We start from the raw sequence: 57,671 nt of genomic DNA, 5'->3' as shown, positions 1-57,671 counted from the left end.
TATTTTTATTTTATAATCCCGTTACAGGATGGCCTCTTTCTTTTCTATCATTTTAGCTGCCAGCGTGTTTTCAATCCATCGATTAATTTCCTTAAGATACTTTTGTTCAAAGAACCTTTCATTTGGAAAAATATAAAGTACTTCTCTTAGATAATGTGCATTAATAAACGGCATCATAAGTAAACCTTTATACTGGATAATTAAATACGCAATAGAATGAGGACGGAATTCTTTCCTCTCAAACCCTTTTTCAAACATCTTTTGAAAATAGTACTTCTCCTTTAATGCGTAGGTAGACATAATTTCCCTGACTACCTGAGAATCTATCGACATTTCTCGGTATACGAAGCTTGTAAGTTCAATATTTTCACATTGATAGTGGAGCAGGTCAGCTGTAATCCGTTTTAAACATTCCTTTACGCCTGTGTCCATTAAGGAAAACTTTTCTTCGATAATACCGAGATATCGCTCAAAAAAGTAAGTAAAGCAATATTCTAATAATCCAAGCTTATTCTCAAAATGGTAAGCGATGGTTGCTGAGTTCACTTTTGCTGCGGTTGCAATATCACGTATTGATGTACCAGCATATCCATTTGAATTAAAAAGCGATATCGCTGCTTTCACTATTTCTTCTTTCGAATCCTTTTTCATCGTACACCTCCTGTATACACGAGTTTTATATCTTTCTATAACAATTCTTGCTTTGACGATGGATTCCTTCATGAATTTATCGACAAAGTATGCTACTTTTCATGTAAGTTTGATAAAATAAATAAGAAATTCATTAAGGGATGGGTGAAAAAACATGTTTAATGTCGAAATGTATAAAGGAAGCCGCCAAGAAAATTATGAATTGGTTAAGAAACAATTAGATGCCCTTCTCCATGGCGAGAAAAACCAAATCGCTAATCTTAGCAATACTTCTGCATTGTTAAATCAGTTTCTTGATCGTATAAATTGGGTTGGCTTCTATTTACTGGACGAGAATAACGAGCTAGTATTGGGGCCCTTTCAAGGACTTCCTGCATGTGTCCGCATTCCGCTGGGAAGAGGAGTGTGTGGAACATCTGCAAAGAAAATGGAAACCATTCGGGTTGAAGACGTTCATCAATTTCCTGGTCACATTGCCTGTGATGCTGCCTCCAATTCCGAAATCGTTATACCACTTATCAAGGATGGAAAATTACTTGGGGTCTTAGACATTGACTCACCAGAGAAAAATCGCTTTGATGAGCTGGACCAAGAGCAGTTAGAAGAAATTACAGCCATTCTTGTTAAACATTTGTAAAAAAAACTCGCCGCGGCGAGTTTTTTTATATTTTTTTAAGCGCTTGTTCTATATCCTCTTGTATATCCTGCCATGCTTCAAGACCTACAGACAGGCGGAGTAATGTATCATTAATCCCCATTTTTCTTCGCTCATCCTCAGGAACGACTGCATGTGTCATGGTTGCAGGGTGCTGTATCAACGTTTCAGCATCTCCTAAACTTACTGCTATTTTTACCAATTGTAACTGATTCATAAATAGTTGAGCGGTTTCTTTTGTTCCTATTACAGAAAACGAAATCACCCCGCCAGGTTTTTTCATTTGTTTATGCATGATCTTGTTATCATCTATATAATCACTATTGCCAGGAAAATAGAGCTTTTCTACTTTTGGATGATTCCGTAAAAATTCAACAAGTATATTGGCATTTTCACAATGCCGATCCATCCTAACGGGCAGCGTTTTTAACCCTCTTAATAAAAGCCAAGCGTCAAATGGTGAGATGGTGCCGCCGATATCTTTTTGTGTGGTTCTTGAAACCTGTTTGATAAAATCACTTTTCCCTACAACGATTCCCGCAATTACATCACCATGACCACAAATATATTTTGTTGCACTATGAATAACAATATCACAGCCGAGACTAATAGGCGTTTGTAAATATGGAGAGCAAAAGGTGTTGTCGACCACAACTGGTATACAGCGTTGTTTAGCAATACGTGCGACTAATTCTAAGTCAACTAGTTTCATGGTGGGATTAATTGGGGTTTCAATATAGATACATGCAGTATTTGTGCGAATCTCTTCTTCTAGAATTTCTTTTGAAGCCATCAATGAGAAATCATGGTTTATGTTATATTTTTCTTTTAATAATTGCAGCAATCCAAACGTACAACCATATACACCCTGTGAACACAGAATATGGTCACCTGCTTTCGTTAAAGCAGTTAACACAGCTGAAACTGCTGCCATCCCTGATGAGAAGGCCAAAGCTGCTTCTCCCTTTTCCAGCTTTGCCATTCGATCTTCGAGAATTTTGACGGTTGGATTCCCCAAACGAGAGTATATAAATCCCTCTTCTTGACCAGCGAATCTTCTTTCCCCTTGTTCTGCAGTTGAAAAGGTAAATGTGGAAGTTTGATACAAGGGAGGGACTAAACTTCCTTGGTGTTCATTGGAACAATATCCAGAGTGAACAGCTTCCGTTTCAAAACGAAATTTTTCATTACCCAAAACTGATTCCTCCTATATGAAAACGCTATCATTTTTTATCTATTTCTTTATACTATTCATTTCCTGAAATTAACTTGACACATTGATGAATAAAATTATATAATATCCTTTGTGTAAAATAACTGCAGCCTATGTGAACACGTGAATGGATTCATTTTGTTCCTCATGAGTCATCGAACTCATTTGATGGTGTATCTTGTAACCCTCTGCTGCTAGGGCGAAGGTGCATGAAAACAAAATGGCTATCATTGATGTTTCATAACGGTTTTTATTTTACCAAAAAATAAAAACACTAAGGAGGAGTCATTCATGGCTCGTTATACTGGCTCAAGCTGGAAAATTTCTCGTCGTCTTGGAATCTCTCTAAGCGGCACAGGTAAAGAATTAGAAAAGCGTCCTTACGCTCCTGGACAACATGGTCCTAACCAACGTAAGAAGCTTTCTGAATACGGATTGCAATTACAAGAAAAGCAAAAACTTCGTCATATGTATGGAGTAACTGAGCGTCAATTCCGTAACCTATTTGATAAAGCTGGCAAATTGGGTGGGGTTCACGGTGAAAACTTCATGATCCTACTTGAATCACGTCTTGACAACGTAGTTTACCGTTTAGGTTTAGCTCGTACTCGTCGTGCAGCTCGCCAATTAGTTAACCACGGTCACATCTTGGTTGATGGATCTCGCGTAGATATCCCATCATACCGTTTAGCTCCTGGTCAAACTATCAGCCTTCGTGAAAAATCACGTAATCTTGATGTTGTTAAAGAAGCTATCGAAGTTAATAACTTCGTACCTGACTACTTAACATTTGATGCAGACAAGCTTGAAGGTACATTCACTCGCTTACCAGAGCGTTCTGAATTACCAGCTGAAATTAACGAAACTCTTATCGTCGAGTTCTACTCTCGTTAATTATAAAAACCCTATAGGCAGCGTTTATATAACGCAGCTTCTAGGGTTTTTTATTTTTTCCCTTTATTTTATCTTTGGACAGATGAAACTACTCACTTTGAAGTGTGATGACAACAATTTCAGGTCGATTGAAGATTCGAAGCGGGAAACTGCTATTCCCCAGTCCTCTACTAACAACCATGGATGTATGATCTTGTTGATGAATCCCTTCTGAATACTTAGGATTAAACCCCTCACCTGGTGCAAATACACCACCAATAATAGGGAGCCGTATTTGACCTCCGTGGGCATGGCCGGAAAACACCAGATTAAATCCTGCCCTTGTATATGTGTTAAACCAAGTTGGTCTATGACTGAGGACAATGGAATAGAGATCGGGCTGCATTTTTTCTGATATTCGTTTGATACTAGAACGGATTGATAGTCCACTCTCCGGGTCATCCAGTCCTGCCATTTCGATACGCTCACCATTTCTTTCAATTATTCGAACTTTGTTAGTCAGAATGACAACACCCTTTTTCATTAGCAGCGTTTCAAGTTTCCTTTTAAGGTCAGAATCCCACTCATGATTGCCAGGTACAAAATAAACGGGTGCTAGTTCAACCAATTGATCTATTAGCAAAGCTGCTGGTTTTAGGTCCTTACTTCTCCTATCGATAATATCCCCAGTAAAGACGATGACATCTGGCTTTTCTTCCTTTATGCGTCCCACTAACTTTTCTTGTCTTTTTCCAAAATTCTTATTATGGAGATCTGATAAATGCAAAATTTTATAGTGGTTAAAACCTTTCGGAATTTTGTCAGAATTAATCACATGCTTGGTAATGACGAGATCGTTGTTTTGCCAATAAAAAAAAGAAACCATAATAATAATAATAATAATAATAATAATAATGGATACGGAAAGGAAGAATATTCTTTTCATTATGTATGCTCCTGTAATAGTTTGTTAAAAAAGGAGACCGAAGGAAATCTACTAATTTCGTAGAAAAAAATAGTAAGGGCCATTTCCTATTTATATAAAATATACTATTAATTATATATCATTTAGCCCAGTCAAATTAGACTGGGCTGCAACTTTTCCTAAATTAGGTAAAAAAACGAGGAGCATTTTATTTCCTTTTTATCCACTTGATAGCTCTCGAATATAGGAACCCAATGGTAGCGTATAGGATCACCACCACCGCTGCAGTCAATAGGCGTTCTGTTAGCACCCCGTCTGCATAAAGCACCGGACCTACACCAAAGAAAGTAACAAGTAATAGGAGAATGATAAAACAAGCATGGATGAGTAACTTCATAAGTACCTCCGAAAGTACGACTTATAATATGAGACGTGATAGCTTCTTTTATTGTTACATAAGTGAATTGTTATTCCATGAGCTATTTTAGTTGACCGAATAATTTCGTTTTAGCTTTTTAAGGCAAGTAGGTCCTCCCCACTCGACCGAACCTTCCCGTTTCAGCTTTTTTAGGGCAAGTGGCTCCTCCCCACTCGACCGAACAATTCCGTTTCAACTTTTTAGGGCAAGTGGCTCCTCCCCACTCGACCGAACATTTCCGTTTCAGCTTTTTAGGGCAAGTCGGTCCTCCCCACTCGACCGAACAATTCCGTTTTTGTTTTTTAGGGCAAGTGGGTCCTCTCCCTTACGATCTCCTCAATCCAAGTTTCCCCAGCATCTCCAATTATAAGAAAACCGACCCAAATAAGGGCCGGCTAGCTAATAATTAGTATTTAATTAATGTATATTTCTTTTTACCTCTTCTAATAATCGTAAACTGACCTTCAATCCGATCAGAACCCTGTAATACATAGGATGTATCTGTCACTCGTTCACCATTGACTGTGACCGCACCATTTGTAATGTCTTCTCTGGCCTGGCGCTTTGATGGGGAAATCTTGGCAGCTACTAATAAATCAACCAAGTTTCCATCTGTATCAGCAGCATTAAAAGAAGGAACATCTTTAAATCCTTGCTCTATTTCTGAAGCAGATAAGCTCCGAACGTCCCCACTGAATAATGCTTCTGTAATTTTTATTGCCTGCTGTAGAGATTCTTCACCATGAATCAGACGTGTCATTTCCTCAGCCAATCCCTTTTGGGCCTTCCGTAAATGAGGTTCTTTCTGTACAGATTTCTCTAATCCTTCAATCTCTTCATGAGAAAGGAAGGTAAAGTATTTAAGGTATTTTACAACATCCGCATCAGCTGTATTAATCCAGAACTGGTAGAATTCGTAAGGAGTCGTCTTTTCTGGATCCAGCCAAACCGCTCCGCCCTCAGTTTTCCCAAATTTTGTTCCGTCAGCTTTTGTAACAAGTGGAATGGTTAAACCAAAAGCCTTGGATCCCTCTGGCTGCATTTTTCGAATTAATTCTAGTCCAGATGTAATATTGCCCCACTGGTCACTGCCGCCAATTTGTAATTTACAATTATGAGTCTCATATAAATGATTGAAATCCATCGCCTGAAGAATGGTATAGGTAAATTCGGTAAATGAAATGCCTGATTCCAATCTTGAAGAAATAGTATCCTTTGCTAGCAAATAATTTACACCGATATGCTTGCCAATGTCCCTTAGGAAAGTAATAACATCCATCGATTTTGTCCAATCATAGTTATTGACCATAACTGCACCATTTTCACCCTCAAATTCGAAAATAGCAGCTAATTGATTTTGAATGCCCTCAGAATTTTTTTGAATTGCTTCAAGACTTTGCAGCTTCCGCTCTTCACTTTTTCCACTTGGGTCGCCAATCAAACCTGTTGATCCACCCACTAAAACAATTGGACGGTGTCCATGCTGTTGAAATCTTCTAAGGGTTAAAAACGGCACTAAGTGTCCAATATGCAAGCTGTTAGCTGATGGATCAGTTCCACAGTATAAGGATATCTTTTCTTTGCTGATCAAATCTCTTAGGCTCTCTTCATCTGTTTGCTGGTAGATGAGCCCACGCCACGCTAAATCTTGTAATAAATCCATTTTATTTTCCTCCGATTTCTTAAAATAAGACTGTTCCCTAAAAATGTTGTTAACATCTTAAAGCCGATTTTAACGCGGAACAATCTATTTTTGTGCTTGATTACGTTTGCTAGCTCTTTTTTTCTTAGAAAAGAGCCTAAATAACACAAAAAGCGCCCCTGCAAAAAATGCAGGGACGCATAACGCGCGGTACCACCCGGCTTGAGCAAAAATCACTCCAACTCGAAAAATTAACGGTTTAGTCCGTTCTCCACTACTTCTATGTTCACGGAGAATGCTCTGGGATGTAATTCACTCTTCTATTTGTATCAGCTTTCACCAGCCGCTGACTCTCTAAAAACAGGGATAGAAGACCTACAGTAGATTCCCTTCATAGCTTGATTATTAAATTGATAACTTATAGAATTTTTACCATAAATTATTGTCACTGTCAAACAGGAATTGGTAATATCAGAAAAATGTAGAAGTTTGTCATTTTTGTAATCATCAATATGCTATAATATATGTGATTTTAAAAGAGGTGATTCGATGAACAATAAATTTCAAGCGTGGATAGAGAAATTAAAGTCTATAACCCACTTGTTCACCCATAAAAAAACAGTAAAAAGTGCACGTATTACATACCAGGTCTTTTGGAACCTTTTACTGTTGACTATTACTGTCGTAATACTTGGAGGAGCATTTGCAGGTGGTGTGGGTGCAGGATATTTCGCTTCGCTTGTTAAGGACGAACCTGTCCGGTCATATGACAGCATGAAAAAGGACATTTATAATTATACAGAAACATCGGACTTATACTTTTCTGACAATGTCTATTTAGGAAAGCTGCGTACAGACCTTGAACGTGAAGAAGTAAAAATTGATCAAGTTTCAGACTTTTTAGTAAAAGCAGTCATTGCAACTGAAGATGAGTACTTTTATACGCACAAAGGAGTTGTCCCAAAAGCAGTTTTTCGGGCACTCTTCCAAGAAGTAACGAACGCTTCCATTCAATCAGGCGGAAGTACCTTAACACAGCAATTAATCAAAAATCAAATCTTAACGAATGAGGTCTCCTTCGAAAGAAAAGCAAATGAAATTTTGCTTGCCCTCCGACTTGAAAAGTTTTTTAGCAAAAAAGAAATTTTAGAAGCTTACCTAAACGTTTCAACATTTGGAAGAAATTCATCTGGTAAAAATATCGCCGGTGTCCAAGCCGCAGCAAAAGGAATATTCGGGAAAAATGCGAGCGAATTAACCCTTCCACAAGCTGCCTTTATAGCAGGTTTACCGCAAAGTCCCTTTGGCTACACACCTTTTACAAGAGAAGGTACAGTGAAAAACAATTTAGAACCTGGACTTACACGAATGAAAACAGTTCTAAAAAGAATGTATGATGGCGGTCATATAACCGAAACACAGTATGCCGAAGCCGCAGCCTATGATATTACAAAGGATTTTATTCCTGCGGGGGATAATCCGCTAGAAAAATATCCATACTTATCATTTGAAATTGAAAAGCGGGCTATCGAAGTCCTAACCAATGTATTGGCAAAAAATGACGGCTTTGAGGAAAACGATTTAAAAGAAGATGAGAATCTTTTTTATAAATACAAAACTTTGGCCAAACAAAATTTAAGGCAAAATGGATACGAAATTCATACAACGATCAACAAAGATATTTATGATGTTTTCCAAGTTGTAAAGAATAACTACCCAAATTACGGACCTGACAAGCCAGAACAGAAACAGGATCCAGAAACTGGGGAAATGATTAATGTCATGGAACCGGTTGAAGTCGGTGCTATGCTTATCGAGAATAAAACCGGGAAAATCATCAGTTTTGTCGGTGGACGAGATCACAATAAGCAGGAACTTAATCATGCAACTAGTGCTGTTCGGCAAAATGGCTCTACAATGAAGCCTCTTCTCGTTTATGCACCAGCAATTGAATTGGGGAAAGCCTCACCAGGGACACCTTTACCGGACGTAGCTTTAAGGCTCGAACCTTCCATTTCAAGACCTTGGCCTAACAACTATGACAAGAGGTACAGCGGTATCACCTCAGCAAGATTTGCACTAAAGAAATCTTATAACGTACCTGCTGTTAAATTATATAAAGATATATTAGACCAGCAGCCTGCAAAATATCTTGAAAAAATGGGCTTTACATCGCTAAAAAGTGATGATTATACCAATCTTTCAACCTCTATAGGTTCATTGAAAAATGGGGTTACAGTCGAAGAAAACACCAACGCCTTTGGAACCTTTGCAAATGAAGGTAAATTTATTGATGCATACATGATCGAAAAAATCGTCGATAAAAACGGGAAAACTATTTATCAACATGAAGTGAAGCCTGTCGATGTATTTAAACCACAAACTGCATTTTTAACACTCGATATGATGCGAGATGTAATCAAAAGTGGTACGGCTCAGGGTATTAATAGTAAATTAAAGTTCAGAGCAGATTGGGCAGGTAAAACAGGAACGGGTCATGATTTCCATGATGCTTGGTTTGTAGCCACCAATCCAAGTGTAACATTTGGAATTTGGACGGGTTATGACACGCCAAAATCATTAAATAATGGCGGAATGTCTTACTCACAAAGAACAAATAATCTATGGGCTGAATTGATGAATGCTGCTTATGATATTAAACCTGAGTTAATTAGTCCTGCTGAATCATTTCCTGTACCAACTGGAATCGTAAAGCGCTCGTTTTGCGCAGTTTCAGGCTTATTACCTTCAGCAGCTTGTTCACAGGCTGGTTTAGTTGTAAGTGATTATTTTAATGCAGAGAATGTACCGACAAAGCAGGATGACAGCCTAATTGCAGGAAATTATGTGCAAATTGGTGATAAAAAGTATCTAGCTTTAGATTCAACACCAGCAGAATTTTCTCAGCAAGGCGTTATCTTAAATCCTGACTTCATTAAACAAATGGTTGGAAATAGTTTTAATAATTACAGTCAGCTCATACCGAAAATGGACCGTTGGAGCAAAATCCTCATTCCGAATGATAAGATGGTCGATAACGGAAAACGGCCAGATGGGGTGACACTTTCATTATCCGGTAACAATCTCATTTGGTCACCACCGGCAGATAATGATATTGTTGGCTACCGTGTCTATCATAACGGATCAAAAGTCGGGAGTATCATCAGTGGCTCTAGTCTTTCCTTCTCAGCATCTATCGGTTCATACTATATAACAGCCGTAGATATAGCTGGGAATGAATCTGGACCATCTAATAAAGTGGATGTGGGTGTTACTGTTACACCTGATCCTGCACCTGCTCCTGACCCAACACCTGCACCTCAATAAATGACAATAAAGGAGCTTGGATTTTTATCCAAGCCCCTTTATTTTTTAGATTCACCTTTTTGATTATTTCTAATTGGATACAGTGATTTTTCGAGAGTCAGTAAGTTTTTTTCCGTTATTTCTGCTTTTCTAGGAATCGGCTTATACAAATCAGCTGGATCATCCCAATTCATTGGAAGGCTCACTGGAGCCTTTTCCTGCCAATATTCAATCCAATCCTGTGGTAAACTTCCATAACAGTTTGAGTTTTCAGTCATTTCCAACCAAATAAGTGCCCAAGCCCTCGGAACCACACGCCATATGTCATAACCCCCACCGCCAACAGCAATCCATTTACCTCCGCAATATTGATGGGCAATTTCATGTGCTAACTTTGGGATTTCACGATAGATTTTCATAGTTGCCGATAAATGCGTTAAAGGGTCATAATAATGAGAGTCTGCTCCATTTTGTGTCAGAATAACATCAGGCTTAAAAAACGCTGCTACTTCCTTTATTGATTGGGTATACACATGCAGCCAAGAATCATCCTCCGTGAATGCATCTACTGGAATATTAAAAGAATACCCGTACCCCTTTCCATGTCCTCTTTCGTTCACATTTCCAGTACCAGGAAACAGGTATCTTCCTGTTTCATGTATGGAGAGGGTGCAGACATCGGGGTCATCATAAAAGGACCATTGAACTCCGTCACCATGGTGGGCATCCGTATCAACATATAGTACTCTTGCATTATATTTTTTTTGCAGATACTTAATAGCTACTGAACTATCATTATAAATGCAAAATCCAGAAGCCTTTCCGCGAAAACCATGATGCAATCCCCCTCCTAAGTGAAGAGCATGGACTGCCTGTCCTGTCATTACTTGATCGACGGCAGTTAATGTACCCCCGACAAGCAGAGCGCTCGCTTCGTGCATTTTAGGAAATATCGGTGTATCTTCCGTTCCTAATCCATAATTCTCAGCTACTTGTTGTGGAAGTTTTCCATACCCCGCCATCTTTACAGCATCAATATAGCTTGGATCATGAACAAGGCAAAGTTCTTCCTCCGTTGCCATCCTTGGGGTAACAATCTGAATATTGTCTAAAGCATATAATCTATGTAACAAATCGACAGTGAGTTTCAGTCGAAACTGATTAAAAGGATGGTTATTGCCGAATTTATAATTTAACAATTCCTCTGAAAATACAAATGAACAGGCGTCGGTCATAGAGAAACACCTGGCAGATTCGGCCAAAGAACGTCATAGCCCGATAGTTTTAAATCCTGAATGAGGACAGTAGGGTTCATGGTTTGTAATCTTATAACAAGAATTTTAAATTGGTCATCTTTTTTGTCAGGATATACTAGTACACTCAAAATATTTGCTTTCCGATTCTTTATGATACTGGTAATTTCACTAAGCTTTCCTGCAAGATTGGGTACCCTTATTTCAATTTGTGACCCAGGTTGGTGGGCACCTGTCAACTCAACGAGCGTTCGGAGTAAATCCGTTTCAGTTACAATCCCAACAAGCTGTTGATTGTTTGTAATCGGAACACAGCTAATCTTATGCTCATAAAAGACTGCTGCTATTTCCTCCACAAAATCAAGAGGATGACCAGTGATAACATCTTTTTTCATGATCGAATCAACGGGTTTTTCAAGGTCTTCTAAATGTTCGTTTGCACGAAAAATAGATGGAGCCGCTTCACGTATATCATTTAAGGTTACAATGCCAACAAGCTGTTTATTAGCATCGATAACTGGTATATGACGGATTTTTTTTTTCTCCATTAATCTCATTGTGTCAGCGATTGAAACACTTGGGGTAACCGTAACAATCTCCGTTTTCATTATTTCTTCTACTAACATCCGAATGGCCTCCTCAATTGAGTTTGGTTTCAATACATAAATCGATTCATAAAACGAAGCCGATCAAACCTTTGGATTGTCTCTACATCTACCCTTTTTCCAATTCTCGCCATCAAACAGTTAGCAGGATGTGAACAAATCTCAGGATCATCTGTTGCATACCACTCAAGACCCCCGGCATTCATCATTTTCTCCATGATTTTGCGATATTCCCAAACATTTAACCCTGTTCCCTTTAAATCCCAATGCCAATAATATTCTGTCGTAATGATTAAGTAATCCTCCATTGCTTCATCCATCATAGACACGGTAAGGAGATTTTTTCCGACAGCACATCCTCTAAATTTAGGAATTACCTCAATAGCACCTAATTCAATTAAATTATCCATTTTGTCTTCCGACCATCGTTCAAGAGGATCAGGAAATAAGTAGGTCACATAACCCACAATTGTGTGGTGATGTCGTGCGATAATAATTCTTCCCTCTTCGAGCTGCGCAATCCCAACTAGTGCTTGATGCTGCTGATCAGGAGGGCGAAAAGCAGTTAAATGTTCATGAAATTCATATCCAGCAAGTTTATCTGAGGAAATAGGACCTTCAATTATTAAATTTCCATGGGGAGTTTTTAATTCTTTTGCATTGTATGTTTTTTTGTGTTCCATCCCTACACCACCTGAAAAATCATTCGCTTATCAGTTCTATTATACATAATTTCTATCGATAATTAGCCTCTTTACATAATTTTCTGTCAAATTAGAAATCTATGTGACAATTTATCAACAAACATAAAACTTTTTTAAAAATTGAGAATAGTTTATATTTGTACTATAATAATCTCATACTAGCATAAGGGGGAAATGGAATGAAAGTGGAAAAGCTACCAGTAATGCAAGGGGAGCATAACTTATCAAATTATGATGAAAAGTATAAGACCTTCAGTTGGGAGGAGACCGAAAAGGAATTTTCCTGGTATGAGACAGGACTTGTGAATATGGCTTATGAGGCTATTGACCGTCATGCTGAAACATTTCGAAAAAACAAGGTAGCTCTATATTATCGCGATAATACTAGGAATGAAAAATATACATTCAAAGAAATGAAAGAGCTTTCAAATAAAGCTGGTAATGTGTTAAAAACATATGGAGATGTTGAAAAAGGAGACCGCGTATTTATTTTCATGCCACGGTCACCAGAACTATATTTTACTGTATTAGGTGCTATCAAGCTGGGAGCAATCGTCGGACCATTATTTGAAGCTTTTATGGAAGGTGCGGTTCGTGATCGTTTGCAAGATAGTGAAGCAAAAGTTTTGGTAACAACTCCTGAATTATTAGATCGTGTACCTGTTGATGAACTGCCAGCTTTGAAACATATTTTCCTTGTGGGTGAAAATGTTGAAGAAAATGGTTTGTACATTAACTTCCTAGAAAAATTTGAGTCTGCTGGCAGCCAGCTGCGAGTTGAATGGGTAGAACGTACGGATGGTCTCATTCTTCACTATACTTCTGGATCTACAGGCAAACCAAAAGGAGTCTTGCATGTACATAATGCAATGATCCAACAATACCAAACAGCTAAATGGGTATTAGATTTAAAAGAAGAAGATGTATATTGGTGTACAGCTGACCCTGGATGGGTTACAGGGACTTCATACGGTATTTTTGGACCTTGGTTAACAGGTACTTCCAACGTGATTGTAGGCGGACGTTTCAGCCCGGATACTTGGTACAAAATGATAGAAGACTTTGGTGTTACTGTTTGGTATAGTGCTCCTACTGCGTTCCGTATGTTAATGGGTGCCGGTGATGAAATTGTGAAAAAATACAATTTAAGCAGCCTTCGCCATGTCTTGAGTGTTGGGGAACCTTTAAACCCTGAGGTGGTAAAATGGGGAGTTAAGGTCTTTAACAAAAGAATTCACGATAACTGGTGGATGACGGAAACTGGTGCGCAGCTAATTAGTAACTACCCTTGTATGGAGATTAAACCAGGATCAATGGGCAAACCGATTCCTGGTGTTGTGGCTGCTATCATCGACGACCAAGGCAATGAACTCCCTCCTTACCGTATGGGAAATCTTGCTATTAAAAAGGGCTGGCCTTCGATGATGCACACCATTTGGAATAATCCTGAAAAATATGAATCCTATTTTATGCCAAGCGGATGGTATTTTTCTGGTGATTCCGCCTATATGGATGAGGACGGATATTTCTGGTTCCAAGGACGTGTGGATGATGTAATCATGACATCTGGTGAGCGCGTTGGACCATTTGAAGTAGAAAGCAAGCTTGTCGAACACCCTGCTATAGCAGAGGCAGGGGTAATCGGAAAACCTGACCCTGTACGCGGTGAAATTATTAAAGCTTTTATCGCACTAAGAGACGGCTATGTAGCTTCAGATGAGCTGAAAGAAGAAATCAGACAATTTGTAAAGAAAGGGCTTGCTGCACATGCAGCCCCTAGAGAAATTGATTTCCGAGATAAGCTTCCTAAAACAAGAAGCGGTAAGATTATGAGACGAGTCTTAAAGGCATGGGAACTTAACCTGCCAACTGGTGACCTATCTACAATGGAAGATTAAAAAAGAGGAAGCGCATAAACGATATGCGCTTCCTTTCTTATTAGTTCGTTGATTGTCGGTACTCAATACGGTGTGGAAGAACAACGGTTTGTTCCTCTACCTCTTCTTTATTCATTAATTTGGTAAGTAGACGCATAGCCACTGCACCGATATCGTATAAAGGCTGAACGATTGTGGTCAACTGCGGGCGAACCATTAATGAAAGCCTAGTATTATCTGATGTAATGACTTCGAAGTCTTCAGGAATTTTATATCCCTTATCCTCGGCGCCATGGACAACACCAAGTGCCATTTCATCAGAGCCAACTAATATGGCCGTCGGTCTATTAGGAGCTTCCAATAATTTATCAAACGCTTCTAAGCCGGAATCATACGTGTAATCACCTTCAACAATAAGTGACTCATTGTAGTCAATCGCTGCATCTGCAAGTGCCCGCTGATATCCTTTTAGTTTTTTGTGGATATTTCTCGGCTCTTGTAATGGCCCAACTACAAATCCAATATGCTTATGACCTTTATCAATAAATTCCTTCACTGAGTCATATACAGCCTGCTCATAATCAATGTTAACCGAAGGAATCTGTTCAGTTTCTTCAATTGATCCAGCTAAGACAATTGGTACTGGTGATTTGCCAAATTCTTCAACATGCTCTGGGGTGATATTTCCACTCATAAAAACAATTCCATCAACTTGTTTTCCCAGCATGGTATTTAATAAGTGTAATTCTTTCTCTTTGTTTTGATCAGAATTACTTAAAATAATATTGTACTTATACATTGTTGCGATATCTTCGATACCACGTGCGAGTTCTGCGAAGAAGATATTCGAGATATCTGGAATTACAACGCCAACGGTTGTAGTTTTTTTGCTAGCCAATCCTCTTGCAACTGCATTAGGACGGTAACCAAGTCTGTCGATGACTTCTAATACCTTTTTTCGAGTAACAGGCTTTACATTTGGATTTCCATTGACAACACGTGAAACGGTTGCCATTGAAACATTCGCTTCACGGGCAACATCATAAATTGTAATATTCACGTTTTTACACTCTCCTTAAACACGATACGTATTTTCTCTTATTTTACAGCATTTTCAATAATTTAGTCTTTTTTTTGTCCAGCTTCAGCGCCTAGCCCCTCGAGTCACTTCGGTCCTGCAGATGAAGTCAAAAAGCACGACTTCATCCACAGGCCCTCCAGTGCTTGTCGGGGCTGAACAAGGCGCTTCCGCTTTTCTCTTTGTGAGATAATATACAAACTTTTATTTATGTATCTAATAATACGATAAGAACAAACAAGTCGCAATGATGTTTGTTCACATTTTCACTATAATTTCATTATTTAATAAAAAAAAGACCTTCCGCAAGGAATGCAGAGGGTCGTTTACACTTAATTAAACTCTAACTAAATTAGAAGCAAGCAGTTCACTATAAAAAGTATTAAACTGATCAAGATTCATTTGCTGCTGCGCATCTGAAAGTGCTACTGCAGGATCTGGGTGAACTTCAGCCATCACCCCATCAGCACCAATTGCAAGTGCTGCTTTTGCGCAAGGAAGAAGTAAATCTCTACGGCCAGTTGAGTGAGTTACGTCCACCATTACTGGTAAGTGTGTTTCTTGCTTAAGAATCGGCACAGCAGAAATATCAAGCGTATTTCTAGTTGCCCGTTCGTATGTTCGAATTCCTCGTTCACAAAGAATGATTTGTCCATTTCCTTGTGCCATAATATATTCAGCAGCATTTATAAATTCTTCAATAGTCGCTGCAATTCCACGTTTTAAAAGAACTGGCTTATTGACTGCTCCTGCAGCTTTTAACAATTCAAAGTTTTGCATGTTACGTGCACCAATTTGAATAACATCGATATAATCAATCGCCATCTCAATATCTGCTGGATTTACAATCTCACTGATAACAGCCATATCATACTCATCGGCCACTCGTTTCAAGATTTTTAATCCTTCAACGCCTAAACCTTGGAAGTCATATGGAGAAGTTCTTGGCTTATAAGCACCGCCACGCAAAAGCTTTAAACCTTTTTCTTTCATTGCTTTTGCTACAGTAGCCACTTGTTCATAGGACTCGACCGCACATGGACCAAAAACAAAATGCTGTTTTCCGTCTCCTACCGTTTCACCTTTTAAGTTGACGATTGTGTTTTCAGGTTTCTTCTTTCTAGAAACAAGAAGTGCTTTTTGATGATCATCCTTTTGCAAATCTAAGCCAGCCTTAAAGATTTCCTTAAACAAATGGTCAATTGTAGCATTATCGAATGGCCCATCATTATGTTCTTTAATGACATCAAGCATTTTTCTTTCACGAACCGGATCGTATTTGTACACACCTTGACTTTCTTTAGCCTTCCCAATCTCTTGGACAAGTTGAGCTCTCTCATTAATTAGTTTCAACAATTCTAAATTTAAATCATCGACACGTGTCCTTAACAGTTCCAAGTTATTTTTGCTCATTTATTGTCCCCCGTCCTTTCAATAGCCTGACAGAATGATTGCAGAATGACTAAATACTGTCAGCTAGCTCCCTTAAATATAAGTTTTTTAATTATTCAATAATTAGGCTTTATTATATCTGATAAGAGCTTTTTTGTCACGCCTTTTTTCTTTAATGATTAAACGCTTTTAAGCGCTAAAGCAAATCGGTTTTATAATAAATTATTGTATGCATGACAGTAAAAAAGGTACTATAAATTTTCATTTGTTGCACTAGTTAAAGATTTGTTTGTAATCTTCCAATGAGAAGCATTCCAGACAGGCTCACCTTTCTTAATCAATAGTGCCTGAGGAGATTCATGTTTAATTTCAAATTTCTCAGCAATTTCATTTGATAAAGGGCGTGCATCTTGCACAGCTAAATAATACGTCGGTATTCCTTGATCCCCGCCTGCGTATTTTTCATACTCCTGATAGGCTGCATGACTAATTGGGCAAGTTAGACTATGCTTTAAGATAAAAAATTTGTCCTCTTTCTTCAATAAATCTTCAAACTGTTCTAATGTATCAATTTTTTTCAACATATTGTTTCCTCCCAATAATAAACGGTGAAGTCATTCTATCACTTCACCGTTTTTGATACAAATAATTGAATTATTTTTCGATTGTTCTATCAATGTGTTACTTTATATTCTTCCTCTTCAAAGGCTTTTTTTGCTTCTTCTAATTTTTTTCTAACGGAAAGTTCATCAACTGAATCTTTACTAGTTGCTTTTGGCGAATCACCAATTGGAATATAATGATCTTCTTCTACTTCAACTGGTGCCTTTGTTTTATTCATCAGCTGGACCGTTTTTTCCTTTAACGTACCCGCTTGGGTGTTAAGTGTACTTCTTAGCTCTCTGCCTGATTTAGGGGCTAAGAAAATGGCTGCAGCTGCACCTACTAGTCCGCCGATAAATGCTCCTAATAAAAAACTGCTGGATGAGTCACTTTTGTTTTGTTGTTTTGTTTCTCGCATTTCATAATCCTTACTGCTCATTCTGGATTCCTCCCTCATATAATAGATTAGTGCGACCTAACTCTCTTAATCTCCTCCACATGAGTGGCTTTTTTTTCTTGCTTCTTAGCATTCCATTTATCCTTTAGTTCAATGAAAACATTACTCCATTGCACGATTTGTGAAATTTTTTCTTTATTTTCTTCAACTTGTATATCAAAAGATTCAGTTAACGTTTTTAAGGTGCCATTGAACTTATTTACCGTAGTCCCTACATTTTTTACAGCAGAGACTACACTATTTAAATTCTGAGATTTCTCCTGAATATCATCTGCTAATGCATTGGTTTTCTGTAAGAGTTCAGTTGTTTCTTTAGTGACTCCATCCAATTGTTTTTCTAATCCTGTGAGAGTGGTTGAAACGCTGGAAAGAGTCTCTTGAAGAGAGTTAAGCGTTCTTGCCAGGTAGATGACTAGTACTAAAAATGCAATCGCGATTAAAGCGACACTTAAGTATAAAATAATTTCCATATGTTTTTTACCTCCGCTTTTTATACCTTTATGTATTACCTATCTAAGGATGTGTTAAACCTAAATAGGTATCTTATACTACTTCAATATGATTGTCTCATTTTCCTGCAAAGGATTACAATACGTTTTCTTATTAAGTTGAATATTTCTCACTTTCTAAGGAATCGGTTACAATAGAGGATGGATTTACATTTTTTGTTTTGGAGGGATAAGCATGAAGGATCCGCGTATCGAAAAACTAGCAAAAAACCTAATAAACTACTCAGTAGAACTGAAAAAGGGTGAAAAGGTATTAATCGAAAACTTTGGTCTGCAGCGCGAGCTTGTTACAGCACTCGTTAAGGAAGCTTATTTAGCTGGTGGATATCCATTTGTACTATTAAAAGATCAACAAGTCGATCGGGCATTATTACTTGGAGCCCAAGAAGAGCAGTTCAATATGATGGCAGATTTTGAAGCAAATGTTATGGGCAAAATGGATGCATACATAGGACTGCGCTCTGGTGATAACATAAATGAGCAGGCAGATGTTCCAGACGATAAGATTAAAATTCATGGCAATACCATTGGAAAGAAGGTTCATCGAGATATCCGAGTGCCTAAAACAAAATGGGTTGTTCTCCGCTACCCAACATCTAATATGGCTCAGCTGGCTAAAATGAGCACCGAGGCATTTGAGGACTTCTATTTTGATGTATGTAATTTGGATTATGGAAAAATGGATCAAGCCATGGACGGTCTTGTGGAATTGATGAACCGGACAGATAAGGTTCGTCTAACAGGACCAGGAACAGACCTTACCTTCTCTATAAAAGATATCCCTGCTATAAAGTGTGCAGGTCACGCCAATATCCCTGATGGGGAAGTATATAGTGCACCCGTACGTGATTCAGTTAATGGAGTGATTTCTTATAATACTCCATCACCTTACCAAGGTTTTACTTTTGAAAATGTAAAGTTAACCTTTAAGGATGGTAAAATCGTAGAGGCTGTTGCCAACGATACTGAGCGAATCAACAAAATATTCGATACTGATGAAGGAGCACGTTATGTTGGAGAATTTGCTATCGGCGTTAACCCATTCATCTTAAATCCAATGCAGGATATTTTATTTGATGAGAAAATCGCAGGCAGCTTCCACTTTACACCAGGTCAATGCTATGATGAGGCCTTTAACGGAAACCATTCAAATATTCACTGGGATATGGTTAACATTCAGCGTCCAGAATATGGAGGGGGCGAAATCTATTTTGATGATGTGTTAATCCGTAAAGACGGTCTGTTCGTTATTCCAGAACTGGAAGGTCTTAACCCTGAAAATTTAAAATAAAAAGTAAAAAATAAAAAACAAAGGATGTCAGCTGGACTGACATCCTTTGTTTTTTACAAGGTTAACTGATTTTCATAGGATGCTTGGAATTTTTGGATATCCCCTGCACCCATGAAGATAATGACGCTATTTTTATGTTTCTCAAGCAGGGATGTATTTTCTTCCGATAAAATTTCTGCACCTTCAATTTTTGTTTGAAGATCTTTGATCGTCAGCTTCCCATGATTTTCTCTAGCAGAGCCGAAAATTTCACACAAGTACGTCTTATCTGCAAGTCTCAAACTTTTTGCAAAATCCTCTAGAAATGCCTGCGTTCTCGAAAACGTATGAGGCTGAAACACGGCTACAATTTCTCGATCTGGATATTTTTGATTGGCTGCATCGATGGTCGCTTTAATTTCTGTTGGGTGATGCGCATAATCATCAATCAATATTTGTGAACCGATACTTTTTTCAGAAAATCTTCTTTTCACACCTTGGAAGGTATCCAATTGTTCCTTAACAATCGAAACATCAATTTCTTCGTAATGGCAAACACCTATAACAGCAAGTGCATTTAAAACACTATGCTCACCGAAAGTAGGAATGGTAAATGTATCATAAAATGTATTGCGAATAAAGACATCAAATGTTGTACCACTCGTACTTTTCACCAGATTTTTGGCTTGGTAGTCGTTCTCCTCACCGAATCCATAAAACAATACAGGGACTTTTGCCTGGATTTTCTGAAGCTGTTCATCATCTCCATGTGCGAATATCCCCTTCTTAACCTGAACTGCCATTTCTTGGAATGCAGAAAAAACATCATCAATATTGGCAAAATAATCCGGATGATCAAAATCTATATTTGTCATAATCGCATAATCAGGAAAATAGGACAAAAAATGTCTACGGTATTCACATGCTTCAAAAACAAAATATTTCGAGCCTTCTTCGCCTTTGCCTGTACCATCACCAATTAAAAACGAAGTCGGCTTTGCTCCTTTAATAACATGGGCAAGCAGACCCGTTGTAGACGTTTTACCATGTGCACCAGTTACAGCCACGCTTGTAAAACTTTGCATAAAATCGCCTAAAAATCGGTGGTAACGGATAATCGGCAGCCCGAGCTTCATAGCCTCTTGAATTTCCTCATGAGTATCAGGAAATGCATTTCCAGCAATAATAGTCATCCCCGGTTTGATGTTTTCCTTTTGAAAGGGGAGAATCTTTATTCCTGATTTTTCAAGGGCCAGTTGAGTAAAAAAGCGCTTTTCGACATCGGAGCCTTGTACATCGAAATTCATATCATGGAGAATTTGTGCTAATGCACTCATTCCTGACCCCTTTATACCTACAAAATGGTAAATAGTCATATAAAGAACCTCCAACCAACGTCTATCTGTAAAACAGTATATGACATCTATCTTGAAATGCTAATTTTTAAAACGAAAGGCTGAGCGCCTTAACGCTTTAACTTGTTAATGTGTAAAAATATATGAGTGATTCACATTTAAGTATTATATCATTGTTCATCAATAAAAACTATTTGATACTTTTATTAACAATATATTTTTTGCTTTTCCTTAACAAAGGATACGTAAGATTAGTTTATTGTACCAGTATCTTGCAAAGACTCCAAGTCTGCCAACGTAATCAAAACTTCGCGGGGCTTACTGCCGTTTGCACTAGTAATAAATCCATTTGATTCGAGCATATCCATTAATCTTGCAGCACGGTTATAGCCGATTTTAAATCTCCTTTGTAAGCTTGAGGTTGACGCCAGCCCTTGTTCGATAATAAATTCACATGCTTCGTAAAACAGCTCATCTTCATCTTCTGTTACCTGTGTCTTTTTTAATAATTCCTCTTGTTCAAACAGGTAATCAGGCTCACGTTGTTCTCTTACATGCCCGACCACAAGATCAATTTCCTCATCCGAAACAAAAGTTCCTTGAAGACGGACCGGTTTTGATGAGCCATTCTCTAAAAAGAGCATATCTCCTCGGCCCAGTAATTTTTCGGCCCCGCTAATATCTATAATGGTGCGGGAATCGACCTGTGAAGACACAGAAAAGGAAATTCGCGTTGGAATATTAGCTTTAATTAATCCAGTAATAACATCTACTGACGGTCTTTGCGTAGCCACAATTAAATGAATTCCACATGCCCTTGCCTTTTGCGCAATTCTGCAAATTGCTTCTTCAACATCGGCGGGCGATACCATCATTAAATCAGCTAATTCGTCAATAACAATGACAATAAAAGGAAGTTTATCAGCGTATTGTTTATGCATGATGGCGAGCTCATTAAAACGATTTATGTCCCGAACTCCTGTATGTGCGAATAACTCATACCGTCTCTCCATTTCCTCTACAGCCCATTTTAAAGCCGCTGTGGCAGCTTTTACATCCGTTATGACCGGGCTGACTAAATGTGGAATTCGATTATAGGGAGCAAGCTCTACCATTTTAGGATCAATTAATAATAGTTTTAAATCCTCCGGACTTGCTTTGAATAATAAACTTACTAAGATTGTGTTAATACATACACTCTTACCAGAACCTGTTGCTCCAGCGATTAATCCATGAGGCATTTTTTTTAAATCTGTCACGATGGGTTTACCGGAAATATCGAGACCTAGTACCGCTGTTAACGGAGAAGCCGATTCACGAAACACTGGACTCTGAATAATTTCGTTGATTAACACAGGACGTGATTTTTGATTTGGCACCTCAATACCTATCGTATGTTTACCTGGAATAGGTGCCTCAATTCGGATATCTCTGGCCGCTAGGCTTAGTTTAATATCATCGCTTAAATTTGTAATTTTGTTTACCTTTACACCGGGCTCTGGCTGGACTTCAAAACGAGTCACAGCTGGTCCTTGAGTTACATTTACAACACTCGCACCAACATTAAAATTCTGCAGCGTTTGGTTTAATAATTCTTCTTGGTAGAGTAACCATTCTGTATCATCTTCAACAATTACAGGAGGTTTTAACAAGTTCATCTTTGGAAATTCATATAAATTTGAACCTGATTCAACATTTGACTCCACTTTTACGTTGTTACTTGTAGCCGGCAGCGATTCAACTTTGAGTTCAGGTTGAACAGTTACTGGGTTATTAACGATGACTTCATCTTCAGGAAGGTCAATTGGATTTTCTTCATTTAATTCAAGATTGCCCGGCTTTATCTTTACTTCGTTTGTTTCTTCCTTACCCCTGCCTATTTCCTCTGGTAAAGATCTTCTGCTTTTTCTTTCCTCCCATTTTACCTTATCCTGTTTTAGCATCATTACATTGAAAGGAAGATGGGAGCGTTTTCGGGCTTTTATTTCTCTTAAATCCGGTGTTTGTTCCTCTACCTTTGGTTCATTTACTGGAAGCTCTTCATTTGCTGGAAGTACTTCAATTACTGGAAGCTCTTCATTTGATGGAAGCACTTCAATTACTGAAACCTCTTCATTTGATGGAAGCACTTCAATTACTGGAACCTCTTCAATGAGTTCATTTGCTTCCGGTATCGCAACAGCCGTCTCCAAGGCAGCGAGTTCCACTTCGGGCATTGAATTTTGCTCTGCCGCCATAATTGAAACTAATAGTTTATCAGAATCGTCATCAAGAAAATGGCTTAACTCATGCTCGACAATGGATTCTGATGATTTAGCAGGTCTGCTAAACCCATAAATAGGTGAAGGAACTTCAGTCAGTTGGAACGGTTTTTTCTTAATTGGAGGTATAATTTTGTTATTTACCTCCCCTGTCTTTGTGTCTGAGCTTTTACTGTCAGAATTTCTAATTTCTGAGCTTTTTACTTCAGAACGCGAACGCTGCTCTACCCTTTTTTGACGATTGTTTTTTTCAGGTTTTATAGTTGGAACCTCTGGCTGCACATACAATTGTCGTTTACCTTTTGGATACTGATATGAAATTTTCGTATCTAGATGATAACTGCCCTCAATTATCTTATGAGGCAGCGACCTATCCAGTTTCTTGTTATGTATGTCATATTCAGCATATTCATCCTGATTGTCCTTTATAAACCTTTGAAAAAAGTTTTGGATCCAGCTCAAAACTATCACTCTTTCTACTATTTCTATCAATCTATTTTAACAGTTATTATAAAATTTTCGACAAAAAATCTAAGAATAAGCAAAAAAGACCACTTACCGTGATCCTTTTCCGTCTTCATTTCGTGTTTTACCTAATATAAAAATTGGTTCTAATTCTCCATCCTCATACAAAAATGATAAAGCTGTTATTGGTACGCGTCCATTAGCAAAGAAGCTCATCGCCATTTGTGCCAAAACATCATATCCCGTATTGTTTTGAATATCCGCAATGATTAATACATCCTGATGTGGTACAGCAAGGACCATAGTCCCTGTAATTTTTTTCTGCATATCATTTAAAAAGCCTTTATTTAATATTCTGCTTGCATCATAGCCATCGTTTGAATTCAGAAAATAAAAGGTATTACCTGCTACTTGATCTTCTTTTAAAGATGTCCTTAGTGACCTCACATTAAATAAGGCGATTTCTTTAATGCGGTTTGCCTGCCATCCTTCTTTTTCCATGATACGGGAATCAATTAATCGGTACGTTGTGCCCATATCATAGGCATAAAAGATTTTTGTTTCCGCAGTGTGCTCCTCCGTTAAAAAGTGAACACCTTCTTCTGATTCGATAGGAAATGATGTCGAGCGAATAACCGGAAAAATCTTTTTCTCATGGTCTGTTAACTGGACTGTATCCGTCATGGCCCTTAGTCCCTCTTCTACATAATAAACCACTTCGTCAATGGCCTTTTCCTTCTCTGAATGCCACTTTGCAACAATCCCCCCCAGAGTTACCGTTATTCCTTTTCCAAGGGTTTTATGTTCAATACGTAATTGATCCTTTTCACGATCATACGTGATTTGCCGATCGGCCGCAGCTAAGCGTGTTTCTAATTCTCTTTTCATTTTAATGCTATCCATCTTCATCTTTATCCCTCCAGCCTACCATCCAATTGTACATTAAAAAATCCTCCATCTCAAAAAAGATGGAGGAGTATGACTGTATTATTTTAGATCGTTAATAAATCTTTCTATTTCCTCTTGCGTTTTCCGGTCCTTACTAACAAAGCGGCCAAGCTCTTTCCCATTTTCAAATGCAATAAAGCTTGGAATACCGAATACATCCAACTGTTGGCATAACTCAATAAATTCGTCCCTATCAACATGAATAAAAGTAAATTCACTAAACTTTTCTTCTATTTCTGGAAGTATGGGTTCGATAATCCGACAATCTGGACACCAGTTTGCCGAGAACATGAATATTGTTTTTCCTCCATCACGGAGTTGTTCGAATTGCTCCATAGACGCTAAGTTTTTCAAAAGAAATACCCTCCTTTATTATTAATCCACATTTACAACTGATTTAACGATTTGTGTCATCACTGCAGCTTCATTTTTCATACTGCTTGTTTTAATCAATGTTGTAATCTTTGTTCCACCAATACCTATAGTCATTTCATTCATATCTTCGTCTAGTTTCTTGATGATTAGGTAGCCAAACTGGTCACTTTTCTTAAATTGTTGATTAATATCCAGGTTCTTATTTTGCGCAACGGTTGATTTGTAAACTACATCGCTCACTTTATTTTCTTGCGGATTATTAAAAAGAATATATTGTTTAGATCCATTTTTCAAAATGATATTATTTGGAGACTCGTCTTCGATTTCATACCCAAATGGTAAATAAAAATTAATATCTCCGCTTTTTTTGTTTGTTTTTTTCGCTTTTTCATTAAGTGCTTCTTTCACTGTTCCAATCGTTTCTTTGCTTTCGGCTTTAAAATTCGACTTGCCACAGGCACTTAGTAAGAGTATAGATAAGATTATGATCAAAATGGCATTAAAGAATTTCATCTTTCTTCGCCTCCTAATATGACAATTGTCCTATCTATATCATACCTTCCCTAATGTTCATTAGACAAGTCTTTTGTCGATTTTTGTTGTCGAAAGAAGAATGAATTCTTTTATTTGAAACTAATCCTGCTTCCTAGTGGCTTTTTGATAGTGATATTGACCAACCAGGAGGTTCATAATATGTGAAAACATCTCTGAACGGTTAATCAATCCATTGGTAAAGATACCAACTGCCCCTTCCTTCTTTCGCACGTTTTCCTTCTTTGCATAATCATCCATAATGGGTCCAAGTTCTTCTCCTGCTCTTAATCGATCCGCAATCTCTAGAGGAAGTAGAAACCTGGCTCCGCCGGCAATAATGGGTTCCATATTTTTTGAGACTAGCGCCCCCCAATTACATAGCAGCAAACCTTGGGCCGATTCTTGTACACCGCCCTCTAGCCCGATTCCAATATCTCCGTTTCCCATTTCCAAAGCACCAACAGCACGATTAATAGCTCCCTTAATGGTCTCGTCATCTGAAAAAGGCTGCTCACTCACGCCCGATGGGATATCCAACGAAAGAAACTCCGTTTGTTGATAATGAAATGCATTTTTTACCGCAGCCACTTTAGCAGGATTATTTGAACCAATAATAATTTTCATTTTACAACCTCTCCTACCCCATATAAAAAGAAGGCATATCATGCCTCCCCTTTGTAAAAATTAACTGTTTGCTTTAATGGTATCCACTGTTGTTTGGTCACAAGCTTTTACGAGTTTTACAATGAGTTCTTTAGCAGCTGCATAGTCATCGATATGAATGATCGAAGCATGAGTATGAATGTAACGAGAACAAATACCGATTACGCCGCTTGGAACACCTTCATTAGATTGATGAACGCGTCCTGCGTCCGTGCCGCCCTGTGAAACAAAGTATTGATAAGGAATCTTATTTGTTTCTGCAGTATCAAGAATAAACTCCCTCATTCCACGGTGGGTCACCATTGATTTATCAAGAATTCGGAGGAGTGCGCCTTTACCTAATTGACCAAATTCCGATTTACTTCCTGACATATCGTTAGCCGGGCTCGCATCTAACGCAAAAAAGATGTCAGGGTTAATCATGTTGGCAGCTGTTTGTGCGCCGCGTAAACCTACTTCCTCTTGGACGGTTGCGCCGGAATAAAGAATATTTGGCAAAGTTTCATCTTTTACTTCTTGAAGTAATTCGACCGCAAGCCCGCAACCATAGCGGTTATCCCAAGCCTTTGCTAGTATCTTCTTTTCATTCGCCATCGGTGTGAAAGGACAAATAGGCAGGATGGCTTGACCAGGTCTAATACCAATTCGTTCTGCGTCCTCACGGTCATCCGCACCAATATCAATTAGCATATTTTTCATTTCCATAGGTTTGCTACGCTTGGCCTCATCCAATAGGTGAGGAGGAATGGAGCCTACGACACCAATAACTGGCCCATTATTTGTCATCACTTGAACACGCTGCGCCAATAAGACCTGACTCCACCAGCCTCCAAGCGGTTGAAACCTTAGCATTCCATTATCCGTAATCGCCGTTACCATAAAACCAACTTCATCCATATGACCAGCAACCATTATTCTTGGTCCATTTTCAGTACCTTTTTTAACACCAAAAATACTGCCTAATTTGTCCTGAATGATTTCATCCGCGTATTGAGATAATTGCTCTCTCATGAAGTTTCTAACTAAATGCTCATTTCCCGGTGCTCCCGGAAGCTCTGTTAACGTTTTAAATAAATTTAATGTCTGCTCATTCAAAATAAATTTCCCCCTTTAATGGTCTAATAACAATATGTATATTTTTATCTTACTGAACTATTAGTTCTCTTAACAACAATTAATTTGTCTTAAGGATTTATTATGTTCTTTTTATTAAATGAGATATACTGGAAATAATAGCAATTTGAATATCCGGAGGTGCATTATGAACTGGAAATCATTTCTCCTTGGAGCTGCAGTCGGAGTAATAAGCGGATATGCAGTCAAGGAAGTCATTTCACAGAAAACCTATGTTTCACCTGAAAAGGTTTTAGAAAACGTAAAAAAACAATTCAATCAAAACGGACCCATTAATGGCTCTTGGATCCATATGATCACGGAGCCTTTTGAGAAGCACGACATCAAATATCAAGTTTATAAGGGCGGGATTTCTAAAATTCAAAATGGAGTAAATGAACAGTTCGAATTTATTGCGGATGCAACGACCGGAACACTGATTGACGTAAAGTCAACTACAGAGCCAGCCCTATAATAAACAGCAGCCGTATCCAAAGAGGTACGGCTTTTTACTATCGTGACCTTATTTTATCCTCTTTATACTGTTCAGAATTTGACCATCTGCCCCCCATTTTACCGCACGATAAAATGCATCATGGTAAAAAGTAAACCAAACCTCTTTATCCAATGCATAGGTACTCCATTTTTCTTTGGCGGCAATCGAGTCCATTGGATAATCATCATAAGCCATGACCCAAAGTGGGTTTTTATGCGCATGCGTAGGCATTAAGTCAGCCATATGGATGGCCATTTCCCCTTCATCCTCAATAACAAGAATAGAATGTCCATTGCTATGACCGCCAGTATGATACATACTGAGCGCTCCTAGACTCCACTTTTCACCAAAAGGAATCACTTGCGATTCAATTGCTTCCCAATTTTCCTTCCAATATGTACTTTTGGAACGAATATTCGGATTCCTCATTTCATCCCATTCAATAGTGGAGGTAATAATCTTAGCTTTAGAAAAGACTGATTGATAAAAACCATCTTCCAATTTTGTCAGACCGCCAGCATGATCGTTATGCATATGGGTCATTAAAACATAGTCGATATCTTCTGGGTTTAATCCTAATTGTTTTAAAGAGCTATCCACGTTAGATTGTGCGGTAACGCCAAAATTTCTAAGTTGTTTTTCAGATAATTTTCCTTTTCCAAGTCCTGCTTCTACCAAAATATTCATGCCATCCATTTGAATTAAGATTGGATCGGTAGGGAGTTCAATTTGATTGTTTTCATTAGGCGGATATCTTTTGGACCATAGCGGTTTAGGAACGACTCCGAACATTGCGCCGCCATCTAAGTTTGTAATTCCACCTGCTAACCAAGTAAGCTGAATCCTGCCAATTTTTAACGTCTCCATTTCTTTCCCCCTTTGATTTATTAGTTATATTTTAACATATACAAAAAAGACAGTCTTTTAATAGACTGTCTGGGACATTAGTTTTGATATTTTACCTCACAGCGGTAAATTCGTTTACCCGCTTCGGAAAACTTTTGTTCATACTCTGTCATGATATTTCCTTCATAATCACTTTTATGAAGGTCAAGGCTAAGGAAAGTTAATAATAATCCATACTCGGAAAAACTTTTCAATGAATATTCAAACAAGCCTTGATTATCTGTTTTAAAATGGATTTCACCTTTATCCACCAGAATATTTTCGTAAAGCTTCAAAAAGTCCTTATAAGTTAGCCTTCTTTTTTCGTGGCGGCTCTTAGGCCATGGGTCTGAAAAATTCAGATAGACTCTGTCTACATCATTCTTTGCAAAGTAATCACTTAAATCGCTGGCATTGACATTGAGTAATCTTAAATTTGGCAAATCGGCTTCAATTAATCGTTCTAAAGCAGCAACAATAACGGAGTCGTAAAGTTCTATGCCTATATAATTTATATCGGGATGTGCCTTTGCCATTTCTGTTATAAAGCGGCCTTTTCCTGTTCCAACTTCAATGTGAAGAGGCTGTTCATTATGAAAAACTTCATGCCACTTTCCTTTATAATTTTCTGGATTTGCGACAATATATTGTGGATGGTTCTCAATCATTTCCTTCGCCCAAGGTTTATGCCTAAGTCTCATTTTTCTTTGCCACTCCTAATAAAGATATTATTTTTTATTATTGGTAATAATGGGGTTCCCCATTAATGTATAAACAAAAAAAGAATTCACAACCTAACTGTGAATTCTTTTTTATTTTCACTTGAAAGGGTGTACCAACATGCCATTAAGTCATCAGGACCAAGTTTCATTACTAAAAGATATATTAAATAATCATCAAACCGATTGCTGTGGGTCTGTTTCAGAATGTGAACAATTGGAACGATTAGTAAAGTCTTTAATGGTGAATACACAGATTGACCAAAATGTTAAAAGCATATTGCAGGAGGTATACAATTACAGTCAGTACGGCGCCCAAACTGCAGATTTAGACGAGCATATTCTTTCCAATCAAGGTAATTTATCACAGTGGGTGTCTAATATAGACACGTATTCCTGATTACAAAAGCTCATCTAAAAAGGCAATCCACTTATCCATTTCGTGAAGCCGGTCTTTATTTTTGTAAAATTGAATGGAAGATAGAGTTTGAAGTGCAACATACCATTTCATTCTAAGCTTTAGGTTTTCTGTTAACGGTTTTCCATACATCGATAACCAGCTATCCCAATTAGTCTCCGGAATGTACAAATAAAGAAGCATACCAAGATCAATCGCTGGGTCTGCAATCATCGCACCATCCCAGTCAATTAAATACAACTGGTTGTCTTCCGTAAGCAGCCAGTTGTTATGGTTGACATCACCATGACAAACGACTTTCTCATTACTGAAGACATTTGCTGCCTCTTCTAATAGAAAATTCAACGTTTTTTTTACAACAGGGAATGATAACACTTCTTCATCCAAGAGCTCAACAACAGATTGAAATATCATATCTGGCTGTAAAGGCTGCTTTTCAAGCCTGCTTAACATCCCAACCATTGGTTCAGAGCGGTGAATCTTCCTGAGCATCCTAGCAACACGTTCATGGTTCATATCATGTGGCTTTAATTCACGTCCAGGGAGCCATTGCTGTGCCGTAATCACATCTCCGTTTTCCAATCGTTTTGTCCAAACAAGCTTTGGGACGATTCCTTCTGCAGATAAAACTGCTAGAAAAGGAGAGGAATTGCGTTTTAGAAAAAGCCTTTGGTCTTCATAGCTAGCATAAAAGGCTTCTCCCGTTGCGCCCCCCGCAGGGACAATCTCCCATTCTTGTCCTAATATATGTTCCAAAATTGTTCACCTTCAATTTATGCCGTTCTCAAATGGGTCTCTCAAAACACCATTTAGTAGTTTAATTAAGAAAAATATTTTAGAAAAATAAAAAAAGCTATTGGACAATAACACACAATAGCCATCTTACTAAATTTTATCTCCAATTAGCTTTAGTCGTCAAGTACATCTGACCAAACTATTTTTTTACTAGAATGGTTAAGCAAACTGGTTCTAGTACTATTTCTTTTCCTTCCACCTTTTGAGTGGAAGAAATTCCCGCATCTTTATCATTGGCGATTACTGTCCAGATGCCATCTGGTATTTCAACTAATTGCTTTGTCCTTAAAGGGTTGATGAGTAGAAGAACTTCACTAATATCATTACTTAAACACTGATAGTAAACTCCAATTAGTGGCGAAAGCAGCGGTAAAAGATGAGTATTTGCTCGAATTTCATCAGCACTTTTCATTCGGAAGCAAGGCATTTCTTTACGGATCTGAATCAATCCCTTTATATAATTAACATTATCCTGATAAAGGTGCTTCCGATCCCAATCAAGCTGGTTAATATGATCTGGTGATTTGTAACTATTCCCATCGCCTCGTTTTGTCCGGAAGAATTCCTGACCGCTGTGCAGAAAAGGAATCCCTTGGGATAATAGTACAAGACCAGTTGCAAGCCTATGATATTTCATATGAAGTGCATCATCTAAATCTGGAAGACAAGAAACAAGTTTATCCCAAATGGTATGGTTATCATGGCATTCTGCGTAATTTACCGACTGAGAAGGTTCAGTTAAGAGGCCGCCAGCTTCTTGATTTAATCCAATGCTTCCAGTAATAACATCGATAGCACCTTCATAATAATGCTCATTCCCTAATACGTATCCTTTATCATACAAATTAAAAGTACTTCCCTTTATCGTATCACGAAATTTATCATTGAATTGACCGATGTCAGGGAGCTTTGTGTGATTACGAATAATGGCTTTTTTATCAATGGGAAGCGGGGTATTTAGGTTCCAGCCTTCTCCGATAATTAGGGTTCCCTCTTGAATGCTATCACAAGTTTTCCTAACTTCCTTCATGGTTTCAACATCCAAAATCCCCATTAGGTCGAAACGAAAACCATCAATATGATATTCCTCCATCCAAAAACGGATAGAATCAACGATGAACTTTCTTACCATTTTCCTCTCTGAGGCAATATCATTTCCAACTCCTGTACCATTCGAAGGAAAGCCAAGCTCGTTATGTCGAAAATAATATCCCGGAACAACTTTTTCAAAGGAAGATGTTTCGCGAATGTAGACATGATTGTATACTACATCCATAATAACCCTTATTCCTTGTCCATGAATGGCATCAATCAATTGCTTCAATTCTATAATTCGGGCGTAGGGATCGGATGGATTTGTGGAATAGGAACCTTCTGGTACATTAAAGTGTATGGGGTTATAACCCCAATTATAGTCTTTATTTGGCTCCAATTCATTTACTCCGGCGAAATCATTGAATGGCAGAAATTCAATATGAGTTATACCTAAATCCTTTATATAAGAAAGTCCTGTTGGCTCAGTGTCTTTTCCTTTTGTGTTTAACTCACTTGCCCCTAAATAAAGACCTTTATTCTTTACACCACTATTTTGATGGATGGTGAAATCCCTGATATGCGTTTCATAAATAATGGCGTCAACTGGATATTCAAATGGAGGTAATGAAGGCTTTTTCCTCCGCGTTTTCTCCAGCTTCACAATAACCCCTAGTTCCCCATTCGCCGTAACAGCAACAGCATAAGGATCTATCGATTCTCTCCATTCCTGGTTGACAAGGATTAGGAAGGTATACTGATAAAGTTCTAAATCCTCGTGAATGACTACTGACCAAACACCTTTATTCTCGCGTTTCATCTTGACAATTTTTGAGTAAGAACTGATTGGATTTCGTAATTTTAATTTTACTTGTGTGGCTGTTGGTGCCCAAAGTTTAAACCCCGTTTGATGATCGCTGCATTTCACACCAAGGTCGTTTCCACCATAGAAAAAACGGTCATCAAATGCAGGTGTTCGTATTACTGCACCTATTTGAAGATCAGTTCTTCCACCATGCTCATCCATAATCCAGTAGGAATGACCAAAAGTAATTTCCTCAGCCAGCCGACAAATATATTTATTATGATTTTCAATTTGCTGCTTCTTGATAATTTGCAAAGTTCTAACATGTTGCATCTCATCAGTGATCGTGAAAGTGGAAGACAAACCTTGATGATAGGAAAGTGGCAGAAGAATCGTAATGATATCCATCTCATCTAAATAAGCTAGGAAAATACGGTCATTGGAGTTCATTCGAGTCCCTCTCTTTCAGAACAGTTTCTCGCATACTTCCCACCCTCGTTAAAACCTTTAGTTTTTTTGTTTGAACATGGATATTTAAAGGAGTGTATCCTTTATCCTCACCATCAGCATGGACATATAAGGAAGCTGAAGATTGAATGAAAACGATTCTTCCCTTAAAGGTCTGTACCTCTTTAAATTGAATGTGCTTACCCCAAAATACGCTAATAAAAACCAATAATAGCTTCCATTTTGACAAACTATGGACTACCGTAATATCTAAGAGTCCATCATCGGGGATCGCACCAGGTGCAATCATCATACCTCCCCCGTAATAGGGCTGATTGGAAACAGTTACAAACCATGTTTGTTCAAGTATATGCCTTCTGCCGTCAATTGATAAATCAATTGTTGCGCATTTATAAGAAAATAGTTTTTTTAGTAAAAAATACACGTATACCAACCGGCCTAAAGACAGTTTATTGAGCCAAGCTTTAACTTTAGAATGGTTTACCTCATGGGAAATTAATGCATCGAACCCAGCACCCATATTATTAATAAAATAGGTTTCTGAATGATCCTTCATCGTGACCATTCCAATATCAATGATTGTTGCTTCCTTTTTTATCAGCCGAAGAATAACCGATAAAGCTTCTTCTGGGTCTGAGGGAATTTGAAAGCCCCGAGAAAAGTCATTTCCAGATCCTCCTGGTACGAAACCAAGAGTAATATTGTTATATTTTACAATTCCATTCACGACTTCGTGCATGGTTCCGTCCCCGCCAACGGCAATAATGACTTTTTTCTCATGGTCTTTTGCAGCAATTTGCGACGCTAATTTGATCGCATGACCAGGGTATTCCGTAAAGAAGGCCAAGTAAGGGATTTTATCTTCGAGTAGTTTTGTTTCAAGTTTCCTCCATACATTTAAGCAGTATCCATTTCTCGCTTTTGGATTGATAATAAAATAGATTTGTTTCATACAACCAACCTTTTACGTTAATTTGTCGCTTATTCCAATTTGTATATTGTTTTTTCCTCGTATTTCGGTGTTTTATCAAGATGTGTTTGGTATAAAACAACCTCATCCACTTTAAATAAAAGCGGCTCTGGCTGAAGCTTATCCCATACATTAAGGAGATTTTGCTGAAAAGGTTTGTCCCCTGTCCATTTACGTGCAAGGGTGAGGTGGGGTTTAAAGGGTCTTGTTTCAAGTTGAAAACCAGCCTCTAAGCATGCGGAAAATACTTTTTTTCTAACGACCTGCAATTCTTTACTTTCATTTGTATCTGCCCAAAAAATCCGCGGTGAATCTTGTTTACCAAAGATTCCAAGCCTGTTTATTTTCAATATAAATCCTTTTGTCCCGCTTAATGCTGCTTGAACGTTCTCCATCGCGCTAGTAAGTTTTTCAGAAGGGGCATCTCCTAGAAAAGCTAATGTTATATGCAAATCTTCATGGTGAACCCAGCGGCTGAATGGGAGAAACTCTTTTAACCTCTCCCTATTTTCTTTCAAGATCAGCTTTGTTTCTTGCGGAATTTTTATCGCAAAGAAAAAATGTGTTTGTTTGTTCATATTTATCATTCCTTTTCTTATTTTAGACTATTTTTTCCAACTTGTATGTATTATATAGGTTAATAAAAATAGAAACGTGCACCAGATTTTTTCCGTTGCACGTTTCTATGCTAGATTCCGTTATTAACAAGTACTCCACATTGTTTTTCAATTTCTTTTTTAAAAAATTCTTGCAAATTTCGAGTTAGTGGACCCGGATTTCCGGATTTAATTTTATTTCCGTCAATTTCAATTACCGGCATTACTTCCGCTGTTGTACTCGATAAGAATACTTCATCTGCTTCCCCAAGTTCTGCAAGTGAAAAAGTCCGTTCAAGTACTGGGATATTATTTTTCTTACAGAGATCTACTATCACATCTTTTGTAATTCCTTTTAGGATTAAATGGTTCGACTCATGGGTTATGACTGTCCCATTTTTTACAATAAAGATATTTGAAGAGCTTCCTTCTGTGACATCCTGGCCGCGGTGCTGAATCGCCTCAAAACAGCCTTGCTCGCTTGCTTTTTGTTTAGCTAAAAGATTACCTAGTAAATTTAAACTTTTTATATCGCAGCGAAGCCAGCGAATATCCTCTGTTAAGATTGCTTTTACTCCAGACTTGAGGTTTTCCAAAGGTCGTACTCCCTTAATTGTATAGGCTACAAGTGTTGGTGGAACATTTCCTGTTGGAAACAAATGATTCCGAGGCGCAGTTCCTCTGGTCACCTGCATATAGATATTTCCTGTTTGCAAATTGTTTTTCAGTAATAGTTCTTCTAACATTTCCGTTAATTCTACAATCGAAAATGGTATAGAAATCCCTATACTTTCAGCACTATTAGCGAATCGTTTTAAATGTTCAGTTAGTGTAAACATTTTTCCATTATAAACACGGATAACTTCGTACACACCATCGCCAAACTGATAACCACGGTCTTCTACATCAACCTTTGCTTCCGACCGGTCTATAATCTCCCCATTTAATAAAGCATATTCCATTCTTTAGTCCCCCTTTAGTTAGTCTTATTGAGCCAACGGAACAATTTCAATATTTTGATATCCCGCCATTATCTTATCAAGATTCTGTTTAAAAACGAAATATTTTCCATTAGCACTTTTACGTCGAAAGGGTGTTAATTTACAAAAAATTCAATTAATTTGTCATAAACTTAACATTTACATCCATAGACTATAGTAAGAATCAAGTAAGGGAGGAGAATAACCGAACAATTATTGTTACGAAGTTATGTTTTTTATGTAAATATTTCGCTAATGGTGGAAATTTTCAGAAATTGTGGGTACAATAAATGTAAGTCATCGGGGTATCCACTGCAACTATCTATTAATAAAAGGAGTTGTCTGCGGGAAGAAAATTACATACTAATCAAAGAGGCTGTCGGTAGAGGGATAGACACTAGGTTTTTATAAAAGGATAGGGAGTGGTTCTTTGAAACCTTCAACTAACCGGATGTTAAACCGCATCAAATGCATCTACATGTTTATTCGTAATAAGGGCACAGTCACGACGCAAGAACTTGTAGAGGAATTTGGTATCACTCCTCGCACCATACAACGAGATTTAAATGTTTTAGCCTATAATGACTTGGTAATAAGCCCAAGCCGCGGAAAATGGACGACCACACAAAAAAAAGTAAAGATGTCTTCGTAATATATGGATAAACAAATAAAAGCAAGCACGCACGCGAATATCTCGCGTGCGTGCTTGCTTTTATTTGTAAAATAGGGTTGAATATCTAGTATATTATGATATATTAGTATAATACTTTAGCGCTTAAAAGCGTTTACGTAAGATAGTGAAAACTTTTTAAATAAAGGTAGGACAACATGGAAAATAATCATCATGAACTAAAAAAAGGATTACTGCCAAGGCATGTCCAGTTTATTGCCTTAGCCGGCATGATTGGTACAGGAATTTTCAAAGGTAGTTCCGATACGTTAAATATCGCTGGGCCTAGTGTTATCTTTACCTATCTTATTGGCGGGCTATTATTGTTTATCGTCATGGCTGCTTTAGGTGAGATGGCTATTGCTTTTCCCAATCATAATGTACAGCTGCTTCTTTATCGAGCTTTTGGTTTTAAGCTGTCATTTATCACGGGCTGGTTATATTGGATTAACTGGACCATTGTTATCACGGTTGAATTATTAGCAGCTGGAAGTTTTCTGCAATTTTGGTATCCATCGATACCATTATGGCTTCTTAGCCTAATATGTGCTGCAGTCATTATTGGGATTAATTTATTCCCGGTAAAATATTATGGTGAGCTCGAGTTTTGGTTTGCAGGGATAAAAATAATCGCGTTAGTCGCTTTTATCTTTTTGGGCGCTCTTATCATTTTTGGAGTTTTTCCAAGTGATATTGGGGATCCATTAGCAAACTATACTGCACATGGCGGATTTTTCCCGCACGGTGTCAGTGGGATGCTAAGTGCCTTTTTGGTCGTTATGTTTTCATATGGCGGTGCTGAGTTAATTGGGGTTGCTGTGACTGAAACGAAGGACGCTGAACGAGTTATGCCAAGTATTATTAAGGGTGCAGTATGGCGGGTTATTATTTTTTATATTTTTCCGATCTTAATTATTTGTGGTATTATGCCTTGGAATTCTGTTAATGGTCAAGAAAGTCCATTTGTTCAAGTTTTTACTATGACTGGACTTCCTGGAGCAGCACATGTAATGAATTTCATTCTATTAACAGCCGTTCTTTCAGCCGCCAACTCAGGGATCTATGCAACATCGAGAACACTATTTTCTATGGCTAAAAGCGGAGTTGCTCCTAAAGGATTAATGAGAACCTCTAGTAACGGAATTCCTTTTATTGGTCTTATGATTACCAGTCTCTGTCTATTAGTTGGTGTATTCTTTGCCTATATTAGTCCTAGTAATATCATTAGTTACCTTATGACGATCCCTGGCTTCACAATTATGATAGTTTGGATAGGAATTTGTTCAGCCCATTTAAAGCTGAGACCGCAGTATAAGGTTACGCCTTCTTTTAGGGTTAAATGGTTTCCATATACAACGATTATCGCTATAGTAGTATTAAGTTTAATTTTTATTGGTTTTATTTTAACGCCAAACAATATAATAGGCTCAACCGTTTCTCTTTTAATAGTGGGAATACTGGTAGTTCTTTCATTAAAAGCAAAAAAGAAGTGATATCCATTCATTATAAAGGGTTCCATTTTCGGGTGAATTGACGTATGAATTTTCATACGTCTTTTTCTTTATTTATTGGTTGGGAAGGGATGGGGTTAAGCACCTGAGTTGATAAATAGCCGTAGAAATTCCGCTTAATTAGTAATTAGTATAAAAAAGGCTAAAATAGACGGATAGATTCCGCCTATGGGCTCGAAAAATTGGAAAATGGGGGTTTTTGCTTTGCTTAAGCGGAAAACCTCCGTTTATTTACCCCAAAACAAGTTCCATTCTGCAATAGGCGGAAAATCTCCGCTTATTTTCTTTTGCTGGTTACTCGATTAAAAACGAGACATCTTAACTTTAAGAGAGTGAGTTTTCTCAAACGGAACCCTTTATTATTCATTTGGGTATCCCTGCTTTTTGCTAGAGCTATTCGTCTTCTTTAAAAAGCTCATGAAGAAATCTCTTTCTATTTTCTAAAAAGTATTTTGTTATGTTGTAATGATCTGTTTCTTCATAGTTTATCTTTGAAATTTCATCATTGTCGAAGCTATAAATGTCTGCTTCTGGATAACCCAATAGTATAGGAGAATGACTGGCAATGATAAACTGGGAGTCACCTCGTGAGTCGAGGTCATGAATGATTTTTAAAAGGGTCAATTGCCTTGCAGGAGATAATGCAGCCTCCGGTTCATCTAACAAATAAATTGCTTCCCCATTAAATCGGTTTAAAAATAGTGACAAAAAAGATTCTCCATGTGATTGTTGTAACAACGATTTTCCACCGTAATGTTTAAATCCGTTCTCATCCACCTCATCAATATGGGTAGCAAAATGATAAAATGATTCTGCCCGTAAAAAGAAACCATTCGTTACTTTTGGCATCCAGGAAAGCCTTATGAATTGGCTAAGATCAGAATCTGTTTCATACACTTCATAAGAATTATTTCTTCCGCCACCAGCTGTATTAAAGCCACATTTGTCTGCTATTGCTTCTAATAAAGTAGATTTACCCGACCCATTTTCTCCTACAAAAAAGGTGACGTTTCTTTCTATTTTAATCTCTACAAGGCTCTCAATTGCTGGTATAGAAAAGGGGTAGAGGTTAAAGGATGGAATCTTTTCTTTTAATAATGTCACTTTATTTAAAAACATAATATTCTCCTACTAAATAAAATCTTATGAATTCCATTTTACACCATCATCGCAAAAAAGCAGCCTTACTTTTTTGCAAAGCTGCGCACTCTCCTTTTGGCTACTGTTCTCCATAATAATGTTAACAATAGAATTGTCATGCATTACACCATATTTTTCCCATAAAAGATTTCATCCATTTCTAGTTTTATTCTTTCAGTAATTTCAATTAACTCTTCTGGTTGTAACGTTTCTTTCTTATAGCCAAATAAATAATTGTTTAAATCAAATTCGCGAAGTTTACACTTTGTATGGAAAATATTTTCTTGATACACATTTACATCAATCATGTCGAATAGTTCGCCAACGTCATCAGGTATATAATTCTGAATGGAGCTGATTTCGTGATCAATAAATAATTTATATCCATCCTTATCTCTTGTAAATCCACGAACACGATAATCTATTGTCATCACGTCAGTTTCAAACGAACGAATCAGATAATGCAGTGCCTTAAGCGGTGATATTTCCCCGCACGTTGATACGTCAATATCCGCCCTAAAAGTGCTGATTCCTTCATCTGGATGATATTCAGGGTATGTATGAACCGTGATATGACTCTTATCTAACTGCATTACAACCGATTCCGGCAACGGTCCTGGTGATTCCTCAAAATGCTCTGACGGGGCATTTTCGACTGGCCCCTCTGATACGAGAAGCGTTACACTTGCTCCAGCCGGCTCAAAATCTTGACTTGCAACGTTTAATACATGAGCCCCAATAATATCAGATACATGTGTTAATATCTTTTGCAGTCTTTCGGCACTATATTGTTCATCGATATACTTTAAATATGCCTCACGCTCTTCCCTTGATCGTGTATAACAAATATCGTACATATTAAAACTCAATGATTTGGTCAAGTTGTTAAAGCCATGTAGTTCAATGGTCTCTTTGTGTGAAAGTTTCATGCAGCTTCCCCCTTTTGGATTTTCAAATGCGTACAGAGTAGTAAATATTTTTATAATACCCATTTTTTTAATTGTTACTTATATAAAAGTTCCCTTCGACCCTTATTTATAATTATTATAATTTAATATTTACTTTCAAATGATATATGTTATAATTATTACAGATAAGAAATTAGGAGGGATGAAACGATGACACAAACAATGACTCTTGAACAAGTGATGAATCAGCAACTCGCAAACTGGAATGTAATATACACAAAGCTCCATCGTTTTCACTGGTATGTAAAAGGACCAAACTTTTTCACTCTACATGCGAAATTCGAGGACTTATATGAAGAGGCTGCAGGAACGATCGATGAATTAGCCGAACGGTTATTAATTGCAGGTGGAAAGCCAATTTCAACATTAAAGGAATACATCCTATATGCATCTATTGAAGAAACTTCTGAGAACCTGACGGCAGAAGAGATGGTACAAAGTGTTGTTAATGATTTCTCGCAGCTTATCTCTGAATTAAAGGTAGGTAAAGTGGCTGCCGAAAACGTAAATGATGAAGTAACAAGTGACATGTTCACAGAATTAATTGAAAAACTAAGCAAACATAATTGGATGTTAACATCCTTTCTTCAAGCGTAAAAAGGACAAGGCGACTGTCGCCTTGTCCTTTTTACTTTACTTGATAATTCCTTAGTAGCTCTATTTCTTCGTCCGTTAGTTCTCTATACTCCCCTAATTCAAGGGTCTCATCAAGAGGTAATGGTCCCATAGTAATTCGCTTCAAATAGACCACTTTTTTTCCTACTGCTTCAAACATTCTTTTTACTTGATGGAACTTCCCCTCGGTTATCGTCAGTTCGATGTCTGAACGAATACCAGACTTCAAAATTTTGAGCTCACCTGGTTTTGTTTCGTACCCATCATCAAGGGTGACTCCCTCTGCAAATGCCTTTATGTCTTCCTGTGTTACTTCCTGGTCAATCACCGCAAAATAGGTCTTCGGAACATGTTTTTTGGGTGACAACAGCCTGTGGGCTAATTGCCCATCATTTGTAATCAGTAATAGGCCTTCGGTATCCTTGTCTAATCTCCCGACCGGAAACGGCTCATACACTTGGTCCTCTAATTCCAATAAATCGATAACTGTTTCCTGAGCGCTGTCCTCTGTTGCTGACAGTACGCCTTGAGGCTTGTTCATCATTAAATAGATAAATTCTTTATACTCAATTACTTCACCATTTAAGGTAACACTTTGTTTATTTGTATCTACATGCTGTTTTGGATCTTTCACGACCGCATCGTCAATCTTAACAGCTCCGCTTTTTAATAGCTGCTTTACTTCTTTTCGGCTGCCAAAACCTAAATTGGCGAGCATTTTATCGATTCTCAAAGCGTCATCCTCCTTCATTTTTAGGAGTTTAATTGGTCAATCTTAATTTCTTCTTTATTCGGTCAACCCTGTCTCCAAATAGTCTGTTTACAAGTCCTGATTTTAATCCTAGGTAAAAATAGATAACAGCCCCTACGCCTGCACAAGCAATGATCATTACTAGTGATTGAAGCTTTGTTTCTGGAGTTAGAACTAACAATAGCAGCTGATAAACCATTTCGGTACCTGCCAACATGATTCCAGCAAAAATAATGATTAACAAGCTTCTTCTCCAAACAAATAAGAATGGATATTTTGCATAATTTTTTATAACAAGTAATTGGATCACAATCGCTCCGATGTAGCCAAGGGCCGTTGCGTACACCGCGCCTCTTGTTTCAAACATAGTAATGAGAGAAATATTTAGCGACAATTTAATCAATAATCCTACTAATAAGCTTAATACAGTCCATCGTTGTTCATTAATTCCCTGCAGAATGGAACTCGTTACTAAAAATAATGAAAATAGAATACCAACTGGGGCATATGCTCGTAGTACTTCGAATCCAAGCTCCTTATGCTCATAAAATATAGTGTAGATCGGCTCTGCTAATATAGAAAGTCCGATCGCTGCCGGCAGTGTTAAGAACAATAAGACCTGAAAGGTTTGATTTAATTGCTGTTTTAACGCTTTCCGATCCCCCTCTACAAATGCCTTCGTGATACTTGGAACCAGAGCCAATGAGAATCCTGTCGCAAGAGAAACAGGGATAATGACGATTTTATGTGATTCAAAATTTAAAATAGAGAAAGCTGCCTCCGCCACCTTATAACTATTACCAATCCCCTCCATGGCACGGGTAAAAGTTACTTGATCAATGGCTTGAAATAATGGATTGGCAACCCCAACAAATACAAACGGTGCTGCATATATAATAATTTCTTTATAGATTTCCTTTAATGATACCTGTACAGTTCCTTTATCGTGTTGAAGCAGCTGGTCTAAATGTGGTTTTCGTTTATACCAGTACCAAAATAAAACGACTAAACTGCCAATGGCCCCCACAAACGCAGCAAAGGTCGCCACACTAACGGCTGTTACTATACTTCCATTTAAAAAGTTTATGACGATATAGGCTCCTGCAAGTGTGAAGGTAATCCGAACAATTTGTTCAACCACTTGAGAAACAGCAGATGGTCCCATTGATTGATGTCCTTGAAAAAATCCCCTAATTAAACTCATAAATGGGATAACAATCAATGCAAAACTTACCGCACGGATAACGGTGATGATATCGTTTACCCTTGATTCGACATCATCTTTATCTGAGATAATCATGTCAGCTATTAACGGTGCTGAAAAATACAAAATTAAAAATGAAACGATTCCCGTTAAAAGCATCATCACTAGCCCAGATTTGAACAATCTCCGCCCAACAGCATATTCTTCAAGTGCATTATACTTTGAGATAAATTTTGAAACAGCAAGCGGTACACCAGCTGTGGCTATACTTATAAAGATCGTGTAGGGTATATAAGAATACTGGTACAATGCTGTTCCTTCTGAGCCTACAATTTGATAAAAGGGTATAACATATAATAAGCCAAGAACCTTGGATATAATGGTACCCAATGTTAAAATAAACGTTCCTCTTATAAGCTTCGACGACATAAGATTAGGATCCCTTCCCAGTGAAGAAAAAGTTTGTGCGCGTATGAGCAAACTTTTGGTAAACACATTTTTGCACACTATTAGTAGTTTACATCTCTTTTTGCTTCGATGCCACTAACAGCCGTGCTAAATTTCGTAAAATGTGTTTATAATGGTAAGAATGTGTAAGAAATGAATTTATATAAAGTTGGTGGAAGTATGCAATACGATGTTGTGGTAATTGGCGGGGGACCATCAGGTTTAATGGCTGCCATTGCTGCTGGAGAAAAAGGTTTAAACGTCCTATTAATTGATAAAGGAGACAAGCTTGGAAGGAAGCTGGCCATTTCCGGCGGCGGCCGCTGTAACGTTACAAATCGTCTCCCTGTTGAAGAAATCATTAAACATTTGCCTGGTAACGGGAAATTTTTATACAGCGCTTTTTCAATTTTTAGTAATGAAGATATAATCAAGTTCTTTGAAAAATTAGGTATTGAATTAAAGGAAGAGGACCATGGCAGAATGTTTCCGGTCTCGGATAAAGCACAATCAGTAGTCGATGCACTTTTGGACCAGCTAGAACAGCTTAAGGTGAAGGTTTACACGAATAGCCCGGTTGCGGAAGTTGTTTATAAAGATGGTCATGTTTCATCGGTAAAATTAAAAAACGGACAAGAGATATCTGCTAAAGCTGTTGTCATAGCAGTCGGCGGTAAATCTGTACCTCATACCGGCTCAACTGGAGACGGCTATGTCTGGGCTGAAAAAGCCGGACATACCATTACGGAACTGTTTCCTACTGAGGTGCCTGTCACCTCAAATGAACCGTTTATTAAAAATAAATCTCTCCAAGGTTTGTCATTAAGGAATATTGAGCTAAGTGTGCTAAATCCAAAAGGAAAAGCGATTATTACTCACAGGATGGATATGATTTTTACCCATTTTGGGCTTAGTGGTCCAGCAGTCCTCCGCTGCAGTCAATTTGTGGTGAAAGCAATGAAAAAATGGAAGTTAAACGAGGCAACCATGAGTCTTGATGTGATCCCAGATAAAAAAGAAGAAGAGTTTTTTCAAGAAATTGTGAAACTCGTAAAAAGTGAGCCTAAAAAAAGTATTAAAAACACATTAAAAGGGCTTGTCCCTGAACGATATCTTTTGTTCCTGCTTGAGCGGAATGAAATAGACCCTTTAGAACAAGGGGCTACGATTTCAAATGAAAAAATTCGCACTTTTGTGAAAAGCTGTAAACAGTTCTTAATTAAAGTAAATGGCACCTTACCGTTAGAGAAAGCTTTCGTAACTGGCGGCGGCGTTTCCGTGAAAGAAATTGAACCGCAAACAATGGGATCGAAATTGATGAGCGGTCTCTACTTTTGCGGGGAGATTCTTGATGTCCATGGCTATACTGGAGGATATAACATCACATCTGCTTTAGTCACCGGAAGACTGGCGGGAACCAATGCTGCTTTATCTGCTAAAAAACAATATCAGACATGATGATTTATGTCTAGCTCCACGGCCTAAGGGGCTCGGTGGCATAAGCCAATCCGGCAGGAAGGTTAAAGTAAACCTTCCTGCCGGATTGGCTTATGCCTGTCGTCCCTGTACACTAAGGAAAGCTACTTAGAATTATCCTCACTGGAACAAGCTGGCTTTTTCCGAAGGCGCTTCTGCTTTTCTATTCATCATGCCCTATAGATGATCATTGCCGAGAAACAATAGATTTGCTCTTCCTCTTCATCCTCAGTTATAGCTGCCACATTGTATTTAATATCCATCAATTTCTTTTCATCTAACCCTTTTAAAAAGCGGTTCATTTCTTTTTCTAAATCCTTTTCATGTTCCCGATCAAACAATTTAACCTGAATCATTGAAATCCCACCTTTGGTTTTTACCATCAGTCTATCCATTTTTCAGAAAATTAAAAATTAGGCGTATAAAAAAAACGATTCCACTAATGGAATCGTTATTCTACTTCTCCTGGCCATGCAAGCATTCCGCCGATCATATTACGAACTTTATAGCCCTGATCTTGCAAGTAGGAACAGACATTTCCACTACGAGCACTGGAACGGCAAATAAAGATATATTCCTTCTCTTTGTCAAAATAATCAAGATTAGCAGGAATCTCACCCATGCGGATATGCTTTGCACCTGGTATCATTCCCTGTGCTACCTCTTCGTACTCACGAACATCGACAAGATCGAGTTTCTCCCCTTGTTCGAGCTTCTTCTTTAATTCCTCTGGTGTAATAACCTGAATTTCTTCCATCTTTCTCACCCCTATGTTTGATTTCCCCCTGTCTACCAGGGGGATCCCAATTAATTAGCTACGATATTAACAAGTTTACCAGGAACGGTGATGACTTTACGAATGGTTTTCCCTTCAATTTGTTCCTTCACTCGATTATCATCCATTGCAATACCTTCTAATGCTTCCTTGCTGGCATCTGTCGGTACTTTTAACTTAGTTTTTACTTTTCCATTAACTTGGATAACAATTTCAACTTCATCATCAACTAATTTAGCTTCATCATAAGCAGGCCATGTTTCATAAGAAATGGTACCACTATGACCTAACTTTTCCCAAAGTTCTTCCGCAATATGTGGTGCAACAGGAGCTAGCAATTTAACAAATCCCTCCATATAATGTTTAGGAAGAACGGTTGCTTTATTTGCCTCATTAATAAACACCATCATCTGTGAAATCGCCGTATTAAATCTTAAGCCCTCATAATCCTCGGTTACCTTTTTTACTGTTTGGTGGTACACCTTTTCTAAATTAGAAGCTTCTTCATTCTCCTGAATTTTTGGATTTAAATCTCCACTTTCCTCCACCATCAAACGCCAAATTCGATCAAGGAAACGGCGAGATCCATCAAGACCATTTGTAGACCAAGCAATAGAAGCATCAAGTGGTCCCATAAACATCTCATATAAACGAAGTGTATCAGCTCCATGGCTGTCAACGATATCATCAGGGTTTACAACATTCCCTTTTGACTTACTCATCTTTTCATTGTTTTCACCTAAAATCATTCCTTGATTGAATAATTTTTGGAATGGTTCTTTCGTTTGGACAACACCAATATCATATAAAACTTTATGCCAAAAACGTGCGTACAGTAAGTGAAGAACCGCATGCTCTGCACCACCAATGTAAACATCAACTGGAAGCCAGTGCTTTAATTTTTCAGGTGAAGCAAGTGCTTGATCATTTTTAGGATCAATATACCGTAAATAATACCAGCAGCTGCCTGCCCATTGTGGCATTGTATTTGTTTCACGACGACCCTTCTTGCCGGTTTCAGGGTCAACCACATTGACCCAATCCTCTATCACTGCAAGCGGTGATTCACCAGTTCCAGAAGGTTTGATGTTGGTTGTTTTCGGTAAGGTTAGTGGCAGCTGATCTTCAGGAATTGCTGTCATCGTGCCATCTTCCCAATGAATGATTGGAATCGGCTCACCCCAATAACGCTGACGGCTAAACAGCCAATCACGTAGACGGAATGTTACTTTCTTTGTACCGATTTCCTTCTCTTCCAACCAGGAAATCATCTTAGTGATTGCTTCTTCTTTATTTAAACCATTTAAGAATTCAGAGTTAATATGTTCACCATCACCAGTATAGGCTTCCGTTTCAATACTTCCCCCTGCAACAACAGCCTTAATCGGAAGGTCAAATTGTTTAGCGAATTCATAGTCGCGTTCATCATGTGCAGGTACCGCCATAATGGCTCCTGTGCCATAGCTTACTAATACATAATCAGCAATCCAGATTGGCATTTTTTCACCATTAGCTGGGTTGATTGCATAGGCACCAGTAAAAACTCCTGTTTTCTCTTTCGCAAGGTCGGTTCGTTCAAGGTCACTCTTTGTTTTTACTTTATCTAAATATGCATCAACTGCTGCCCGCTGCTCCCCTGTTGTGATTTTATCAACAAAAGAATGTTCAGGAGCAAGTACCGCATACGTAGCACCAAACAAAGTATCAGGGCGAGTTGTAAATACCGTAAATGTTTCTTCATGTCCTTCAATGTTAAAGGTTACTTCAGCACCCTCAGAACGGCCGATCCAATTACGTTGCATTTCTTTAAGACTTTCTGGCCAGTCAAGCTCTTCTAAGTCCTCAAGTAAACGATCACCATAAGCTGTAATTTTTAACATCCACTGTTTCATTGGTCTACGTTCAACTGGGTGACCACCACGCTCACTCTTACCATCTATGACTTCTTCATTTGCTAACACTGTACCAAGTGCTGGACACCAGTTAACAGCAACCTCATCAATGTACGCAAGCCCTTTTTCCCATAGCTTCAAGAAAATCCACTGCGTCCATTTATAGTATTCTGGATCGGTTGTATTTACTTCTCGATCCCAGTCGTATGAGAAACCTAATGATTTAATTTGTCTGCGAAAAGTGTTAATATTCTTTTCTGTAAATTCTGCAGGGTCGTTCCCTGTGTCCAGAGCATATTGCTCAGCAGGTAAACCGAAGGCATCCCAGCCCATTGGATGTAAAACATTATAGCCCTGCATTCTTTTTAAGCGTGAAAGGATATCTGTAGCCGTGTAACCTTCTGGATGTCCAACATGAAGTCCCGCCCCTGATGGATAGGGAAACATGTCTAATGCGTAGAATTTTGGTTTATCAAATTCTTCACTCGTTTTAAATGTCTTTTCAGTTTCCCATTTATGTTGCCATTTTTTCTCGATATGCTGATGATCGAAACTCATTGTCTATTCCTCCTAAAAAAAATAAAAAAACCCCTCATCCCAAAAGGGACGAGAGGATTATCTATGTATCTTCCCGCGGTACCACCCACATTAGTGTTGTAAACACTCGCTTCATTCATCCTTAACGCGGAATACGGCAAACATTACTGTTCCTTTCATGTTTGCAACTCATAGGCGAGTTCATGATGTACCCCGTTGACTTGCACCAGCCGTCAACTCTCTATAGACAGGTATGAATCATTACTACTCCTAATCAATGTTATTAATTATAAAAAGTATTACGGTTATTGTATTAAATTTCCCAACAGTATGCAAGTAACTTTTACCTAAATCAGTTTGACCCAATCATATTATTTTTAAACATAAAACAAGGCTCCCTTTAGGAAGCCAGATAAATATGTTTAAGATAGTTTCACTTTGAATTTCTTTTCCGTTTTCACTATACGCTCATACGTTAAAGTCGTTATGATTGCAATAACGAATAGAGCAATTAAGACATAAAATAGTGCAGACATACTATAGACGTCAACAAGAATTCCACCTAATAATGGTCCAATCATTCTTCCTCCAGTAGCAGTACTATTGACAATCCCCTGATAAAACCCTTCGCGACCCTCTGGTGCTAAGTCAAACGCAATTGTTGGTACAGCAGGCCAAATAAACATTTCCCCAATCGTCAAAATAATCATCGCTACTAGAAATCCTGAAAATGCGCTAGCATTTCCCGCTACTAAGAAAGAAACAATAAAAATAGCAATCCCAATTAAGATTTGCACCTTAAGTGTGGCAGCAAGATGCTTAAGCAAGCCATTTAATAATGGCTGGCCAAGAACAATTAAAGCACCGTTAATCGTCCATAATAGGCTGTACTGCGATAATGATATGTTAATTTCCTGAGTATAAGAAGCAATTGTTGTCATCCATTGAACATAGCCGACCCAGCATAACAAATAACCTAAACATAAAATCAATAAAGAATAAAGATTTTTTCGCCCTTTTACAAGTGCTGTATCCTGAAGGATATTCGCTGGTTTAGCCGAAACAGTTGAAATCCCCTTATAGCCAAAAATAGCGATTAGCAAAAAGATCATATACATAACGGTGTTAGCAAGGAAGATCAATTCAAATGAGTAATCGGCTAGGATGCCGCCAAGTGAGGCACCGACCGCTACCCCAAGGTTTTGTGCAATATAAACGGCATTAAATGCTTTACGTCCGCCTTCCTTCCAAACCATCCCCGCCATCGCATACATAGCAGGAAAAGTGACCCCACTACCAAATCCAATAATGGTAAGGAAAACAATATATTCTGGCCAGCCATGCCAGAACGTTAGCCCTACAAGAGCTGCAAGGGATATACATATTCCAAGAAGAATAGATTTATAGCCGCCGATTTTATCAAAAAGACTGCCGCCATAAAGATTACCAATTACGCTTGCTGCTGAGTTTAGCATTAAGACAACGCCGGCAATCGATAAAGACTTCCCTAAATGATCATGAATATAAATTGTATTTAAAGGCCATAAAAAGGAATTACCAGTTACATTCACTGCCATCCCTATAATTAATAGCCATAACGCACGCGGCATGAAAAACGCTCCTTTACGTTCACTAATTTCGGATTCCAAAAGATATTGTATTCCCATTCATGATTCTCCGCAATCCTTTACTAAATTGTTGTAAAAATAAAAAAAAGGCCTTTATAAGGACCTCTGGAATCTTAATTACCATTATCGTTTTTTCTTTTTGTTATCAACTACTAGTTTATTTTTGTTTTGGACAGGCTTTTCAAAGAAAAGGTGTACATGAACGTGTATGTCATCCATGGATGCAACGCTAGATACTTTCCCTTTACGACCTTTAATCACGACATCTTCTCCCTCAGAAGGAACCCTTCCAAGCAGTTGATTTAAAAGTTCTTTTTTATCTTCAAAATAATGGACAACAAACATATTGGTCTCTCCATTCTTATAGATTGGATTCTCCCTATAAAATATTTTCTCATAGGGAGAATTAGACCAAGAATAATAATGGATAAGTCTATTTTTTCACCACTGGCTGCTGTGCAGGGAAGTAGCTGTTTACAGCATGATCCTTTTTCTTCTCGTTTACCGATTCGGCTTGAACAGCTGTTTTAACTTTTTCAATTTCTGCATTAAGTTCTTCAATGCTGACACCTTTTTTCACCAGCTCTTCCGTTGCTAAGCGAATGGCATTGTTTGATTGAACAATCGATTCCCTTAATGAGTCCATCGAACCTTGAGGATTATGGAATCCAGAAGAGTTTTCAGCCGCAATAATATCCCAGAACCATTGCCCCTTACGTACAAATTCTTGAGCCTGCTTAATCTTGTCTTGGCTGACTCCAGAAGTAATCATCTTATTAATATAATAGTGAGCGGTTGTTGAGATTTCCTGTGCCTCATGTAGTGCACTCACGTTAGCTTCTTGGATTTCAATTACACGATTCTTTAATTTATCTAAGTCTCTATCACCATGGCACTGTCCGCAAGATGTATTCATTGTTTTGAGTGGTGAGGTCCAATAGTGTGAGGTGATTTTTCTCTTTCCATCTACACGCTCATAAGGCATATGGCAGTCTGCGCAGGACACATCCGCCTTACCATGAGTCCCAGAAGAATGTGTTTCATATTCAGGATGCTGCGATTTTAACATTGGTGCTCCAGAGATATTGTGAACCCAATCTTTCTCAAACCCTTCATCTTTAGCAACCGTATTATAGTATTTATACATGTCTTCTGGCTTAAAGCCCTCTGACCATGGGAATGTAACTTCACTGTTGTCAGCTGCAAAATAATACTCTACATGACACTGACCGCAAACATAGCTTCGCATATCATTTTTAGTTGGATTAGAAGTATCGATTCCTTGCGCTTCCAATGCTTTATAGAAGCTTGGGCGTGTCACACGTAGATCCATAGTTTCGGGGTCATGGCAGTCAGAACATCCAATTGGTGAGTGTCCCATTGCTTCCCCTTTCGGCCAAATTTCTTGATTAAAGTTGGCTCCCCAATAATCGTCGCCCATTTCTTCAATCATTTGAGGTACGGCAGTTGATTTACATGTATAACAAGAACCAACTGATTTATCAGTAATCCGCTTAACATTACGAATATCTTCAAGAGCATAAACATGACCACGTTCTTCATTATACTCTGTCGCAAACCCATAACCATTGAAAAGAACCGGAAGTAATGGCTCTTTATCTGGATCATACTTACTGCGTTTTACTGAACCTCCGTACGTAGTATCCTCCATCTTCTCATTCTTCATATAACTATTATATTGAAGTGGAAAAATCTCTTTAAACGCTTCATTGCTTATTTCATCCTTAGAAAGGCCAGTCGTACCCTTCACTTCCTTAGCACTTGCCGTTTTTTCACTTGCACCATTACTGGAATTGCTGCAGCCAGTAACGATCAGAACAAATACTAGCAGAAGGAGGTATGCCCCATAACGGAACCTATTCATTCTTAAAATCCTCCCTTATTTTTTAATAGTTCACCGGACTTAGGCGGCTGATTATAAGTATCATCTTTAAAGTCACTTCCATGTGGCACTGTCTGGTGACATGACATACAGTTTTCCTTCGCATCATGTGAGACATTATCTACAGTACTCTTATGACATTCTGCACAGTTTTTATTAATAACTCTCAATGTCCGTGTTGTCGCATAAATTCTATCTGGTATATCTTCCGTACCCAAGGTGTTATAAAAAATATGTGTCATCCCGGCGCGGCCCTTAAAAAATAACTTCCCTACCTCACTCTCATGAGGTAAATGGCAGTCATTACACTGCAATTCTGCATGAGTAGAATCAACAAATGAAGTATAAACAGATTTCATTGTATGACAATTTTGACAAAAATCAGGTGAATCTAGGTAAGCCATTGTTTTAACAGTCCCAAAGGAAAAGAGTACACCGGCTAAAAGAGCACCTAAAATCAAGACTCTTTTATCAATTGCCAGTAATTTTTTAAACGATTTTTTTAACATCCTTTCACCTCCCATAATGTAAATCTTTTTCTCTCTAATTTATTGAATAAAGTACTTTGTACCTTATTACCGAAAAGAATGTGTTGCTAAGCTAATTCTTCCTGCGCCTACTTTTCACAAAATAAATAAATGCACTACCAGCTAGTAATCCAGCTCCACTAACAGCTGCGATAGAAAGGATAGCAGGACTTTTTTCATTGGCCGCGCTGTCAATCGGTTGTTGTTTCTGTGTTTCCATCATCTCGATTGCAGTCGACGTTTCATTACGCTCATACGAAAGAGTAAAACTTTTCTCTTCTCCAGCTTTTAATCCTTTAAAGAAATAGGAGTGAACACCGTCTTCGTCAGCATGAGTCTTTTTCTTTTCTGTTTCTGGATCCATTTTTACATTTTGTGCCTTTAGAGGTTCTATAAATGAAACATTGAACAAGCCAATATTCGTAAAGCTTTTAAATTGGTAAGACACTATCTTCTTTTCTTTTTCAACCATTATGGTATCGGTATAAAATTCAACAACGAATTTATAAACATCATTTGGCTGTATCTCTTCACTTGTTGTCCAAGAAATAGTTCCTTTTTCTTGGTTGATTATGTACTCAATTTCATACACCTTTGATAAATCACTTGAATAATCAGCAACATAGCCAATCCGAAAATTCTGTTCTTCCATCGGCAGCGGCAGTTCAATATGTCCCTTTTGAGGCTGGTCCGAGAGATTCCGCATAGTTCCTTGATAACCAATCAATAATGGAGGATGATCTTTCTTAACATCATTAGGATGGTAAGCGTATTCTGGCATTACCTTTATTGAAAGCTCCTCCAAAGTCAGAATGTTTCGATTCTCTTCTGCGGCGGTAACCAACGGATTTAATAGCAGTAAGAACAGGAGGATATTTATGTTAAGCAGTAATTTTTTCATGGTACTTACTTCCTTCCAAATTGTGAATTTTTTGTGAATACATTCACAAGACTCATTAGAACTAACCTTTAGATGTCAATTTACATACTTTATTTATCCCATGATACTTAAACCCATTCTGTGACCAAAATCACAAAAAGATATTGAGTTATTTCTAATTTGTGAACGGCGTTTTTACCTTATTTTCACAGTGTTTTTATAGTTTTTTCATTATTAAAAAGACCTTCAACACCAGGTTGAAGGTCTGAAGCGAATTATTAAGATGACTGATCCTTTTCTTGATGAAATTTTGATTTAACCGGCTGACCACCAGATTTTTCATATTTCTTTTTAGATTGTTTAACAAGATCCACATCCTGACCAAGTTCAAGATCCTGATTGTTATTGCCATTGCGGGTTTTTTGTTCAGGATTTTGTTGTTTAGATCGTTTTTTCAAGAAAGATCTCCTCCTCTAAATGCTTGCCCCTCTAAAATCATATTATTTTGGAGCTGTTGAATTTGAATCCTCATCCGATGGAGTTGATCCCGCTGCTGCCCATTGGCACTATGAGCCATTTTCGCAATATCCTGATAGGTTTGCTCTAGCTGTTGTAAGGCCTGTGTATATGCATCATTGTTGTAATGCTCTTGAAGGCTGCTTTCTTTAAATTGATCCTGTGCGTTACGAATAACATCCTCACATTGCTGCATTAAAGCATCCATTGAAGCACGAGTAGCCATCTAAGGACCCCCTTTTTTTTGGCAAAGGCTATTTCTTAAAGATTGTTGTTAAAATCCTAAAGCCGGTTTTAACGTGGAAATAGTCATTTTGCACTTTTGGTTTTAGCTTGTAGGCTCTTTAAAGAGCCTTGGTAAAACACTTCCCTCAATGAGTCAAAGTGCTTCATATCTTATTTTGTTCTCTCTCCCCTTTCCTATAACGTGATAATTACTGGTAAACAATTCAGTTGGATAAGCGTTTATTTTCATGATAAAATTGACTTTATGCTTAAAAAAATGGCTGTTGATTTGTGTTGCAGGTGCAAATTGACAAATAGCTTTATCACACTAAAAACTAAAAGGAGGTTTCTGAATTGACTCAGACCAACCCTTTTCCATATGCTACTGACGATAAACGTTACCATACCTGGAATTATCACTTACGACAGCAATTTGGCCATAAGGTTTTTAAGGTTGCTTTAGATGGCGGCTTTGACTGCCCTAACCGTGACGGTACGGTTGCACACGGCGGCTGTACTTTTTGTAGTGCAGCAGGATCAGGCGATTTTGCTGGAGACCGCACCGATGATTTAGAGACACAATTCCTTGATATTAAGGAAAAAATGCATACTAAATGGAAAGATGGCAAATATATGGCCTACTTCCAAGCCTATACAAATACACATGCACCGGTTGACGTTCTACGTGAAAAATTCGAGAAGGTTCTCAACCAAGAGGGAGTAGTCGGTTTATCGATTGCAACACGTCCAGACTGCCTTCCGGATGATGTAGTTGAATATCTAGCTGAATTAAACCAAAGAACGTACCTATGGGTTGAACTTGGCTTGCAAACAGTGCATGAACGTACTGCATTACTTATCAACCGTGCCCATGATTTTCAATGTTATGTTGAGGGTGTAAATAAACTTAGAAAACATGGCATCCGTATATGTTCTCACATTATCAACGGCCTGCCGCTCGAATCATATGAAATGATGATGGAAACAGCAAGAGAGGTTGCTAAGCTTGATGTTCAAGGGATAAAAATTCATTTGCTTCACTTACTTAAAGGGACTCCAATGGTGAAACAATACGAGAAAGGTATGCTTGAATTTCTTTCTCAAGAGGACTATGTGAATTTAGTTTGTGACCAATTAGAAATTTTACCGCCGGAAATGATTGTTCATCGTATTACTGGGGATGGACCGATTGACTTAATGGTGGGACCTATGTGGAGTGTGAACAAGTGGGAAGTACTAAATTCCATTGACGCAGAGCTAAAAAGAAGAGATAGCTATCAGGGGAAATTTTATCATGAGAGTATCGTGAGGAACTAAGGATGAAGCTCGATCGGATACTTCCATATACAAAGAAATTACTTGAAATGACTATTGCTGGTGGTGATGTCGTTGTTGATGCAACACTGGGAAATGGTCATGATACTCTTTTTTTAGCTAATCTCGTAGGTGAAAATGGAACCGTGTATGGTTTTGATGTACAAGAGGACGCTATTCGAACCAGTCAGGAAAGATTAATTCAACATGGTTTGACGGACCGCGTAACTATCTTTCATAGAGGTCATGAGCAGCTTTCTAACTTAATACCAGCTGAACACCACGGAAAGGTTAAAGCTGCAATTTTTAATTTAGGTTATTTGCCTGGCAGTGATAAATCAGTTGTAACAAAGCCTGAGACCACCATTTCTGCAATTGAACAATTGCTCGAGATGATGTTGCCAGAGGGAATCATTATCCTTGTCATCTACCATGGCCATACAGAGGGAGCGATTGAGAGAGATGCTTTACTAACGTATTGTCAAGAAATAGATCAGAAAACAGCGCATGTCCTTATGTATCGATTTATTAATCAACAAAATAATCCTCCCTTTATTGTTGCAATTGAAAAAAGATAAACCAGGCTGCCAGCCTGGTTTATTATTTTATGATAAGTCTTGTTACAAATGAAGGGATCCATTTTTGCACAGAACGATAGACCAGTCCGTTGATATAAAAGAAATAGCTGACTATACCGCCAGTCTTTATGATTCCCCTGGCTAGTTTTCGCACCTTTTTCTGTTTTCGAACCTTTCCATCCGATAAATAAATTCCTAACAGCCCTCGATTTATGAGTTGGTGAAACTTTTTATGCGGCAAAAATTCGGTATGTCGGTCTGCTTCACGGACAAAATGACTTAACCGCTTAAACAGCGTTTCCTGATTTTCATAATAAAAACAAAAATTCAAGTCCCCGCCTTCCCGATCTTCTTCTTGGTCGATAAAATAATCTAATAAGATATGAAGGCCTTGTATGTATGGAAAATATCCTTTACGAATATTTTCTGCATCCTTGGCATGAAAATCATTTCTCATTGCATAGGAAATCAGACAGAATATCCCCAAGGTTGAACCCGAACAAGCAGAAAATTCATACCACTCCATGTCAGGAAGTTTGTTTTGATGGACTTCAAACCATTTTTCCAATCTGGGAACACGTTCTTCATGGATAACATGCTTGTGAATTTGCAAGTCACAGTAATATTCGCAAAGTTCCAATAGGTAATCTTTGATTAAGTGATAATGCTCTAAATCTTTTAATACTGATCTGCACGTTTCCGCAAGATCATTTAAATAACCGCCATCATTCTGATCATCGCGGAAACGGTAATAATTTTTTTGTTCGCTGCCAAGTGTTAGAGCATCTTGCATGGATTCATGGAGGGCTTCAAAGTCCTTGGGATCAAGTGAGGTACTCCGATCACAAAGATTATCCAAATAATCACTAATGGTTTGATACGCAACGATAAACTTTACTGCTTTTTTATACTCCTCGTTAGCGGAAAGAGCAAGTATCCCGCCGCCCTCACAATGAAAGGTTTTATGTTCAATACTTGCCAAAGCCTGCATTCTAAGCTCCTCATTAGGGATACTATCTGCCCGGGACCTCCAATACCTTAGCTCTTGATGAACTGCTGGAATAATTTTACGATAAACTTTCGACATGAGTTTAATTGGCATCATGGAGCTATCCTTTCCCTTCTTAAACAATGTACCCTATTGCTTTTAATTGACTGATAACAAAATCCTTGGCATATTCAAAAATATCATCCCGTTCTGGTTCATTAAAAATTTCATGATAAAGCTTTGGCCATTCCTTAAATCGCTTTTCTGATAGTGGTGCTTGGTTGAACCATTCCTTAACGGGGATCTTATTAACAATCTTATCATCCCCGGCTTGCATAACAAGCATCGGGACATCCTTTGTGCCTTCGATTGACAGAAAGGCCTCTTTCATGGCCTCTACTAATTCACGGTACCACCTAACAGAGACCTTTGTGATATAGAGGCTATCATCTCTATCCGCCTCAATCACGTCTTGGTTTCTGGTAGCCATTTCAACGGTTAAGCCTGAATTCATTTTAAATGAAGGGAAAACCACATTAATTCCGTAAGACAATATATCTAAAATTTTCGGAGGAGTATGGACTAAACCTAGACATGGTGATGAGAGAATGACTCCTGCCAAGTCAAATTTTTCTTCCTGCATCAAACGAATCGCAATTAAGCCCCCCATACTATGCCCTAATAAAAATACAGGCAATTCATAACGATAAGCTGCTTTAATCCAATCCTTGACTTCATCTATGTACTCTTCAAATGAATCTATATGGCCTCGTCGGGATCTTGTTGTCATGCCTTGTCCAGGAAGATCACCCATTATGACATGAAAACCAGACATGCGCCACATTTCAATGAGCCAGCCGTATCGCCCGTGATGTTCCATTGCACCATGAACGATCACAATTACAGCCTTCACTTCCCCTTCTGCTTCCCACTTCCACATAGTTTTTCCTCCTAGAAAAATATTCTATTTAGTATTATATTAGAATGAATATGTATTTCAGTCAAAAAGGAGCGACCTAAATGATTTATCCATACAAAGATAAACACCCCAAAATCGCGGACTCTGCATTCATTGCAGATTTTACCACCATTACAGGTGATGTTGAAATAGGTGAGGAATCAAGCGTTTGGTTTAACTCTGTGATCAGAGGAGATGTTGCGCCTACAGTCATCGGGAAAAAAGTAAATATCCAAGACAACTCTGTTCTACACCAAAGCCCAAATAACCCATTAATTTTAGAGGATGAGGTAACCGTGGGTCACCAGGTCATCCTTCACAGTTGTATTATACGAAAGAAGGCATTGATTGGTATGGGATCGATTATTCTAGACCAAGCCGAGATTGGCGAAGGTGCTTTTATCGGTGCAGGCAGTCTTGTACCTCAAGGAAAAAAAATCCCTCCTAATACATTAGCATTTGGCAGACCAGCTAAAGTTATTAGGGAATTAAATGAGCACGATAAAAAAGAAATGCACAGGATCTATACAGAATATGCAGAGAAGGCTCAATATTATAAGTCGTTACAGAAATAACATGAATAATTCAGACACACTAAAAATAGTTCAGTTTTCAGAATGGGTCAAATTCGGACTGGACTCTCTGATTCGGGTTGTCCGATTGCTTGCCCTATTCGGACGACCCTCTGGATTCTGACACAGGTTGTCCGATTGCTTGCCTTATTCGGACATGACTCTCTGGAATCTGACTTGCTATGTCCGAATACTTGCCTTATTCGGACATGACTCTCTGGAATCTGACTTGCCTTGTCCGAATACTTTCCTGATTCGGACATGACTCTCTGAAATCTGACTTGTCA

57 protein-coding genes and 2 other annotated features are annotated in these 57,671 nt (G+C 38.1%); of the genes, 14 read left to right on the top strand and 43 right to left on the bottom strand.

Features of this window, described 5'->3' with window-relative positions:
* Positions 1–21 precede the first annotated feature (21 nt).
* Complete coding sequence (gene refZ, locus BANA01_RS06390; protein ID WP_063252225.1) at positions 22–651, bottom strand: forespore capture DNA-binding protein RefZ; 630 nt, start codon at positions 649–651, stop codon at positions 22–24.
* Positions 652–805: 154 nt separating this feature from the next.
* On the opposite strand from refZ, the gene BANA01_RS06385 reads away from it, so the two are divergent.
* Positions 806–1,288, top strand: coding sequence for a GAF domain-containing protein (locus BANA01_RS06385; protein ID WP_063252224.1), 483 nt, complete (start codon positions 806–808; stop codon positions 1,286–1,288).
* 25 nt (positions 1,289–1,313) lie between these two features.
* Here the strand turns inward: BANA01_RS06385 and megL are convergent, their stop codons facing one another.
* Positions 1,314–2,501, bottom strand: coding sequence for a methionine gamma-lyase (gene megL, locus BANA01_RS06380; protein WP_063252222.1), 1,188 nt, complete (start codon positions 2,499–2,501; stop codon positions 1,314–1,316).
* 309 nt (positions 2,502–2,810) lie between these two features.
* Here megL and rpsD point away from each other — a divergent pair, with 309 nt between their 5' ends.
* Positions 2,811–3,413 (top strand): 30S ribosomal protein S4, encoded by a 603-nt coding sequence (gene rpsD, locus BANA01_RS06375; protein ID WP_063252221.1) that lies wholly within the window; start codon positions 2,811–2,813, stop codon positions 3,411–3,413.
* An 88-nt stretch (positions 3,414–3,501) separates the two neighbouring features.
* Here the strand turns inward: rpsD and BANA01_RS06370 are convergent, their stop codons facing one another.
* From BANA01_RS06370 to tyrS, 3 genes are all read right to left on the bottom strand, one after another.
* Positions 3,502–4,338, bottom strand: coding sequence for a metallophosphoesterase (locus BANA01_RS06370; RefSeq protein ID WP_063252219.1), 837 nt, complete (start codon positions 4,336–4,338; stop codon positions 3,502–3,504).
* Positions 4,339–4,525: 187 nt separating this feature from the next.
* Positions 4,526–4,714: a DUF6954 family protein gene (locus BANA01_RS06365; protein WP_063252218.1), complete on the bottom strand. Its 189-nt coding sequence runs from the start codon at positions 4,712–4,714 to the stop codon at positions 4,526–4,528.
* Positions 4,715–5,141: 427 nt separating this feature from the next.
* Positions 5,142–6,398, bottom strand: coding sequence for a tyrosine--tRNA ligase (gene tyrS / locus BANA01_RS06360; protein ID WP_063252216.1), 1,257 nt, complete (start codon positions 6,396–6,398; stop codon positions 5,142–5,144).
* 168 nt (positions 6,399–6,566) lie between these two features.
* Positions 6,567–6,781, bottom strand: a binding site (T-box leader).
* Between the two features lie 145 nt (positions 6,782–6,926).
* Here tyrS and BANA01_RS06355 point away from each other — a divergent pair.
* The gene (locus BANA01_RS06355) at positions 6,927–9,704 is read left to right on the top strand and encodes a transglycosylase domain-containing protein (protein WP_063252215.1); all 2,778 of its coding nucleotides are present in this window, start codon (positions 6,927–6,929) and stop codon (positions 9,702–9,704) included.
* A 38-nt stretch (positions 9,705–9,742) separates the two neighbouring features.
* On the opposite strand, the gene BANA01_RS06350 is transcribed toward BANA01_RS06355, so the two are convergent.
* From BANA01_RS06350 to BANA01_RS06340, 3 genes are read right to left on the bottom strand one after another with little or no spacing between them, the layout of a single operon-like run.
* A complete protein-coding gene (locus BANA01_RS06350; protein WP_063252214.1) occupies positions 9,743–10,918 on the bottom strand; it encodes an acetoin utilization protein AcuC in 1,176 nt (391 codons plus the stop codon).
* Entirely contained in the window at positions 10,915–11,562 is a 648-nt protein-coding gene (locus BANA01_RS06345) for an acetoin utilization AcuB family protein (protein ID WP_063252212.1), read from the bottom strand. The genes BANA01_RS06350 and BANA01_RS06345 overlap by 4 nt, the downstream gene beginning before the upstream one ends.
* 29 nt (positions 11,563–11,591) lie before the next feature.
* Positions 11,592–12,224, bottom strand: a complete 633-nt coding sequence (locus BANA01_RS06340) for a GNAT family N-acetyltransferase (RefSeq protein ID WP_063252211.1) — start codon at positions 12,222–12,224, stop codon at positions 11,592–11,594.
* 200 nt (positions 12,225–12,424) lie between these two features.
* On the opposite strand from BANA01_RS06340, the gene acsA reads away from it, so the two are divergent.
* On the top strand, positions 12,425–14,143 hold the full coding sequence (acsA, locus tag BANA01_RS06335; RefSeq protein WP_063252209.1) for an acetate--CoA ligase: 1,719 nt from the start codon (positions 12,425–12,427) through the stop codon (positions 14,141–14,143).
* Positions 14,144–14,183: 40 nt separating this feature from the next.
* Here acsA and ccpA read toward each other — a convergent pair whose 3' ends face one another.
* The 5 genes from ccpA to BANA01_RS06310 form a co-directional block, all read right to left on the bottom strand.
* Positions 14,184–15,182, bottom strand: a complete 999-nt coding sequence (ccpA, locus tag BANA01_RS06330; protein WP_063252207.1) for a catabolite control protein A — start codon at positions 15,180–15,182, stop codon at positions 14,184–14,186.
* A 354-nt stretch (positions 15,183–15,536) separates the two neighbouring features.
* The gene (locus BANA01_RS06325; protein ID WP_063252206.1) at positions 15,537–16,613 is read right to left on the bottom strand and encodes a bifunctional 3-deoxy-7-phosphoheptulonate synthase/chorismate mutase; all 1,077 of its coding nucleotides are present in this window, start codon (positions 16,611–16,613) and stop codon (positions 15,537–15,539) included.
* A 230-nt stretch (positions 16,614–16,843) separates the two neighbouring features.
* Positions 16,844–17,176 (bottom strand): bacillithiol system redox-active protein YtxJ, encoded by a 333-nt coding sequence (gene ytxJ / locus BANA01_RS06320; RefSeq protein ID WP_063252204.1) that lies wholly within the window; start codon positions 17,174–17,176, stop codon positions 16,844–16,846.
* Positions 17,177–17,265: 89 nt separating this feature from the next.
* Positions 17,266–17,634 (bottom strand): YtxH domain-containing protein, encoded by a 369-nt coding sequence (locus tag BANA01_RS06315; RefSeq protein WP_063252202.1) that lies wholly within the window; start codon positions 17,632–17,634, stop codon positions 17,266–17,268.
* 26 nt (positions 17,635–17,660) lie between these two features.
* Positions 17,661–18,122: a DUF948 domain-containing protein gene (locus BANA01_RS06310; protein WP_063252201.1), complete on the bottom strand. Its 462-nt coding sequence runs from the start codon at positions 18,120–18,122 to the stop codon at positions 17,661–17,663.
* Positions 18,123–18,336: 214 nt separating this feature from the next.
* On the opposite strand from BANA01_RS06310, the gene BANA01_RS06305 reads away from it, so the two are divergent.
* On the top strand, positions 18,337–19,452 hold the full coding sequence (locus tag BANA01_RS06305; protein WP_063252199.1) for an aminopeptidase: 1,116 nt from the start codon (positions 18,337–18,339) through the stop codon (positions 19,450–19,452).
* A 53-nt stretch (positions 19,453–19,505) separates the two neighbouring features.
* Here the strand turns inward: BANA01_RS06305 and murC are convergent, their stop codons facing one another.
* The 7 genes from murC to BANA01_RS06270 all read right to left on the bottom strand — a co-directional run bounded on the left by murC (position 19,506) and on the right by BANA01_RS06270 (position 27,127).
* Complete coding sequence (gene murC / locus BANA01_RS06300; protein WP_063252198.1) at positions 19,506–20,807, bottom strand: UDP-N-acetylmuramate--L-alanine ligase; 1,302 nt, start codon at positions 20,805–20,807, stop codon at positions 19,506–19,508.
* A 230-nt stretch (positions 20,808–21,037) separates the two neighbouring features.
* Positions 21,038–23,509, bottom strand: coding sequence for a DNA translocase FtsK (locus tag BANA01_RS06295; RefSeq protein ID WP_082799417.1), 2,472 nt, complete (start codon positions 23,507–23,509; stop codon positions 21,038–21,040).
* A 93-nt stretch (positions 23,510–23,602) separates the two neighbouring features.
* Complete coding sequence (locus tag BANA01_RS06290; protein ID WP_063252196.1) at positions 23,603–24,421, bottom strand: DUF1444 domain-containing protein; 819 nt, start codon at positions 24,419–24,421, stop codon at positions 23,603–23,605.
* A 78-nt stretch (positions 24,422–24,499) separates the two neighbouring features.
* On the bottom strand, positions 24,500–24,814 hold the full coding sequence (locus tag BANA01_RS06285) for a thioredoxin family protein (RefSeq protein ID WP_063252194.1): 315 nt from the start codon (positions 24,812–24,814) through the stop codon (positions 24,500–24,502).
* A gap of 21 nt (positions 24,815–24,835) precedes the next feature.
* Positions 24,836–25,348, bottom strand: coding sequence for a hypothetical protein (locus tag BANA01_RS06280; RefSeq protein WP_063252192.1), 513 nt, complete (start codon positions 25,346–25,348; stop codon positions 24,836–24,838).
* A 120-nt stretch (positions 25,349–25,468) separates the two neighbouring features.
* Positions 25,469–25,993, bottom strand: a complete 525-nt coding sequence (locus tag BANA01_RS06275) for a DUF84 family protein (protein WP_063252190.1) — start codon at positions 25,991–25,993, stop codon at positions 25,469–25,471.
* A gap of 60 nt (positions 25,994–26,053) precedes the next feature.
* Entirely contained in the window at positions 26,054–27,127 is a 1,074-nt protein-coding gene (locus BANA01_RS06270; protein WP_063252188.1) for a M42 family metallopeptidase, read from the bottom strand.
* A gap of 166 nt (positions 27,128–27,293) precedes the next feature.
* On the opposite strand from BANA01_RS06270, the gene BANA01_RS06265 reads away from it, so the two are divergent.
* A complete protein-coding gene (locus BANA01_RS06265; protein ID WP_063252187.1) occupies positions 27,294–27,620 on the top strand; it encodes a PepSY domain-containing protein in 327 nt (108 codons plus the stop codon).
* A 48-nt stretch (positions 27,621–27,668) separates the two neighbouring features.
* On the opposite strand, the gene BANA01_RS06260 is transcribed toward BANA01_RS06265, so the two are convergent.
* Positions 27,669–28,508, bottom strand: coding sequence for a YtnP family quorum-quenching lactonase (locus BANA01_RS06260; RefSeq protein ID WP_063252185.1), 840 nt, complete (start codon positions 28,506–28,508; stop codon positions 27,669–27,671).
* Positions 28,509–28,585: 77 nt separating this feature from the next.
* A complete protein-coding gene (gene trmB / locus BANA01_RS06255) occupies positions 28,586–29,227 on the bottom strand; it encodes a tRNA (guanosine(46)-N7)-methyltransferase TrmB (RefSeq protein WP_063252183.1) in 642 nt (213 codons plus the stop codon).
* A gap of 139 nt (positions 29,228–29,366) precedes the next feature.
* On the opposite strand from trmB, the gene BANA01_RS06250 reads away from it, so the two are divergent.
* Positions 29,367–29,645, top strand: coding sequence for a YtzH-like family protein (locus BANA01_RS06250; protein ID WP_063252181.1), 279 nt, complete (start codon positions 29,367–29,369; stop codon positions 29,643–29,645).
* On the opposite strand, the gene BANA01_RS06245 is transcribed toward BANA01_RS06250, so the two are convergent.
* The 5 genes from BANA01_RS06245 to dat form a co-directional block, all read right to left on the bottom strand.
* Positions 29,646–30,419 (bottom strand): phosphotransferase family protein, encoded by a 774-nt coding sequence (locus tag BANA01_RS06245; RefSeq protein ID WP_063252180.1) that lies wholly within the window; start codon positions 30,417–30,419, stop codon positions 29,646–29,648.
* A 178-nt stretch (positions 30,420–30,597) separates the two neighbouring features.
* Positions 30,598–32,745 carry a type I pullulanase gene (pulA, locus tag BANA01_RS06240; RefSeq protein WP_063252178.1) on the bottom strand — a complete coding sequence of 716 codons (2,148 nt, stop codon included), beginning with the start codon at positions 32,743–32,745 and terminating at the stop codon, positions 30,598–30,600.
* Entirely contained in the window at positions 32,732–33,715 is a 984-nt protein-coding gene (locus tag BANA01_RS06235; RefSeq protein ID WP_063252176.1) for a diacylglycerol/lipid kinase family protein, read from the bottom strand. The genes pulA and BANA01_RS06235 overlap by 14 nt, the downstream gene beginning before the upstream one ends.
* Before the next feature lie 29 nt (positions 33,716–33,744).
* The gene (gene thpR / locus BANA01_RS06230; RefSeq protein ID WP_063252175.1) at positions 33,745–34,311 is read right to left on the bottom strand and encodes an RNA 2',3'-cyclic phosphodiesterase; all 567 of its coding nucleotides are present in this window, start codon (positions 34,309–34,311) and stop codon (positions 33,745–33,747) included.
* A 110-nt stretch (positions 34,312–34,421) separates the two neighbouring features.
* Positions 34,422–35,291 (bottom strand): D-amino-acid transaminase, encoded by an 870-nt coding sequence (gene dat / locus BANA01_RS06225; protein WP_063252173.1) that lies wholly within the window; start codon positions 35,289–35,291, stop codon positions 34,422–34,424.
* A 448-nt stretch (positions 35,292–35,739) separates the two neighbouring features.
* Here dat and BANA01_RS06220 point away from each other — a divergent pair, with 448 nt between their 5' ends.
* Positions 35,740–35,961, top strand: a complete 222-nt coding sequence (locus BANA01_RS06220) for a DeoR family transcriptional regulator (RefSeq protein WP_063252171.1) — start codon at positions 35,740–35,742, stop codon at positions 35,959–35,961.
* Between the two features lie 176 nt (positions 35,962–36,137).
* Positions 36,138–37,472, top strand: coding sequence for an amino acid permease (locus BANA01_RS06215; RefSeq protein ID WP_063252170.1), 1,335 nt, complete (start codon positions 36,138–36,140; stop codon positions 37,470–37,472).
* Between the two features lie 411 nt (positions 37,473–37,883).
* Here BANA01_RS06215 and BANA01_RS06210 read toward each other — a convergent pair whose 3' ends face one another.
* Positions 37,884–38,609 carry an AAA family ATPase gene (locus BANA01_RS06210; protein WP_063252167.1) on the bottom strand — a complete coding sequence of 242 codons (726 nt, stop codon included), beginning with the start codon at positions 38,607–38,609 and terminating at the stop codon, positions 37,884–37,886.
* A 143-nt stretch (positions 38,610–38,752) separates the two neighbouring features.
* Positions 38,753–39,559, bottom strand: a complete 807-nt coding sequence (speD, locus tag BANA01_RS06205) for an adenosylmethionine decarboxylase (protein WP_063252165.1) — start codon at positions 39,557–39,559, stop codon at positions 38,753–38,755.
* A gap of 189 nt (positions 39,560–39,748) precedes the next feature.
* Here speD and BANA01_RS06200 point away from each other — a divergent pair, with 189 nt between their 5' ends.
* Entirely contained in the window at positions 39,749–40,195 is a 447-nt protein-coding gene (locus BANA01_RS06200) for a Dps family protein (RefSeq protein WP_235847073.1), read from the top strand.
* 31 nt (positions 40,196–40,226) lie between these two features.
* Here BANA01_RS06200 and BANA01_RS06195 read toward each other — a convergent pair whose 3' ends face one another.
* Both BANA01_RS06195 and BANA01_RS06190 read right to left on the bottom strand, forming a co-directional pair.
* Entirely contained in the window at positions 40,227–40,946 is a 720-nt protein-coding gene (locus BANA01_RS06195; RefSeq protein WP_063252164.1) for a pseudouridine synthase, read from the bottom strand.
* A 28-nt stretch (positions 40,947–40,974) separates the two neighbouring features.
* On the bottom strand, positions 40,975–42,597 hold the full coding sequence (locus tag BANA01_RS06190; RefSeq protein ID WP_063252162.1) for a putative polysaccharide biosynthesis protein: 1,623 nt from the start codon (positions 42,595–42,597) through the stop codon (positions 40,975–40,977).
* Positions 42,598–42,795: 198 nt separating this feature from the next.
* Here BANA01_RS06190 and BANA01_RS06185 point away from each other — a divergent pair, with 198 nt between their 5' ends.
* Positions 42,796–44,073 (top strand): BaiN/RdsA family NAD(P)/FAD-dependent oxidoreductase, encoded by a 1,278-nt coding sequence (locus BANA01_RS06185; protein ID WP_063252284.1) that lies wholly within the window; start codon positions 42,796–42,798, stop codon positions 44,071–44,073.
* Between the two features lie 188 nt (positions 44,074–44,261).
* Here the strand turns inward: BANA01_RS06185 and BANA01_RS06180 are convergent, their stop codons facing one another.
* The 10 genes from BANA01_RS06180 to BANA01_RS06135 form a co-directional block, all read right to left on the bottom strand.
* A complete protein-coding gene (locus BANA01_RS06180) occupies positions 44,262–44,447 on the bottom strand; it encodes a sporulation protein Cse60 (RefSeq protein ID WP_045523752.1) in 186 nt (61 codons plus the stop codon).
* A 95-nt stretch (positions 44,448–44,542) separates the two neighbouring features.
* A complete protein-coding gene (locus BANA01_RS06175) occupies positions 44,543–44,848 on the bottom strand; it encodes a rhodanese-like domain-containing protein (RefSeq protein WP_063252160.1) in 306 nt (101 codons plus the stop codon).
* Positions 44,849–44,898: 50 nt separating this feature from the next.
* Positions 44,899–47,316 carry a leucine--tRNA ligase gene (leuS, locus tag BANA01_RS06170; RefSeq protein WP_063252158.1) on the bottom strand — a complete coding sequence of 806 codons (2,418 nt, stop codon included), beginning with the start codon at positions 47,314–47,316 and terminating at the stop codon, positions 44,899–44,901.
* 41 nt (positions 47,317–47,357) lie between these two features.
* Positions 47,358–47,582: a binding site (T-box leader), on the bottom strand.
* Positions 47,583–47,717: 135 nt separating this feature from the next.
* Positions 47,718–48,905: an MDR family MFS transporter gene (locus BANA01_RS06165; protein ID WP_063252282.1), complete on the bottom strand. Its 1,188-nt coding sequence runs from the start codon at positions 48,903–48,905 to the stop codon at positions 47,718–47,720.
* Between the two features lie 141 nt (positions 48,906–49,046).
* Entirely contained in the window at positions 49,047–49,268 is a 222-nt protein-coding gene (locus BANA01_RS06160; protein ID WP_063252157.1) for a hypothetical protein, read from the bottom strand.
* Positions 49,269–49,356: 88 nt separating this feature from the next.
* Positions 49,357–50,808 carry an ammonia-forming cytochrome c nitrite reductase subunit c552 gene (locus BANA01_RS06155; RefSeq protein ID WP_063252155.1) on the bottom strand — a complete coding sequence of 484 codons (1,452 nt, stop codon included), beginning with the start codon at positions 50,806–50,808 and terminating at the stop codon, positions 49,357–49,359.
* A gap of 2 nt (positions 50,809–50,810) precedes the next feature.
* A complete protein-coding gene (locus BANA01_RS06150) occupies positions 50,811–51,335 on the bottom strand; it encodes a NapC/NirT family cytochrome c (RefSeq protein WP_063252154.1) in 525 nt (174 codons plus the stop codon).
* A 91-nt stretch (positions 51,336–51,426) separates the two neighbouring features.
* Positions 51,427–52,254 carry a hypothetical protein gene (locus tag BANA01_RS06145; protein ID WP_063252152.1) on the bottom strand — a complete coding sequence of 276 codons (828 nt, stop codon included), beginning with the start codon at positions 52,252–52,254 and terminating at the stop codon, positions 51,427–51,429.
* Between the two features lie 257 nt (positions 52,255–52,511).
* Complete coding sequence (locus BANA01_RS06140) at positions 52,512–52,691, bottom strand: hypothetical protein (protein ID WP_063252150.1); 180 nt, start codon at positions 52,689–52,691, stop codon at positions 52,512–52,514.
* Complete coding sequence (locus tag BANA01_RS06135; protein ID WP_063252148.1) at positions 52,688–52,975, bottom strand: YtzC family protein; 288 nt, start codon at positions 52,973–52,975, stop codon at positions 52,688–52,690. Before BANA01_RS06135 ends, BANA01_RS06140 begins: the two co-directional genes overlap by 4 nt.
* A 353-nt stretch (positions 52,976–53,328) precedes the next feature.
* Between BANA01_RS06135 and mnmL the strand changes: the two genes are divergently transcribed.
* A complete protein-coding gene (gene mnmL / locus BANA01_RS06130; RefSeq protein WP_063252146.1) occupies positions 53,329–54,291 on the top strand; it encodes a tRNA modification radical SAM protein MnmL/YtqA in 963 nt (320 codons plus the stop codon).
* A 2-nt stretch (positions 54,292–54,293) separates the two neighbouring features.
* Positions 54,294–54,866: a tRNA 5-(aminomethyl)-2-thiouridylate-methyltransferase MnmM gene (mnmM, locus tag BANA01_RS06125; protein ID WP_063252144.1), complete on the top strand. Its 573-nt coding sequence runs from the start codon at positions 54,294–54,296 to the stop codon at positions 54,864–54,866.
* A gap of 22 nt (positions 54,867–54,888) precedes the next feature.
* Here mnmM and BANA01_RS06120 read toward each other — a convergent pair whose 3' ends face one another.
* Positions 54,889–55,971 carry a tetraprenyl-beta-curcumene synthase family protein gene (locus tag BANA01_RS06120; RefSeq protein WP_063252142.1) on the bottom strand — a complete coding sequence of 361 codons (1,083 nt, stop codon included), beginning with the start codon at positions 55,969–55,971 and terminating at the stop codon, positions 54,889–54,891.
* Positions 55,972–55,990: 19 nt separating this feature from the next.
* Complete coding sequence (locus BANA01_RS06115; protein WP_063252140.1) at positions 55,991–56,794, bottom strand: alpha/beta hydrolase; 804 nt, start codon at positions 56,792–56,794, stop codon at positions 55,991–55,993.
* Between the two features lie 80 nt (positions 56,795–56,874).
* On the opposite strand from BANA01_RS06115, the gene BANA01_RS06110 reads away from it, so the two are divergent.
* Positions 56,875–57,387 carry a gamma carbonic anhydrase gene (locus tag BANA01_RS06110; protein ID WP_063252138.1) on the top strand — a complete coding sequence of 171 codons (513 nt, stop codon included), beginning with the start codon at positions 56,875–56,877 and terminating at the stop codon, positions 57,385–57,387.
* Positions 57,388–57,671: the final 284 nt, after the last annotated feature.

The organism is Neobacillus niacini NBRC 15566, assembly GCF_001591505.1.
Lineage (GTDB): Bacteria > Bacillota > Bacilli > Bacillales > Cytobacillaceae > Neobacillus > Neobacillus niacini.
The sequence above is the reverse complement of the archived record's forward strand: the minus strand, read 5'-3'. Positions and strand labels throughout refer to the sequence as shown.

Excerpts from the sequence above, each read along its gene's own strand:
- BANA01_RS06340 (WP_063252211.1), bottom strand. The coding sequence starts at position 12,224 with ATGGAACACAAAAAAACATACAATGCAAAAGAATTAAAAACTCCCCAT.
- BANA01_RS06350 (WP_063252214.1), bottom strand. The coding sequence starts at position 10,918 with ATGACCGACGCCTGTTCATTTGTATTTTCAGAGGAATTGTTAAATTAT.
- BANA01_RS06325 (WP_063252206.1), bottom strand. The coding sequence starts at position 16,613 with ATGAGCAAAAATAACTTGGAACTGTTAAGGACACGTGTCGATGATTTA.
- BANA01_RS06180 (WP_045523752.1), bottom strand. The coding sequence starts at position 44,447 with ATGATTCAGGTTAAATTGTTTGATCGGGAACATGAAAAGGATTTAGAA.
- BANA01_RS06185 (WP_063252284.1), top strand. The coding sequence starts at position 42,796 with ATGCAATACGATGTTGTGGTAATTGGCGGGGGACCATCAGGTTTAATG.
- BANA01_RS06215 (WP_063252170.1), top strand. The coding sequence starts at position 36,138 with ATGGAAAATAATCATCATGAACTAAAAAAAGGATTACTGCCAAGGCAT.
- trmB (WP_063252183.1), bottom strand. The coding sequence starts at position 29,227 with ATGAGACTTAGGCATAAACCTTGGGCGAAGGAAATGATTGAGAACCAT.
- BANA01_RS06310 (WP_063252201.1), bottom strand. The coding sequence starts at position 18,122 with ATGGAAATTATTTTATACTTAAGTGTCGCTTTAATCGCGATTGCATTT.
- rpsD (WP_063252221.1), top strand. The coding sequence starts at position 2,811 with ATGGCTCGTTATACTGGCTCAAGCTGGAAAATTTCTCGTCGTCTTGGA.
- BANA01_RS06135 (WP_063252148.1), bottom strand. The coding sequence starts at position 52,975 with ATGGCTACTCGTGCTTCAATGGATGCTTTAATGCAGCAATGTGAGGAT.
- BANA01_RS06110 (WP_063252138.1), top strand. The coding sequence starts at position 56,875 with ATGATTTATCCATACAAAGATAAACACCCCAAAATCGCGGACTCTGCA.
- thpR (WP_063252175.1), bottom strand. The coding sequence starts at position 34,311 with ATGAACAAACAAACACATTTTTTCTTTGCGATAAAAATTCCGCAAGAA.
- BANA01_RS06235 (WP_063252176.1), bottom strand. The coding sequence starts at position 33,715 with ATGAAACAAATCTATTTTATTATCAATCCAAAAGCGAGAAATGGATAC.
- murC (WP_063252198.1), bottom strand. The coding sequence starts at position 20,807 with ATGACTATTTACCATTTTGTAGGTATAAAGGGGTCAGGAATGAGTGCA.
- BANA01_RS06190 (WP_063252162.1), bottom strand. The coding sequence starts at position 42,597 with ATGTCGTCGAAGCTTATAAGAGGAACGTTTATTTTAACATTGGGTACC.
- BANA01_RS06365 (WP_063252218.1), bottom strand. The coding sequence starts at position 4,714 with ATGAAGTTACTCATCCATGCTTGTTTTATCATTCTCCTATTACTTGTT.
- pulA (WP_063252178.1), bottom strand. The coding sequence starts at position 32,745 with ATGAACTCCAATGACCGTATTTTCCTAGCTTATTTAGATGAGATGGAT.
- BANA01_RS06280 (WP_063252192.1), bottom strand. The coding sequence starts at position 25,348 with ATGAAATTCTTTAATGCCATTTTGATCATAATCTTATCTATACTCTTA.
- mnmM (WP_063252144.1), top strand. The coding sequence starts at position 54,294 with ATGAAGCTCGATCGGATACTTCCATATACAAAGAAATTACTTGAAATG.
- acsA (WP_063252209.1), top strand. The coding sequence starts at position 12,425 with ATGAAAGTGGAAAAGCTACCAGTAATGCAAGGGGAGCATAACTTATCA.
- BANA01_RS06305 (WP_063252199.1), top strand. The coding sequence starts at position 18,337 with ATGAAGGATCCGCGTATCGAAAAACTAGCAAAAAACCTAATAAACTAC.
- BANA01_RS06265 (WP_063252187.1), top strand. The coding sequence starts at position 27,294 with ATGAACTGGAAATCATTTCTCCTTGGAGCTGCAGTCGGAGTAATAAGC.
- BANA01_RS06260 (WP_063252185.1), bottom strand. The coding sequence starts at position 28,508 with ATGGAGACGTTAAAAATTGGCAGGATTCAGCTTACTTGGTTAGCAGGT.
- BANA01_RS06355 (WP_063252215.1), top strand. The coding sequence starts at position 6,927 with ATGAACAATAAATTTCAAGCGTGGATAGAGAAATTAAAGTCTATAACC.
- BANA01_RS06145 (WP_063252152.1), bottom strand. The coding sequence starts at position 52,254 with ATGAAAAAATTACTGCTTAACATAAATATCCTCCTGTTCTTACTGCTA.
- BANA01_RS06315 (WP_063252202.1), bottom strand. The coding sequence starts at position 17,634 with ATGAGCAGTAAGGATTATGAAATGCGAGAAACAAAACAACAAAACAAA.
- BANA01_RS06120 (WP_063252142.1), bottom strand. The coding sequence starts at position 55,971 with ATGATGCCAATTAAACTCATGTCGAAAGTTTATCGTAAAATTATTCCA.
- BANA01_RS06370 (WP_063252219.1), bottom strand. The coding sequence starts at position 4,338 with ATGAAAAGAATATTCTTCCTTTCCGTATCCATTATTATTATTATTATT.
- BANA01_RS06345 (WP_063252212.1), bottom strand. The coding sequence starts at position 11,562 with ATGTTAGTAGAAGAAATAATGAAAACGGAGATTGTTACGGTTACCCCA.
- BANA01_RS06200 (WP_235847073.1), top strand. The coding sequence starts at position 39,749 with ATGACACAAACAATGACTCTTGAACAAGTGATGAATCAGCAACTCGCA.
- BANA01_RS06155 (WP_063252155.1), bottom strand. The coding sequence starts at position 50,808 with ATGAATAGGTTCCGTTATGGGGCATACCTCCTTCTGCTAGTATTTGTT.
- dat (WP_063252173.1), bottom strand. The coding sequence starts at position 35,291 with ATGGAATATGCTTTATTAAATGGGGAGATTATAGACCGGTCGGAAGCA.
- BANA01_RS06290 (WP_063252196.1), bottom strand. The coding sequence starts at position 24,421 with ATGAAGATGGATAGCATTAAAATGAAAAGAGAATTAGAAACACGCTTA.
- ytxJ (WP_063252204.1), bottom strand. The coding sequence starts at position 17,176 with ATGTTGAAAAAAATTGATACATTAGAACAGTTTGAAGATTTATTGAAG.
- BANA01_RS06115 (WP_063252140.1), bottom strand. The coding sequence starts at position 56,794 with ATGTGGAAGTGGGAAGCAGAAGGGGAAGTGAAGGCTGTAATTGTGATC.
- BANA01_RS06160 (WP_063252157.1), bottom strand. The coding sequence starts at position 49,268 with ATGTTTGTTGTCCATTATTTTGAAGATAAAAAAGAACTTTTAAATCAA.
- BANA01_RS06385 (WP_063252224.1), top strand. The coding sequence starts at position 806 with ATGTTTAATGTCGAAATGTATAAAGGAAGCCGCCAAGAAAATTATGAA.
- BANA01_RS06150 (WP_063252154.1), bottom strand. The coding sequence starts at position 51,335 with ATGTTAAAAAAATCGTTTAAAAAATTACTGGCAATTGATAAAAGAGTC.
- leuS (WP_063252158.1), bottom strand. The coding sequence starts at position 47,316 with ATGAGTTTCGATCATCAGCATATCGAGAAAAAATGGCAACATAAATGG.
- BANA01_RS06165 (WP_063252282.1), bottom strand. The coding sequence starts at position 48,905 with ATGCCGCGTGCGTTATGGCTATTAATTATAGGGATGGCAGTGAATGTA.
- BANA01_RS06275 (WP_063252190.1), bottom strand. The coding sequence starts at position 25,993 with ATGAAAATTATTATTGGTTCAAATAATCCTGCTAAAGTGGCTGCGGTA.
- BANA01_RS06210 (WP_063252167.1), bottom strand. The coding sequence starts at position 38,609 with ATGTTTTTAAATAAAGTGACATTATTAAAAGAAAAGATTCCATCCTTT.
- tyrS (WP_063252216.1), bottom strand. The coding sequence starts at position 6,398 with ATGGATTTATTACAAGATTTAGCGTGGCGTGGGCTCATCTACCAGCAA.
- BANA01_RS06250 (WP_063252181.1), top strand. The coding sequence starts at position 29,367 with ATGCCATTAAGTCATCAGGACCAAGTTTCATTACTAAAAGATATATTA.
- BANA01_RS06175 (WP_063252160.1), bottom strand. The coding sequence starts at position 44,848 with ATGGAAGAAATTCAGGTTATTACACCAGAGGAATTAAAGAAGAAGCTC.
- speD (WP_063252165.1), bottom strand. The coding sequence starts at position 39,559 with ATGAAACTTTCACACAAAGAGACCATTGAACTACATGGCTTTAACAAC.
- refZ (WP_063252225.1), bottom strand. The coding sequence starts at position 651 with ATGAAAAAGGATTCGAAAGAAGAAATAGTGAAAGCAGCGATATCGCTT.